Origin of the sequence: Clostridium aceticum (assembly GCF_001042715.1) — a bacterium.
Taxonomy (GTDB): Bacteria; Bacillota; Clostridia; order Peptostreptococcales; family Natronincolaceae; genus Andreesenella; species Andreesenella acetica.
Genome location: NZ_CP009687.1, coordinates 1,785,988 through 1,843,658, shown reverse-complemented (window position 1 = coordinate 1,843,658; position 57,671 = coordinate 1,785,988). Strand labels below are relative to the sequence as shown.

Here is a 57,671-nt window from a genome sequence, read left to right as displayed (position 1 = left end):
ACCCCAGGTTTCTCTAATTTTTTATGTTTTTTTGCAGATTCATATCGATGGATACTCCTCCTAAGCCTTTTTCTTTTATTTACCAGAGATATTCTATCCTGAAGCTCCTTACCTTGAGAAATTTTTTTTCTATTTATTTTAGGATAATTCTTTCTATTTTTGTTATCTACAGAAGCTTTGTCTTGATTCTTCTTTAGGAGATAGTCATCTTTGTTGATTTTTTCCATTTTTTCTGTATAAATGAATTCCCAGTTTCCTTCTTTATTTATTGGTTTAATTCCATAGAAATTACCATTTATTTTTACTTTCATACCTATGTTTTACACCTCCAAGAGAAAACACCCTTTCATTTTTTTCTCTAATGGCATTTCTCGTATCATAAATGATTTTTGTATTTTCTATTAATAATCGATAGTCTATTGTACTATGGTTTGTTATAATCACTGCACAATCGTATTGTTTTAAGTTTTCTTCGTTAAGCTCGATAGAATAAATTTTTTTATTATCTATTATGATCTCCTTCACATAGGGATCATGGTAATCGACAGTAGCTTTATTGTTTACCAGCATATTTCGTATTTTAAAGGCAGGGGATTCTCTTATATCGTCAATATCTTTTTTGTAAGCAACGCCTACTATTAAAACCTTAGAACCTTCTAAGCTTTTACTTTCTGTCTTTAATATCTCTCCAATTGTAGATACGATGTATTCTGGCATACTTTCGTTAATTTCAGTTGCTAATCTAATAAATCTACTAGAAAAATTAAATGTTTGTGCTTTCCACTCTAAATAATTTGGATCTATGGGAATACAATGTCCTCCAATTCCTGGCCCTGGATAAAAAGTCATGAAACCAAAAGGTTTTGTAGAAGCAGCTTCTAGAACTTCCCAAATATTTAACTCCATCTTTTCACACATCAAAGCCATTTCGTTGATAAAGGCTATATTAATACTCCTAAAGGTGTTTTCTAAAAGTTTCACCATCTCAGCTGTTTTTGCTGAAGAAACAAAAAAAACTTCATTAGCAACTTTTTCATAGAGTAATCCTGCCAATTCTGTGCATTGCTGGCTAATCCCTCCCACTATTTTAGGTGTGTTCTTTAAGTTAAATAATTCATTCCCTGGGTCAACCCGTTCAGGAGAAAAACATAGGTTGAAATCTTTACCTAATATCCATCCGTCTCCCTCTAACTCCTTCATAATCACTTCTTCTGTCGTGCCTGGATAACTAGTACTCTCTAAAATAATTAAACTTGGTTTTTTTGCATATTGTTTGATATTTTTTACGGTTTGATAAATATAGCTGACATCTGGAGTATTATCCTTTAGTGGTGTAGGAACACAAATAATAATCACATCTGTTTGGCTCATCTTTTTATAATCACTTGTACCCAATAAGCTTCCTTTTCTTACTTCTTTCTCTATACTTTCGTCTGAAACATCCTTTATATAGGAAACTCCCTTCAATAGTTTAGCAACTTTTTCTTCGTCAACTTCAATCCCAATAACTTTGTATCCTGATACTGCAATTGATACTGCTAAGGGTAAACCTACATAGCCTAGACCTACAATACCAACAATGGCTTCTTTATTTATAATTTTATTTTTAAGACTCATGCTTTTATCTCCTTCTACTAATATCTATAATTAAACTCTTTAGTTTTATTGTATGATAAAGCAATGTAGGTGGTTACGAAAGATAGACTAAATAACTCTTTTCGAAAAAAAACAAAGGAGATACAAATCTCCTATTCATTAGATAAATATTCTTTTAATGCCTCTTGCCAAAGTCTTAATTTGATAGATGAATTATTACTTAAGGTTGAGTTTTGAGGCCTTTTAGCTTTTCTTTGAATTTCTGTCGAGGTAGTAGGGTTAAGTTTTGCCGCAATACCCTTAATTTTGATGATCTCTTTAGCAAAATCACACCATGTACAATTACCTTCATTAATGAAATGATATATGCCATAGTCTTCAGTCACTAATAATTTTTTTAATGCTTCCGCCAAGTCTAACGCATAGGTAGGCGAACCTATTTGATCATCTACTACCTTTAAAAGTGTATTACTGGAAGTTAAACTTAATATTGTCTTAACAAAATTTTTCCCCTGATGGCCATATAACCAAGCAGTTCTTACAATAAAGTATTCTTCTAGATTTTTTTGCACTTCAATTTCACCCTCATACTTAGACATACCATATATATTTATGGGGTTCGGTAAATCTGTTTCATTATAAGGGCTCCCCTTCTTACCGTCAAAGACATAATCTGTACTTACATAAATTAACTTACTGCCTAAATTACCTGCAACAATAGAAACGTTCTTAGTTCCCTGTGTATTTACTTTAAAAGCCAACTCCGGTTTATCTTCACATTGATCTACATCTGTAAAAGCTGCTGCATGAATAACCACATCTGGTCTTATAGCTTTTAAGGTTTTATATACTTCGTCTAACTTGGTTATATCTAGGTTTTTTTTACCTAAACTAACAACCTTTTTATCCTTCATTACCTTCATTAACTCATGCCCTAGCTGACCAGTACCTCCTAATATACATATTGTCATCTTTTTCACCCCGCAATTCCTCACTTTTTAACCATCTGTTTGCTACCTTCCCTACACCTGCAAAGGTATCTTACTCTATCCTATTAAAAATATCTTAGTTTTATCACTTAATACTTTTTTCCTGTATTTAATTCATTATATGTTAGTTTTTTTTAATAGTACCTATATATTTTTTCTATAAACTTTAATACGATAAAAACTGCAATTACAGCTTATCGTGATGGAAATTTATTAAATATAAAACCTCAATACTACTAAGTGATAAACCATTGTTTAAATTAACACTAATGATCTCACATTAGAATATTGAGGTTTTTTCACTGATTCTTTCATTTTCTCGCGAATCCTATATAGATCTACATCCCTAAATTTTAGTGTCCTAAGGCTCATAGGCCTTAACCTAACACAGTTATTACCAAATTTTTCTCCAAGTGTCATCCTGAGGATAGCGAAGGATCTTGGGATAACGAAGGATGACAAATTATGGTTTCTCCATCTTCTTGTTGAGGATAAAATGCTGGAAAACCCTCTGTAGAAAATACTTCACATATATCTTTGGGTAAAAACTCTTCGCAATCCGGTGGTTCTGGGCAAAAACCAAATGCAGGTATAAAAAGCTGTACTTTTCCCACCACTTTAATGATAATAAAGACCCCTACAGCCAATCTTAGTCCCTCCTCATCAAGCGTAGGCTCTACCAGCAACTGAGAGGCTGTTTCTACCAATATCTCAAACTTAAATTCATCTCTTGTTTCTGGCATAAATAAAATAATGTCTTTAGAAATTATCGGTAACTGATGCTCAAATGTGATTACCTTGTTATTCTTTATCTTTTTAAGCTTTAAGCGAAAAGTAATCATAATATCAAATCTAACCCTAGCAAAGTTTGGTGAATCTTTTAGTGGTGTTATTATCAACGAACCATCAATAATTTTTCCTGGGTTAAACTTAATCTCTACAAACTCAAATTCCTCTTGAAATAGATTAGGAATAAACAACTTTTCAAAACAATGTCTCTGTTGACAGCTGGCATAAACTTTATCCTCAAGGATACATATAGACTCAAAATCAAAAGGAATAGGTGGAAGTACATTGATTTCTTGTGTTGAAACAATTGAAGACCTGATGATACCAAAATTCAAAGGATTTATACCCCTAGCAAAGTCTCTTGCTAAAACCCTCCTACCTTCTGCCCTAAAGGAACCAGTAACTTCTACTATTAAAACAATTGTTTCACCAGGATTTAGTTCATCAACAAACCATCGAAGAATACCATGATCCTCTACAACATTTCCTCGTGTAATTGATTGTATAGAATAATCTACAAGATTTCCTATGATAAAGGTATCTTCTAATAGTACATGGCTAATAGTACCCCTATCTCCTGTATTCGTAACTGTAATCTCCTGTACCCATGTAGCTACTTGATCTACTTGCACTTCAATGGGCCCAGAAGTAATTTGGTTTTCCACTTGGATTATCTGAGGTTGCGGTGTATCCTTCACTATTATAGGTAACACACTTATTGGCCCAGTAGTTATTCCCTCTAGTGTTTGACTATTTACTGAGTTTCCAGTGGAAGTTAATAAAAATCTGCTGCCGATAGCATCAAAGCTTCCTGCAATCTCTACAACCAGCACGTTTCTTTCTCCTGGGTTTAATGTCCCTATTTGCCAGTTCCATATATCACCTATTTTATCTACTGTACCTCTAGATAAGGATACAACAGAAATATCAGTTAATGTATCCAATAGAGCATCCGATATTATTTCTACATTTAATAAAGGGATATTTCCTGTATTTTCTACAGCAATTTCTATTTGCCAAGTGGCTACTGTATTTTTTTCCAGGGTTAATGGTCCTGAAATAATCCTATTATTGATAAAAAATTCAGCAGCCTGAGGTGCTATTACTGAAATTCCCCTGCTTCCAGCAAAGTTACTGGATAAAAGATTCCCTGTAGTCTCATCAGTACCTTGAGCATATGCACCATTTAATGAGCGTAAACCTAAAGAAGAAAACCTTCCTTCTATACGAAACTCTAAGCGAGATACTTCTTGAGGATTCAATCCCCCAATATTCCATTGCAGCTTTTGATTAGTAAGTATTGCATCGCCCTTCGATATGCTATTTATGTTGAAACTGCCTATATTGAACAACAAAATATCATCTATCACGATGACATCATTGATTGGGCTATTTCCTATATTGACAACAAGAAGTTCAACCACCCAGGTGTCTTGTTGATTTTGTACTAGTGTAAAGGGCCCACTTATGATTCTTTTGGTTGTTTGTAGAATACCCGGCAAAGGTACCTCAGTAACATGAATAAATACTCCCGCAACAGGATTTGAGCTTATCACGTCTCCCGTAACAGGATCTGTTCCAACCGCGATAACTCTATTTAATGCTCTCTCTCCTATAACTTGAAAAGTTCCCATCACTTCAAAGGTTGCCAGTGCTGTTTCCTCAGGATTTAAAGTAGATATATGCCAAGTAATAACATTTTCATCTATTGTGATACTTCCTATATCTACAGAGATACTTCTAATATTCATTATTCGACCTAATAGAATGGTATCTGTGATAATCACATCGTTTAAAGCCCCGGTGCCAGTATTTTGTGCCCGTACTGTAAATTCCCATGCAGCCTCTGTATTTATGGCAATCATTGATGGTCCTCTTGTTAAAAATTTTTCAACCGCTAAAACAGGAACTGCAGGTATCACCGCTGGTAGGACATCAATGCCTACTCCTGTGGAAGGTCCAGCAGTAATATTTCCTAGTACTGGTTCACTCCCTGTTACTATTGCTTCATCTAAGGCATTTAGCCCCGTGGTAGCAAAAGAACCGCTGACCTCTGCAACCAATATTGCATTTTCCCCGGGGGCTAAATCTCCTATATCCCAAATAATGTTATTGTTTACCTGAAGAACACTACCCTTTGACTGGGAAATGATAGACAATTGGCTTACTTGATCTAGTAACGTATTATCTATCACTTGAACATTATTAACTACGCCATTGCCTGGGTTAGAAGCATTTAATTGTATACTCCAAGTCTCTGTGGTATTGACATTTGTTAGAACAGGACCTGATAAAACTGTTTTAGCAATCAGCAAGTCCCCCAGCTGTGGACCTGCTGGATCAGAAGTAATATTGTCGCCAAAGGCTTCTGATAAACTAACAGGGCTATTTCCTACAATATCCTTATTGGCATTACGATTTGAGGTGGCAGTGTAATAAATCATTCTAAATATAGAAAACTCTGTAATATTTAAGAAACTTGAAAAAACATTCCAAGGTACTTGAAAATCTAAAAATACATCTGGATTTCCTCCAAAGTTTGACCCATCTCCTGTGGGATTCACCACCCGTACATTACTTCCTAAGACAATTGCTTCAGAATAGTTTGGTACAAAGGGTGCCCTTCGATTTAGTCCTTCTGCTGCATCAGCAAAGCTATTGATGGGGCTATTTATAAAGTTTTCCCAAATTTCTATCGTGTTTCCCTGTCCATTTACGGTGACTAACCATTCATAGGTTTGAAGGGTATTATTGGTATCAAATAATACTCCCCAGTTAAAATTTACTAAAGAACCACCTGAAATAGGGGTTGTGTTTAGTCTCATTCTAAAAAAAACAGCTGTCCCATCAAATTGAAAAAAAACTGCAGGAAAAGTAGTATTGCCTACAATATCTGTACTAGGTGGAGATTCATCTACAGGATCTCCTAAAGGTATACCATTTTTGGTATACGGCCTCCATGTGGTTGGCCATGGTTGCGGCATTTATATCACCATCCTATTTATTTATAAAAATTGCTTTAATTAAATTATATTCCTACCCTGTGATTTTTGTTACATAGTCGTAACAGCGTATAAGTTCTTTTATAACCTTTTCCCATAAGAAATTTTCTAAGATGTATTTCTTAAGATCAGCATTAAAAGACTCTTTAAATGATTTTAGTATTTTATTTTCTATATCTATCAAATCATAGGGGTCCACATAGGAAGCATAGGCTTTAAAGTATTCTTTTGTGCTACCCTCTTTTGTTGTAACTATATTGCACCCTCCTAAGGCTGCCTCTAGGCTGGTTAACCCAGGAATTTCATACCAGCTAATCAAAGCATGGACTTTAGCAGCATCGTAGATATCCTTTAAATTTGCATGGTTTGTTTTATGCAGGTATACAATATCTTTATTAGCCTGCATACATTGGTGATAGTAATTTAAGTCATTGATTGGACCCACCAATACAAGAGGAAGGCCTAACTTTTTTGTAACCCTAGCTAAGGTTAACTGATTTTTATGAGGAGAAATTCTGCCTACTGATAACACAAAATTATCTATGTGAATTTGTTTTAGAAAATTTTCTTTTTTGCCTTCAGCAAAGACTTTATCTACCCCATTAAAAACTACTTTATAGGGTGTGACTATATTAAAATCCTTCTCTATTTGCCTCATTTCAATTTCAGAACTAGGTAAAAGCAAATCCACACCCGCAAGAACTTCTTTTCGTAATGGATGATGACTTTTCCAATAACTTGTTTTTAAAGACTTCATAGAATCAATAGGAAGATATTTTGCATAATTCCAATATATGGGTGTTAGCACTATTTTCTTTTTATACTTTACTGCATTTATAAAAAATTTGTAAGTTTCCAGTATGTTTATTGTATTAAATAGATGAATTACATCATATTTTTTTAGATCCTTATTGGGATCGCTAGAAACTTCAATCTTTATCCCAGTTCCCATAAGATATTCTTTTGTTTTCAAAACTAAAATACTATCACCTGCAATGTTTTCTTGGTAGTCTTGACGAATATATATTAAAACCTTCATCTACTCACCTTCTGTAAGTTCTTTAAATAAGAAAAAATAATTTCTTCAATACTTTCTACTCTTTTTTCCCATGCATTTAACTTTGCTATTTCTTTTCTTCTAGCTAAGATTTTAGGGTCATCTTCTGCTAAAGCCTTATCGATATGATCTACAAAATCTTCATGGTTTCTAGCAACATATAGATATTTAGAAAAAGGTAAAACTTCTGGTAAAGCAGTACTTATAATGGGTTTTCCTTGAGATAAGTATTCATACATTTTTATTGGATTCGTAGCGTAGGTTATTTTATTTTTTTTGAAAGGGATCAGTGTAACATCCATCATACTTAAATAAGAAGGAATTCTAGCATAGTCTTGATGTCCCAAATATACTATGTTATTGCTTTTTGGTATCTCTACATTTCCCAAAGACGCTCCTACTAGTAGCAATGTATAGTCAGGTTTTCTTTCAGCTATTAATTCTAACAATTTATAATCAACCCATGGTGCTAAAGCCCCTATATAACCAATAACTCCCAAAGAATTCTTTGCTTGGCTATCTATAGGAAATTTCTTTGTTTCAGTAAAGTGCTGATAGTCACATCCATTTGGTACCAAATGTAAATTTCTTTTATATTTAGCTATTGCATGATATAAGGGCTTAGATGTAGCCAATACAATATCGGCAACCTTCAGCATCTTGTAGTGGGCATTTTGAAGAAAAGGAAAATCATCCACACAATCATAGACAAATAGCTTTTCTTTAAAAAGTCCCTTAAGATGTTTTTGTCTTGGATCTATCACCCAAACAATATCTGCCTCTTCCTGACTTTCTACTAATTTTTTCATATCATGGCAAATTGTAAGGTTTTCTGATAAAACTTCTAAGTACTTATCTTTTCTTTGACTTTTATTACAGTAAATCACTTTCCAACCTCTCTCACTCAACCCCTTCATCAGCTGCTGGGGTCTTTGGTACATCCACTCATAGTTTACTGATGAAATACATATTATTTTTAGCATTTCCTCACCTCTCATTGTTTTTCTCAGAAACTTCCATATATTACATATGGAAGTATTTAGGAGATACTATTGAAATTTTCACTTAACTCTTGTATTATAGTGAACAAGGTTAACATAATAATTTAAGGAGTGATTTTTGTATGAATAAGTCAAAGTTTACTAAGAAATTAGTAGTTCCTGTACTTACAACTGCCTTGTTGTTTTCAACAGCTGTTGCAGTCAATGCAAGTACCTTCAGTAATCAAAGGATTACCACCACTTATAGGGTAACAAGAAATACCAGCGTTAATAACAGATATAGATTTAATGCTGTAAGATTTGTTGCCAACAACAGAACTACTACAACACAAGGTAATACACCAGCAAACAATTCTGTAAATCAACCTCAAGAAGTACAAGCACCAGCTGCAAATCCAACAACGCCAGCTGCAAGCCCCACAACACCTCCACCAAGTACACCAGCACAGCAACCTGCACCTGCACAAAATACCACTGTGAACAACGCTACAGCTGCACAAAACACATCAAATGCTAGACATGCCTTAACAGCTGCTGAAGTTGAAATGGTTGAGTATGTAAATCAAGCTAGAAGACAAGCTGGATTACAACCATTAGCTATTGATGTAGATTTATCTTATGTAGCAAGGGTTAAATCTAAGGATATGCAGGATAATAATTATTTTTCTCATACTTCACCTACCTACGGGTCACCTTTTGATATGATGAGAAACTTTGGAATTCAGTATAGATCTGCTGCTGAGAACATTGCTATTAATTCTAGTGTAAGTGGTGCTCATAATGCTTTTATGAACTCTGAGGGGCATAGAAATAATATCCTTAATCCAAACTTTACACACATTGGAATAGGTATTCATAATAGACACTATACACAAATGTTTATTCAAAAATAATTGTGTATTATATATAGCATAAAAAACTGCCTTAGGCAGTTTTTTATGCTAGAAAAACTCTTCTGAATCCATGTCTTCAAGCTGTCTTGGGAAGAACTGAGGGAATGGTTCCATTTCAAATACTTCACATATGTCGTCTGGTGCAAACTCTTCACACTCTGGTGGTTCAGGACAGAATCCAAATTCTGGTATAAGTAGCTGTACTTTACCTACTACTTTGATTATGATAAATACACCTACTGCAAATGTCAAACATTCTTTTTCTTGCATTGGTTCTGCTAAAAGCTGTGATGCTGTTTCGATTACAATTTTGAACACAAACTCATCTCTTGCTTCTGGTAAATATAATACAATATCCTTTTGTATTGGAGGTAACACTCCAGGTATACATATCACCATACCTGTCTCAGTATTCTTTACTCTTAATGTGTAACAGATACTTACTTTAAAACGTACTCTACTAAAGTTTGGTCTGTTTTTTATTGGTGTTATCATCAGTGTTCCATCAATAATTTCTCCTGGATGAAAAAAAATGTCTACAAACTCAAAAGGTCCTCCTTCAGGTAGTCGTGCTACTATTTCCTCAAAACATTCTCTTTGCTGACAGTGTGCATAGACTTTATCTGCTATAATGCATACTGGTTGAAAGTCTGGAAAATATGGATCCTGCTGCAGATTCAATGAGTCCATTTTATACCCTCCTTACTCATGCTAATTTCCTATACAATATCATTATATGTAGTGATTAATTTTGTGTTACAGTTTAGATAAAAAGAAATTTTAAAAAAGAGAATTCTTTTTGTTTAAAGAATTCTCTCAACTTATTTTACATTTCTCTATACTCAGCTAAATGGTTAGCTAAAGATTTTTTGTAAATCATTCTCTAGGACAGTTCATCTGTAGGAATGTTTTCTAACTGTCTTGGGAAAAATTCTGGGAATGGTACTGTTTCAAATTCAATACATACCAATTCACCATTAAAGTCTTCACATTCTGGTGGTTCAGGACAGAATCCGAACTCTGGTATAAGCAGTTGCACTTTACCCACTACTTTTATTATAATAAATACCCCCACTGCAAATATTAAACATTCTTTTTCTTGTATTGGTTCTGTTAAAAGCTGTGATGCTGTCTCTATTACAATTTGGAATTCAAATTCATCTCTTGCCTCTGGCATAAATAGTACGATATCTTTTTGAATCTCTGGTAATTCTCCAGGAATATTAATAACAACTCCTGTCATTGTGTTTCTTACCTGTAGTATAAAAGTAACTCTTACTCTGAAGCGTACTCTACTGAAGTTTGGACGATTTTTTATTGGTGTTATCATGAGTGTACCGTCAATAATTTCTCCTGCATTAAAGGTAATGTTTACAAACTCAAAAGGTCCTCCTGCTGGAAGTTGTACTGCAATTTCTTCAAAGCATTCTCTTTGCTGACAGTGTGCATAAACTTTATCAGCTATAATACATACTGGCTGAAAATCTGGAAAATATGGGTCTTGTTGTAGGTTCATATCTGGGTTAATTATTTCGCTCACTTTTATTCCCCCTTATTTACTTATAGATAACTTATAAATTAATAATAAATTAACTTTTACTATCATAGTATGGAGTAAAGAAATATTTGTGATAAATTTATAATAAAAAGGATGTGAAATATATGCATCTATCTTACCGAACACAACACTTTCTTATAAAAACACAAGAAAACTATTCTTATTATTTCTACTTAACTAAAAACCAGGAAATTCGCTATCATCTTTACAATGAAGTAGGTGTTTTAGTAAAAAGCGAAAATTTAACTACTGAAATGGTTATAGACTTTTCGGCAACTATTGATGCTAAAAATCAGCTGCATTTAATTTGTATAACAAAGCAAGGTAATATGCTTTATTATATAGGTTCAGACAGCCATTGGAAGCATAAATTCATCACTAAACTGGATATAAAATCTAATATTTATAGGTATTTATTTTTACTGGTACTCAACGATTATACACATATTTTTTGTATGAAAACTAATTTGTTGAATTCAATGGTTTCTTCTATTGAACACCTGTATTGGAACGAACAAGGTATAGATAAATCAACGATCACAACTTATCTTACTGGTAAATATCCTAGCCCTTATAAAGTGGATATTGATAGTATGAACAATCTCCATATTGTGTACAAAGTTTTTTATAGAAATAACCATCAATTGTATTATAGTAAATTTAGTGCTTTTAATAAAAAGTGGAATAATGCTGAGTTAATCAGTAACCTAGAGGAAGACCATTCTCACTCTGCTATACTAATCGATAAAAAAGATAATCTCCACTTAATATGGTGTACTATTGAAAAAAATAATTTCACCCTAAAATATAAGAATAAATCAAATATTATTCATCATAAGTCTAGATGGTCCAACCCTAAAACTTTGTCTAGTAAAAACACCAATAACCTATCTCCTATACTGTTGCAAGAGGGCCACTTTTTAAAAGTTCTAAGTAAACAAGGCAATACCATTAATGAAATTATTTCAGAAGACTACGGTATTAACTGGACAGCTATCAGTAGAAATAAATCTTATAAAACTGATCATCCATCATTGATCAGATATTCTACGAATCATGAATATGAGAGGAATAATTATAAAGTTCAGTATGTTTATGGCGAGATACTTGATGATGCTATAACAATATTTGGAACAAAACTTATGCCAACAAAACCTATTAATAACATTAATATTAAAAGTCATGTATCTAGCCCAATAGCTAAAGAGGATAGTTCTCCTTCATTAGAGGAACAGGATCAAACCACCGTAACCGGTTCTTGTGATACCTCAGAAGAACTTCTAAATACTGCCGATACGGATGAAGCTAAGAATGATGCCTCCCATGAAAACCTATATGATCGTGTAATAACTAAAGGTGAGATCGTTGATTTTGAAGTGCTTTTAGATCATATCGAAGAACACATTACTAGATTGGTAGGGGAACTAGAAAAGTTAGAAGAAGTTCGAATGGTATTAGAGGAAAAAAATACCAACCCTAGTAATATGCCTTCTTTTACCAATTACTTTTCGTCTAAGGAATTGTTGCGTAATAAGTTTGAGGAAATGAATCATCATATCTCAGTATTAAATGCAGAAAAAACTGTCCTTCAAGATGAATTAAGTTATCTACAAGAAAAATTTAGTCTATTCGAAAACAAGCTTGATGAATACAAAAATGAACAAGCAACTTTGCAAGAAGAAGCAACGAAATATGTGGAGGAAAACTTTAGTTTTATAAGTCGTATTAAAAATCTTTTTAGATAGACTTTAATTTTTTTAAAACTCTAGTTTTATTGACTCTTTCAGCACTATAAATGCTTGAAACTTTCTTTTTTATTTTCTCTGCTTCTTCCATTAATTTTTTTGCATCCTCTAGGTTTAAAAACTTTATAGAATAACTGCAACCTGCCTTGATTTTACAAGGAGTAGAGATCAGCTGAAATTGATCTAGTCTTGCCTTTCTTAAATGTTGGTGCAATTGCATTGCATGGTTTCTAGAATCAAATACAGCAATATAATATTTATCTACTATACTTTTTTGTTGCATAATAACCATTCCTCCCAAGTTGATATAGATAATTTGCTTTTTACTTCTAATATATGTTCTGCTTTATAACTTGTTACCACTATAAAACACCCACGGTTAATGGAACCTTGGGTGTTTTATTATATAGATAAACAACATCAGGACTTAATTTTGATATACTAAGGGCTACATTTGCAGCCCACGGTTTTGGGGCGAAACCGTAGACCGTGTATATCAAAATTAAAGTTTGAACTTGCTTATCTATAATTAAAAGTTATTTTATACTTTATTCTTTTGATATAATATCATTATAATATTCTAAGGAGGAATTGTTTCATGAAACCATTAGCTGATAAAATTCGGCCTACTTGTCTAGAAGATCTTGTTGGTCAAGAGCACATTATTGGTGAAAAAAAACTAATGAATAGAATTATAGCCTCTAAAACCCTTCCCAATATGATCTTTTATGGTCCTTCAGGAACAGGGAAAACAACAGTAGCGAACATTTTAGCAAAAAATTCTCATAAAAAATTTTATAAACTTAATGGTACACAGGCCAATACCGATGACATAAAAAAGATTATTTCACAAATTGGTACAATAGATTCTTTAAATGGCATATTGCTTTATATTGATGAAATTCATTATCTTAATAAGCGCCAACAGCAATCTATTCTTGAATTTATTGAAAATGGTGATATTACCTTGATAGGTAGTACAACAGAAAATATTAACTTTTCCATTTTTAAGGCGATACTCAGTAGGTGCATCACTATTGAATTTAAGGAACTCACTGTTGAGCATATAATAAAAAGCTTGAAAAGAGCTATATCTATAATAAAAGAGGAAAAAGATATAGAAATAAATTATGATGCATCAGCACTGCAATATATTTCTGAAGTATCCAGTGGAGACCTACGGAGAGCACTAAATATTTTAGAACTTATCGTTAATACCTATTCATTATATGATTCACAAAAAATCTTTATTGATATAGAGAAAGCCAAAGAATGTTCCCAGAGTAAAATTATGAATTATGACAGAGATGGGGATGGTCATTATAACTTATTGAGTTATTTCCAAAAAAGCATCCGTGGCTCTGATCCTGATGCAAGTATTCATGCTCTAGCACGGTTGGTGGAAAGTGGAGATTTAACCTCCATTTGCAGAAGATTACTTGTAATTGCCTCAGAAGACATTGGTTTAGCTTATCCTCAAGCTATTGTCATTGTAAAAGCATGTGTAGACTCCGCCCTTCAGTTAGGCCTCCCAGAAGCAAGGATTCCTTTAGCACAAGCTACTGTATTGTTATCTACCCTACCTAAGTCCAACACAGCGTATAAAGCTATCAATGCTGCGTTAAACGACTTGCGAGTATTAGATGTAGGTCCAATACCTCCTTACTTATGCGATACATCTTCAAATATAGCTGTTCATAACAAAGTCAAATATCTTTATCCTCATGATTATCCTAATCATTATGTTGAGCAGCAATATCTACCTAATCCTATTAAAAATAAAACCTACTATGAGTATGGAAGGAATAAGTTTGAACAATCAATTAAAGAACATTGGGGAAAGATTAAAAACAAGAGTCCTAGATAAGATACAGTATTTAGTTAAAATAATCCCTATACAAAAAAACTGATGTCGATCGACATCAGTTTTTTTCTTTTTATTCTATTACATTAAGCTTAAACACATACATATTTAGTTCGTTTTTATTTAGTTGGTTGAATTTTTCATCAAGAGGGTATTACTGACTCCTTAACAATCATCATCAACTGTTACAAATGGTTCGTTTACTTGTGGTGGGAACAATGGAGGGAATTGATCTCCACAAATTGGTCTTACTCTTGCTTCTTGCTCACAGAAGCCTGTGCTTAATACGCATAATTGAACAGGAACTTTGATTTTCTTTTCGCATGTAATACATAGGGCTAGAATTAGGTTTACAAATACTTCTCCTGTTGCTGGGTCAAAAGTGATGTCTCTTACAATACTTTGTGTAGCCAATCTTCCTAAGAAGGAAACATTGCAGAACTCTGTAAACTGTGGTAAAAACGCAGAGTCAAATACAGAGGGCATGCATAATTCAAAGAAATTTGTCAGCGTTTGATTTACTGGTGCTCTTCCTCTTAATGTTGTTGTTTGTGGAGCACCGAAGGCATCAATGAATTCCACATCTATTTCTACTAATACTGTTCCAGTTATATGAATTTCTTGAGAACCAAAAATAGGGGTGCCTCTTCCTACTTCATCACAATCTGTTGTATCAGTGTAAATTAAAAACTGTAACAACCCAGCAGGACCTGGTACAACTACGGGTTTTCCTCTTTCATCTAAGACAAACTGTGCTCCTGATAATGTTGTTTTAGGTGTGATATTTAAGTTTTTAGGGTCATTAATATTGCAGGGGTTAAAAAACTTTCTAACACGAATATCTAGTACTCTTGTAATTCTAGTTTTTGGCCCACATTTTTTAACAGGTAAAGCTCCTATAGGTGCTCGAGATACTGGTTGGATACCTTGAAGATTAAAGGTTACAGAATCATAAACTTTATCTACAAAGATACATTCACCAACTACTTTATGAAGATCTTTTGGACCTCTGAACTCACAACCTGTATTGGCTATACAACAAGGCTCATCTATTTGCATTGCTTCTACACTAAATTGTTGATCCTTTTCCATTTACTTCAACTCCTTTTTATTATTAATTCAATGAAATACTTTTTATATTCCCTCTTACTGTAAAATATGACAATACCCGATTTATGGTGCTATTAATATGTAATTTTTATTTTATATTTGCATATATTTTAATAGAATTGATTAAGAAAAAATTTTCTTATTTGTTAGGATGTGATTAAGTGAGTCTGTTGACGGACTACGAATTTATGGTGAAAAATAGTAAAGGTGAGATCTATAATATTTATCTAAACGAAAACAAGCAGATTCAATATATTACAACGAATTCAAAGGGTCAATGGGAGAAAAAATATACTATATTTAATGAAGCAATCTATAGTTTTTCTGTAGAAATTGATGCATATGACCAAATGCACCTGGTTAGTCTTTCTATCAAGGGAATTTTACGCTATCACTCTTTTAAAAATAATCAGTGGCTTCACGAAGACTTGGTAGATTACTCAGATCATTCTTCAGAAATCTATTATCCTTCTATCAAAATCCTGCAGGATCAGGTCCATATCTTCTACTGCCTTCATCATAAAAAACACACCAATATATGTAGTTTGATACACTTTGTTAAAATTGAGGAGAGCTGGAATAGAAAAAGTTTAGTGGACATAACTTTTCATAAAATTATTAATCCTTTTCAGCTTATGGTTCACGACAAGAAAGTACATATTTTATTTGGATCCTTTGATGGTAACTATACACAAATTTATTTAACTTCCTATAATAGGTCTTTAAAACAATGGACTTACCCTATAAAAATCATTGAATCTAGTATTGATAAAGTCTATATATCTAGCATATTGGATGAGAAAAACAATGTACACATTGTATGGAGTAGTTATGATGAAAAAGGACTAACCGTTCAATATGCACAATATAGTTTTAGTAAAAAAGATATTTCCATCTTATCTTTATCGGAGAAATCCAATGCATCATTTCCTCTATTGCTTTTCTATAAAGGTATTCTCTGGTGCACTTGGACACAGATGAATAAATTATATTGTTGTTATTCCAAAGATTATGGAAAAAGCTGGTCCCTTCCTCTTTTAAAGAGGGAAAGCCAAGGCGTTGATTATAAACGCTATCGCTATCTTTCCAATGATCAGAAGGAACGCCAAAGTATATTATGTGATTTTTTATACGGTACCCTATATCCGCAGATTCAGTTCATAGGTTTTGGAGGTGAAATAACATGATGAAGTATGAAATCAGCCATAATTTTATTCCTAAGGAAAGCAAACCCACAGTTCCAGTAGATACAAAATTTCAAGAGCAAAATAAAGCTTTGCAGGATGAAAATAATAAATATCTATCTACAATTGAAGCATATGAACGAAAAATAGATGAAATGCAGGAGGAACTATTTCATAAAGAGAATGAGTTGAATGAAGCCCTAAACAAGATAACATCTTTAGAAGATAGTATTAAAAACTTTGAAGATTTAAAAAATGATCTCGATAAGGTAGACCATTTTAAAGTAGAAACCAATACATTGAGTAAGAAGATCACCACATTAAACGAAGAAAATATGGTATTAAAGGATGAACTGGCATCTTCTAAACAACATATTCAAACTTTATACCTTATGCTATTAATTTTAGCTGTATTATAAGACAATTAGATCTTAATATAACTTACCCCTCAGCCTGAGCTGAGGGGTTTTGTTTACTTCTTAGAGTAGTTTTCTGTACCAGTATATAGAATGTTCCTTGTGACACGTCATATATTCTACCAAGATATCTTTTATTTCGATAGGTATATCAATAATAATGCCTTCTCCTAAAGCCTCCATATTTATCTCCTTAATAAGAATATGATAAATTTCTCTAAGAACATCACGATCATAAAGGTCTAAAGGGTTTAAAAATATCGTATAGTAAAAATATATTTTATCTTGTATTCTTTTTCTTTCTTGTAAAATAAAAGAATTACTAGTTTGCTTAAAAGAAATTTCTTTCAATTTAATAACCTCTAGACTCTTCATCCAATAATTTTGTAAGTAAGAGATGGGAAGCACCCTATTTATAGGTAGTAAACCTTCCATTTCCTTTACGTTAAAATCTTTGGTTGTTTCCTTATACTGTAGAATAGTATCATATTCGATTTCTGGTTTTATTCCTCCATAGATCCGTTTAACATGACTAAGCTCTTTAAATCCCAGCTTTGCTAATACTTCTTCTGGAATATTGCAACAGATGGTGGAGAGGTCCATATTATAAATCTTTTCTTCTTTTATCATCCTTCCTAAGAAGTTAAAAATATTCTTAAGATTTTTATAGGTTAGATATGGCTTTTGTAAATCGAAGCAATATATAAATCCGTACTGTCCATAGGGCATAGCTTCTTCAAAAAAATCTAATCCGCTATAGCCTACAACTTCAGTGGGATTTATTAATAAGTAAAAATAGTCTTCTTTGAAGGTTTTTTGTTTTTTAAAAAAATCTATTTTTTTCTTTAAATCCTTTGGCACTTGACCCTTAAAAGCTTTTAGAGGAATACAGTTTACTTCATTTTGTGTCACTCTATTACTAGGATTGAGGCTGGTTTTTTGCACTTTATAGATCATATTTTGCAAATCTCCAATGACCACTTTTTTAATATGTTGTACTTGATTTTTACTATGCTCCCCCTCATATAATAAAAAAATAATATATTCTTCCAAAGTTAGCTCTTTATTTTTACATTGTTCTTCTAATCTTTGGTACAATTCCTGAGGTAATTCTATTTCTATCTTTCTATCCATTACCTCCCCTCCTTTTTATTAACATATTTCCTCATAGTTTTGTTTAGTACAACAAAAAAAGATTGTAACCAATGTACAATCTTTTTTTATTGTATTTATATTTATTTAACAATCATTAGCGTTGTCTTAAACCATAATTTGTCATCCTTCGTTATCCCAAGATCCTTCGCTACCCTCAGGATGACATTTGGAGAGAATTTTGGTAATAACTGTATTAGGTTAACGCTTATGATTTAACAACATTTTTATATACATATTCGCTGGTCATTAAGGCAAGCATTGCTCCGTAACTTACATGAAACCGCATTTCATCTCCTATTCTAAAGAGGTTTTGCGTATCAGTAATATCCACAATAAGATGATCACTACTACTACCTATGATTTTTATAAAAGGATCTATGGGATAAATATTATGGGTAGCTAAATCCTGTTTCCCTATGGCCAGAATCCCCCTTTTTCTTATACCTTGGTCTACAAAAACAGGTACATTTCCAAAGGCATCTCTCCCAATTTTGCCAATAGGCATAGAAGGTTTTTCTTTTATTTCTATAATCTCAGCTACTAGTGTAAATACATCTTGATGTAACCCCTGAATGTTTTCACCATAGGCACTTTCTGTTCCTAATAAAATTGCCTCCCCTAAACGCAGTTGATTAATTCCCTCCACCAGACCTTTCTTCTCCAACAAATAAAAACTACTGGAGTTGCCGCCACTAATCATCTCTAACTTAGTATCTAAGGCTTCTTCAATGTGTCTTCCTAGGTCTACTAATCGGGTTAGGTTTTTCTCCTCTGGAATTACGCCTCCAAAACAGGTTAAATTTGTTCCTATTCCCACTACTTTGATATTGGTCATTTCCTTCAACAAATCACAAACAGTGTCGATTTCTTCTTTATGAAAGATTCCTTCTCTCAAATCCCCTAAATCTAGCATGAGTACAATTTTATGAAGCTTATGGGCTTTTTTAGCGTACTGGTTGAGGGTCTTGATTGTCTCTATCTCGGAATTTAGACTAATATCTGCATGTTTTACTACTGCCTCCGCCTGACTAATCATGGGCAGCCTTAACAATATTTTTTCTATAGGGAAGTCTTTAAGTTTTATTAGATTTTCTAGTCTGGAATCCCCAAAATACTTTACACCGCCTTCGAAAATTGCCTGGGCTATTTGGGGAATAGCACAAAATCCTTTAGTAACTGCGACAACATGAATATCCTGCTTCCTACATTGTTCCACGATTGTAGCAGTATTATATTTTAGTTTATTGTAATCAATCTCTATTCTTGGATTCATTTTATTACCCTCTTTAGTTTATTAGATACTTTATTCACTTGGTTAAATCTCTCACTAAGATACCTAATCTGCACAACGCAAACTTTGCTTCATCAAATTAAGCGCTGCCTCTGGATATGGCTTTGACAACACCCCTAAAGACGCCATAATGTAATGGTGATCAATGAGTATCTTCGCTTCTTCTGTTGGCAATAACATATTTTGATTCCTTTTCTTCAGCAGGCCTCTCAAAATATTTATTTTATTGGGCAGTCTTGTTAAAGCTCCCCCAGTACCTATGATATATTTTACATTGGAAAGGTCTTTTCCTTCTGCAACTGTTGTTTTTCCTGCTGTGCCATATAAATACCTTAATTTACCTACATGTCGTTCTAAAGCTGTCACTACCGCCTCTTGCGTCAATCTTTCAACAAATTTTATTTCTTCTGGTGTTTTAGGGATAGGTGGATATGCTGCAATTATTTTTTGTATATTTATATCTAATTCTTCTTGAAGTTTTTCTCTACCAATGCGATCTACTAAGTTTAACATGTTTACATATACCCCTAAGTCTCCTTCAACAGTTCTTTTTGCTAAGGGTTCTGGGCTCATTAAAATACGGTTGATTTCTTCACTGCCTTCTGTAACAGAATGAAGGTCTGTTGTAGCTCCCCCTACATCAAAAGTAATTAAATCACCCAGTGATTCTTTTAGCAATTTTGATGCCTCCATTACAGCTCCTGGAGTAGGAACAATAGGTCCCTTTACCATTTCCTTGATTCTCTTCATTCCTGGTGCATGTATAATATGTTCTTCGAAGGCATCTTGAATCACCTTTCTTGTAGGCTCTATATTGAGTTGATCTATTTTAGGATACACGTTTTCTACGATATATAGTTTGTTTCCGACTTCTTTAAATATTTCTCTCATTTCTTCTTGATTTTCTACATTCCCAGCATAAATAACAGGAATCTTTAAATCTAGTTCTGCTATTTTTTCAGCATTATAAATAGCTGTGTCCCTTTCACCATAATCTACACCGCCCGCCAATAAAATAATGTTAGGAGCAATATCTATTATTTTTTTAAGATCCGTTCTTTTAAGTTTGCCTGCTGTTACTTGATGAATAATAGCACCTGCTCCTAAAGCCGCTTCCTTCGCTGCACGAACCGTCATGTCATACACCAAACCATGCACCGTCATCTTCAGCCCTCCAGCTGCACTACTGGTGGCAAGCATTTCATCATATTCAATTTTATCAAGATTTAGACTTTTTTTCAAATCTTCTATGGCCCCCTGTAGGCCTATATTTACATCCCCTTCCAAGACAGTTGTTGGAAATTGTCCCTGTCCAATAAATTTTGGACAGGGAGTATGAATGTCTTGAAAAGCATTTACAACGGTGGTGGTACTACCAATTTCGGCTACAAGAACATTAACCTTCATTTTGCATTTCCCTTCTTCTTTTCACTAGGAAGGTAGCCACATGCACACCCTTTGTTCCTCTGGTAAAACCAGCATCTACTCCTTGTCTTACCGCCAATTCAGGTGTCACCTGAGTCCCCCCGCAAAGAATCATTATATTGTCACGTATTCCTTTTTCTATACAAAGTTCGTGGATCTTCTTCATGCTTTTATAGTGAATATCATCATGACTAATGATGGTAGAGGCTAATATGGCGTCAGCATTTAACTCTATGGCGGCATCTACCAACTTTTCTATCCCTACAGAAGTACCTAAATAATGACATTCAATACCATACTTTTCAATGCCGCCATGCTTAATATCTATAATTTCTCTCAGGCCTACAGAGTGTTCATCTTCTCCCACTGTACCAGCAACGATTTTCATAGGCTGATCTTTAATTTTTTCTCTTATTTCATCCTCTGACATGATGGTAGGTTCTGGTGGAATTACCAATTCCTCCACATCGATAGTAAAACCTACTCTTCCCTTGAGTTCTATCCTTGTACCTTCAGAAGGATGCATTTCCTCCTTATGAATTACCTCTACATCTTCTAAACCCATTTTTTTTGCTATCTCAATAGCGGCAAACTGAGCAACTCGTTTTGGCAACGGCAGAAAAAGATTTAACATGACATAGCCATCCCCCATCCATTCTACCTCTGGCTTAATACTTGTGCTTTCTCGTAATTCTTTAGTTTCTTCTAATCGCACATTGACATTATCTGTTTCATCCAGCTCATCTATAAAGATAATTTTCTCGGATTTTTCAAAGGTACATCCATCAATAAGCCTTGATGCTACTTCTACTGCTGAAGGATCATACTGTGCTACATTATTATAACCGAAATGAGCAGTTACTGGAGCTAAATAATCCTCCTCCCTTTCATAGACTGTCCCTACACCTATACCTGAATCTATCTTTCTAGTAATACCATCCCCATTTCTCTCGGGATAATAGCCGGAATCTACAAAAAAACCTGCTTCAACGGCATCAAAGTATCCCCCTGTTTCTAATACCTCCTCCATAAACAATACTGCTCTTTCCTTCAATTCTCTGGCCTGATCCCTTAACATACCCGTATCCTTTAGTTGGATCATCTCCATGAGTCCATCCATACCTACCAAAGCCTGTTTTGCAGTATCGCAAGCCTCTATGTTATAAATATGCCACGGCACATTTCTTCCTTCATCTGGTGTAATAGTAGACTGAATATCTGCCCTCGTTAATCTAGAAATTAATAAATTCAGCACATGGGTTACAGTGGCTTCTCTAGTGGAGGATTCCATATATTTCGTATTCATCTGTGCCCTCATTTTATATTCTTTAAATAATTCCCTTAATGCCACAGCATAGGGTAAATCTAAGGTCATACAAGGTGCTGGTGGTGCTGTAGGAGGCACGGTGGACAAGCATATATTTTCCTTCTTCATTCCCACTTTTACAGAATACATAGAGTTTATCGCATGCTGTACCATTAACTCTGGCATTACCTTCCAGGCTTCCCTAGCAGTAGCATTAGCATTATGGGCTCCATCGATTTGTGCGATATCTGCCCAAATCATAGACTGTTTTGCTTCAGCAGCATCCACAAAGGAACGAATCATATTAATATTTCTATATAAAATATTGTACTGGGGATCTTGATGGGCACCATTTACTCCTTCTTCTGCAAACATCACTGCGATTTCTGGCCCGGCAACACCACTAATATAAGAATGATAATTGATGGGTCTGCCCACCTCTTCTTCAATAAAATCTAAAGCTTTTCTTTGTGCTCTTACTTGCTTTCTAGTTATGGGGATACCACCGATGCCTTGAGGGGTTCCTTCTATTAAACCGTCAAAGTGGCTTTGACCGGCTGTACGAATCACCATGATGTGATCTGCTCCGTGCCATGCCGCCATCCTCATACGACGAATATCATCTTCAAATCTTCCAGAAGCAATTTCTGTTGTTATTACTGAATCTGGCTGGGGATCAATATCACCAAAATACTTTGCTGAGGGTAGTGGTGTACTTTGCTCTAGGGGTATAGAAGCATCTTTATAAACAAAGGGTCCCATTTGTAAGTTTTCTTCTTTTTTTCTCCATACCCACCCTCTACGCTTTGGTGTGTATTTATCTAAATCCTTTAATATAGCTTTAACATCTAATTTTTCATTTGGTTTTAGATTCATTTCTTTGCACCCCCTTTAAACATAACCACAACTTCATCCCATAGTTTTCCCTCCACCAATTGGAGACCAGCTTCTCTTATATCTAAACCTTTTTCTTTTGCTAATCTATATACTACATGCCCAGCACCTTTTCCCATCAGTCCACGATCTATCACAGCTTCTACGATAGCTTTTGCCTCTATACTGGAAAAGCCCATACGCAACAAAACAGACCTTTCTATAGAAGGGGTAGTATGTTTTCTTGCTAAATCTATCATTGGATCTACAATCTTCTCTGCTAATTCCCAAAATTTTTTTTCTAATGCCTCATCACTTAAATCCTTTAAGTGTTGCCTTCTTTGTTGAAAATCATCTGACCTTTTCACCCTTTTACACCTCCTATTTCATTAAGTACATCTTTAACAAAGCCTATATCTGCCTTACAATCTACTGCTAAAAAATCTATATCTTCCTCTGTCAATTCAGTTGCTTTGATGTTTTCTATACAGTTTTTAATATAAGAAGCTCTAAGTTTTTTCATATCCATATCCCTTGCCTTCATGAGGGATGGATGAGAAGGTAAAACAATATTTTTTCCTTGTACTTCTTCTTCAGGGTTTCCGAAGAAAATCTCTATGCCATTTTCTCTAGCAAAGGTTAGTTGTGGCTGAATATGTTTTCCAGCACCTGTATATTCAGTTTCCTGTACAACAATGATTTCATCTTTTTTCATTTCTTGCGCTAAAACAAAGGCTGCTGCCAAAGAGGTGTTTCCTGCTGGTCCCCTTTCTATCCCTTCTAGCTGTGCCAATGCCTCTGTCATGTAAAAAACTTCTCCTTGATTCACAAGAACATATCGGTCCATATATCTTAGGGGTCTTGCTGCAGATCTTGGTACATCAGAACGGTCTGGCCATGTAGCAAAAGGAACACCAAAGCCTGTATGTCCTGTAGTAAAAGATTTTTTATTGAAGTGTATGTCACTTGCCATATGTAGCCCCTTTAAATTTACACTGGCCCCTACAATTTTTACTTGGTCTGCCCCTGCTTTTTTTAATCCCCGTGCAGTTCCAGTTAAGTTTCCACCGCCAGCGTTTGTACATACTACTATATCTGGGTCCTTGCCTTCTTTTTCTCTAAACTGCATAGACAACTCGTAGCCTAAAGTTTCTACACCAGCAATACCGAAGGGAGTATAAAGAGATGCATTAAAATACCCTGTCTCCTCCAACAATTTTAAAAAGGTATAAAACAACTCAGGGCCTACCGTCAGTTGTATTACCTCTGCTCCAAAGGCTTCACATTTCCTAGCCTTTTCAATGATCTCTGGCTGTCCTTTTCCTTTGCTATCGTAACATTCTTGAATAATAATACATTTTAATCCCCGCATAGCCGCCTGACTAGCTACTGCTGCTCCATAATTACCACTGGTGGCAGCAATTACGCCTTTATAGCCTAACCTTTTTGCATGATAAACTGCATTGGCAGCTCTTCTGGCTTTAAAGCTTCCTGAAGGATTGGCAGCTTCATCTTTAATAAAAATTCTTGCCCCGTTGCCTTCTGGTGCCAGCTTTCTCGTTAAAGCTGTAATATTTTTAAGTTCTAAAAGGGGCGTATTTCCTACGCCAGTTTCTCCTTGTATTTGCTGCATTTCTTGAAGGGTATATCCAGTTTCTCTCATCATTCTTTCATAGTCAAAAGCAATGCTGCCGGATTCAAAAACAGAATAATCGATTCCTACAGCTTTTTTCATAATTTCACTGCGTCTTGCCATGACAGCTTCATAGCTATAGTCTTTACTCATCCCCTTCACCTCCCCACAATATTTCTCTTAGTTGTATTCCTATTGGAAGGATTTCAGGAACAAATTTACCAAAGTCGTGTTCATAGTAAGGATTCTCTTCTACTAAAGTTCCTTCAGTTCTTCTACCGGTTATCGTACGAATTTCTACTTTATCTCCAATCATAGCATCCTGTAATAGAAAACCCTTGGTCCACATTTCTAAAGGTACTTTTTTTGTATCCTCTGGCAGTTGTCCTGATCTGTCACTGGGTTCTAAGACAATATCATATATTCTCACCCATGAGCCTTTTGTTATTTTCATACTATCCCCTACCTTTGTATAAGATCTCTCATATCTCCCATGATAGCCCTTGGAACGGGTAAATCCAACATGGTTTTCAAACCAGGCAGTGCATTAATTACATGGGGAATCATATTGACACACATTGCTATCGTTCCAATTCCTCCTGGAATTTCTGGTTTGATTTGAAGACTGATATCAGGTGTTCCTTTAATCCATATATAGTCTCCAGTATCTACTCCTTCTTTTTCAGGAAGGATCTGCTGAGGATGTTCCATTTCAATTTTAAGTTCTCCATCTACATAGCCGTAGCCACATTGACGACAACCGGCAACATTACCTGCCTCAACCTTGGTATATTGTGTTTCTCGATATACATTGGTTACAATTGGCTCTCGGGTTTGATCTATCTTTCCTACCTTCCATCCAATTCCATCCGCTACCATATGAATAGATTCCGGAAAACCTACATGACCAGCAACCTTCCCACTTTTTACACCTTCTTCAAAGGCATTTACCGTCAAACCAACACCTTGTTCCTCCATGACCGCTCTTCCAAAAGGAGATAAGTCATTAATTCTTGCTGCTTTAATATACTCCACATTTTCGCAGGTCCCCGTAAGGGCTAAAATTAATAAGTCAAGGACAAAACCAGGATTAATTCCCGTGCCTAAAATACTTACCCCATTTTCCTTTGCAAGACGATCCATTTCTTTAGCTAATTCTGGTTCTTGTGCTTGTGGATAGGCCATTTCTTCAGCCGTTGAGATAACATTTATTTTATTCTCTACCATCAGCTTGATTTTCTCAAAGGTTCCTCTTGTAAAGGAATCCGTTGCTATTAGTGCCACATCTGCGGCTCCTTCTTTAACAACTTCTTCTATTACATCTGTAACCACCACAGGTAGATGATCTCCCCTATCTATTTTTAATAGCTCAAAAATATCCTTACCTTTTCTATCAGGATTTCTATCGCATACCCCTACGATTTCAACCCCCTTTTTCTTCAACAACATTTGTGCCATACCACTTCCCATGGCACCAAATCCCCATAAAATTACTTTTATATTTTTCATTAGAATCCCTCCGTCTAGTAAATATTCCTTCTCCTTTTTATACTATTGCAAATAGTTTGCCAAAGTTCTTGCTTAATCCATAACTTTTTACTTTTATATTCATGCAAACCCTTACTTTTTATACCTTGAATACTTTGCTATAATTAGAGATTTTATGACTCCTTTTAGCTGAAAGTTTTCTTAAGTTTTCATATATATGCATTTTTGTTATATGAAGTTTTCCACATAAACAGCAAATAGGATAAAACGCAAAAATATTTGCATGCAACTGCAAATATTTTTGCGTTTTATCCTATTTGTTAAAGAAATCTAATTCTCCGTATAAGAGATATTTAGCTTTTTTAATTTATGCTGTAACGTTTGTCTTTTAATTCCCAGTTTATCTGCTGTTCTTGTAATATTTCCATCGCAACTGGCTATTGTTTTACGAATATATTGTTCTTCAATAAAGTTTATTCTTTGCGGCAATGGTATATCCTCTTGTAGTGAAGAAAATAGTTCCTCAGGATAAATATAATCCCTCTTTTTTGAAGAAAGAGTATACTCTGAAAAAAACTCTTTTTTAAGTATATCCTCATCTTGTATAAGATTCATTGCTCCCTCTATAAGATTCTGTAGCTCTCTAATGTTTCCCGGCCACTTATAATGTAAAAAATCCCTCTCTACCTCCTCCGAAAGACCCCTTACTTGTTTTTGAAACCGATGATTATACTTATCAATAAAATAGTTGGCTAAAAGAAGGATGTCCTCTCTTCGCTCTCGAAGACTAGGAATATTGATGCTCATCACCTTTAGCCTATAATATAAGTCTTTGCGTAGGATCCCTTCCTCCATTAGCACAAGGGGGAGTTCGTTTGTAGTAGCGATAATTCTAACATCTATAGGTATGTCTTTTAACCCCCCTATTCTTCTTATATATCCCTCCTGTAAAACCCTTAATAGCTTCGCTTGCAGTTGTAACCCCATGGAATTAATTTCATCCAATAAAATCGTCCCTCCTGAGGCTTGCTCAAAAATTCCTGGTCGGTCGATGGCACCGGTGAAGGCCCCCTTCATTGTTCCAAATAAGATACCCTCTAATAAGTTCTCTGGTAAGGCAGCACAGTTTTGTGCAATAAAGGGCTTTTTAGATCTATAGCTGAAATAATGAATACTTTGAGCAAATAACTCTTTACCTGTACCGGTTTCTCCATAGATCAAAACACTGGAGTTAGAAGAGGATGCCCGTCTTGCTAAATGTATTGCCCTCTTGAAGCTTGCATTTTGACCTACTAAATCATCAAAGGTATATTTTTTTATTTTGCCCTCACTTATAGAAGGTTTTATTAGTTTTGCTTGTAACCTCATGATTTCATCAGATAACCCTTTAATTTTTGTAATATTTTTAGCAATTTCTAATGTACCTATCTTCTGATTTTCATAATATAAAGGTATAGTGGTGTTAATGGTGCTAATTTGCTTTTTTTGATTATTTAAATAGGTTTGTCCTTGATTATAAATAGGTTCTTCTGTTTTTAACACCTGCAATAGGGTGCTGGTTTCATGATTTAGGCTTGGAAATACATCCAACAGACTTTTTCCCATAACCTCCTCCATCCTCATACCCTCTAGCTCCGCCATCGCCTCATTGTACAAAATGGTAATGCCTTCATTATTAATGACATGTATACCTTCATCAATAGAGTGCAAAATTTTTTGCAGCACTACCATCAACGTCCGCTTTGTTATCATTTTTTCTTCTCCCTCTTTTGCGGATATTTTATTTGAATCTATCTATAGCATAACAAAAACCTATAAAAACACAAGGCGTTTTTACAGGTTTTTGAATTTTTGTCTTATTTGTATAGAGAAAACTGGCTGCAAAGTTGGTCAACCATTTGAAAAGCTTCTTTTTCTTTCTCAGGATTGCTTAAGATTATATCCATAACTTCAGCAATTTTTTCCATATCATTTTCCTTCATACCCCTTGTAGTTACAGCCGGAGTACCTATTCTTATTCCGCTGGTTACAAAAGGACTTTCAGGATCAAAGGGAATTGTATTTTTGTTCACTGTTATCCCAATTTTTCCCAACAACTTTTCTGCATCCTTGCCAGATATATTTTTATTTCTAAGGTCAATAAGAAGCAAATGATTGTCTGTACCTCCAGAAACTAAATCAAAACCCTTCTTTTCCAGTGCTTCACCTAGTTTTTTTGCATTTCGTAACACTTGTTCTTGGTATATTTTGAATTCGGGGCTTAAGGCTTCCTTAAAGGCAACTGCTTTTGCTGCGATAACATGCATTAAAGGACCTCCCTGTATTCCAGGAAATATAGCTTTGTCTATCAGCTTTGCATATTTTTCTTTACAAAGAATAGCTCCCCCTCTAGGTCCTCTAAGGGTCTTGTGGGTGGTGGTGGTCACAAAATCTGCATATTGGCAAGGATTTTCATGCAGTCCAGCAGCAATTAAGCCAGCTATATGTGCCATATCCACCATAAAATAAGCTCCTACTTCATCAGCAATTTCTTTAAACTTTTTAAAATCAATTTTTCTCGGATAAGCACTGGCCCCCGCAATAATTAACTTTGGTTTTTCCTCATGGGCAACCCTTCTAACCTCATCATAGTCGATCCTTTGTGTCTGTTGATCTACACCGTAATCGATAAAGTTGTAATATACTCCAGAAATATTTACTGGACTACCATGGGTTAAATGTCCTCCATGAGATAAGTTCATACCTAGAACCTTATCTCCCGGCTGCAGGATGGCGAAATAAACACCTAAATTGGCGTTGGAACCTGAGTGGGGCTGTACATTAGCATGTTCTGCTTGAAACAATTCCTTTAGACGCTCCCTTGCTAAGTCTTCAGCTATATCTACCACTTCACATCCCCCGTAATATCTTCTACCTGGATAACCTTCTGCATATTTGTTGGTTAGATAACTCCCCATTGTCTCCATAACAGCCATGGAAGTAAAGTTTTCAGAAGCTATTAATTCAATATTTTTGCTTTGCCTAGCCTTTTCCTTCTGAATAATTTTATAAATATCAGGATCTTGCCCTTGCAAGTGATGAAAATCCATCTACTCTTCTCCTCTCAGCATAAATTTTCCATTTTTATATTATAGATTTAATTGTGAAATCATTAGCGTTAACTTAATCCATAATGTATTACATCCGCTATCTTACACTAAGTTGTAAAAGTTTTATTCCAACTTATATTTAATATCTTTTAGAATAAAATAAGATGATTAACATTATCATATCCTAATAAAGAGATTTTTAACATATTTTTATCAAAAACTTCGTTACTTACTACCACATATTTGATATAATAGTCTTATTTTGGAGGTGATATGATGTCACAAATTAATAGAAAAAAAGTTTTGATTCTGGCCCTTTATGCAGGAGAAATTATGTTAATGAACGGAGCAGAAACTTATCGGGTGGAAGATACAATAATAAGATTATGTAAATCAAGGGGCTTCTCTTATGTGGAAGCTTATGTTACTCCTACAGGGTTTTTCGTTTCTGTAGATACTAAAGGAGAAGAGCAAAACGAAATTTTGTCTTATACGAAAAGGATTAAATCTAGAGGTATTAATTTAAATAAAGTTGCTCAAGTAAATGATTTCTCTAGAAAGTTTGTTGAAAGTAATATGTCGGTAGAGGAAGGAATGAAGACTTTAAAAGAAATTCACGATTTACTTCCTTATCCCAACTATATTCACGCATTATTTGGAGGTTTAGCAAGTGCCTTTTTTGGTCTTTTGTTTGGAGCAAACCTACTAGAGTTTTTTAGTGCTTTTTTTACAAGTATTTTGGTAACCTATACTCTAAAAACTTTGACTAGTATTGAATTTTCCCCCTTTCTTACCCACATTTCGGGGGGAGTAGTGGCAGCTGTCATGGCTATTTTACTTTCATCTCTACACCCATTGATTTCCACTGACAAGGTGATCATTGGTGCTATAATGGTAATGGTTCCCGGCGTTGCTATAACAAATGCTGTTAGGGATTCTATTGCTGGAGATCTGGTATCAGGATTGGCAAGAGCTACTGAAGCCTTAATCATCGCTACCTCTATAGCCTTCGGTATCGGATTTATATTAAAACTTTGGACTTTTATCACAGGGGGTACTTTACTATGACCTATATAACGAATTTTCTATTTGCTTATATTTGTACCATAGGCTTTGCAATTCTTTTTAATGTGCCAAAATCTTCTTTGGTCAAGTCAGGCTTTGCTGGTGCCTTTGGCTGGACAATATTTCTTCTTATTAATAATAAGTTTGAATCTGTAGTCGTTTCTACTTTTATCGCTTCTTTCGTTATTGCTTTAATTGGAGAATTTTTTGCTATCGTAGGAAAGCAGCCTATTACCGTATATATTATTCCTGGCATTGTTCCTTTGGTTCCAGGCTTTGGATTATATTATACAATGCTTTCTATTTTGGAGGAAGATTACGAGCTCGCCATAAGCCACGGAAGTGAATCTTTACTAATTGCCATGGCAATTGCTGGTTCACTTACCATTGTACTATCATTAAATTCTTTTAGAAAAAGAAAGAAGATCTAGCTTTAGATCTTCTTTTCTTCATCAGTAACAATTTCTGTGATGATGGGTGCATATTTTCGTTTTGATTTTATTACTTTTTCTTTTCTTCTGATTCCTATAAAAGTAGCTGCCATAAATAAAAATCCAATAACAGCAGCAAATATTTCATTGTAGTCATTAACACCCAAAAGCTTTAGCAGACTGTCACCTACTACAATACCTGTTAACAAGGCAAATAAAGGGATAATATATACAATAAATGCAGCAGCCAATACATTTTGTCCTTCCATATCTACCTCTACCCGCTGACCTACCTGCGCCTTTACTTGGTTAATAGCTTCTATTTCCATTTTCATGTCTTCCTGACCCATTTTACATGCATTACAACTACCACAACTGGAATGTCTCTGCATTAATACTTTGGCGGTTGTATCAAACACTTCGGTAACTACACCACATTGCTTCATTTCATAACCCCCTTTTAAATGTTACCTCCTTAATATTGCCTCTTACTGATTATATTCCCAATTTATTAGATCTCTAACAACTACAGATGCAATAATTAAACCTACAGCTGAAGGTACAAAGGCTATACTTCCTGGAATTTGATGTCTAACAGTACAGGTTCTATCTTTGTTTGGACATATACAATCAGTTTTGCAATCACTATTAATTTTTTGAGGCTCCATAGGTGTTTCTTGGGAATATACCACCTTTAAACTATCTACCCCTCTTTTTCTCAGCTCTTTACGAATTACCTTTGCTAAGGGACATATAGAGGTATTATATATATCATCTACTACAAATTTTGTTGGATCAAGTTTATTACCAGCTCCCATACTGCTAATAATAGGTATATTTTTTTCTTTACACCGCACAATTAAATCTAGTTTTGCTGTAACCATATCAATTGCATCAATGGCATAATCATATTGTTGAGATAACAGTCTTTCTGCACTCTCACTATTATAGAGTTCTTTAAAGGTAGTTACTTCTGCTTTAGGGTTAATATCAAGAATTCTTTCCTTCATAACCTCTACTTTAGGTTTACCAACGGTTGAACGTGTTGCGTGGATCTGTCTATTGATATTTGTCAAGCATATATCATCATCGTCTACTAGTGTAAACTTTTCAACACCAGTTCGAGCCAATGCTTCTACTGCAAAAGTTCCTACACCCCCAATACCAAAAACCGCAATATTACTCTGTCTTAGTTTATTTAATCCCTCTGTACCAATTAAAAGTTCCGATCTTGAAAAAGGATGTAAAGCCATTCTAATTTTTCCTCCTAGTCCTTACTTAGAAATAGTTTATCTATATTTTATATTGTGAACTAATGTCTATAATATATAAATAATTTTTTCCTGTCAACCTTTCTTCAGGTTACAAAAAAAATTCCTATGAATAGGAATTTTTCATTGGTTTATATTTATTTTACCCACCATGCCGTGATCCGAGTGTTTTGAAACCTGCGCTAGCAGGTGGGTCTTCTGTTACTTACTTCTTAAGTCCTCGTGAAAAGGCATTTATTCCATAAATAAACTCGAAATCCCAATGTAAATATGTTGGCTCAAAACATAGTCGAATTCACGCACACAGCAGGTGTATACTCATATCATAACATATTTTAAAAAACATTTCAATGAATCATTCTTTATAAGACTTTCTCTAGGCTTAGCTGAAACAAACTTATTGGTTTATTTTTATTATGTTCTTTGCTAATTTAAAATATAACTGGGATATTTTAGTCTTTCAAGAAGATTTTCATCTTGCTTTTATTAAAACATTGTCTCCATCATTGATAAAGCCTCTTGAAAATCAAAATCCTCTGGAGAAATTCCATTTAAAATCTCTTCATAATCTTCACCAAGAATTTCACTTAAGATTTCATCAAACTCACCACTTAAAAATCTGGCAAAGATTTCTTCAAAATCCCCATTCAAAATTGCATTTAAAATTTCTTCATAATCACTGCCAAAGATCTCATTTAAAAGGTCTTCATAATCACCGTCAAAAATTCCCTCAAATAGGTCCTCAAATTCCCCATCAAAAATCCCCTCAAATAGATCTTCGAAAATCTTGGTAAAAACGTTATCTAATGTAACTACAGCTTCTGCTCTAGTAATATTGCTATTACCTTTAAAGGTTCTAGTGGTTCCTTCAGTATATCCTGTCATAAAACGAACTTCTACAATAGCTCCTACATGTCCTTTAGCCCAATCAGAGATAGTATCGGTATCTGCAAAAACTTCAACAGCTTCAGGAGACTGATCTAGTTCAAAGATTTTGCTAAGGATAGTTGCCACTTCTTCACGGGTAATAAAGTTTTCTGGCTTCATAATTCCTTCGCCATATCCAGAAATATATCCTGCTGCCACTGCTTTCTCTACAATAGGTGCATACCACTTATCAGCATCTACATCGGCTAAATACACTTCTGCCTGTGCTATTTCTTCCTCCGTCATGTCCTCATAGAAGGTTTTATTCATTAGAGACATAAACTCTGCTCTAGTGATATTGTTATCAGGTTTAAATGTATCACCATAGCCTCTAACAACCTCCATTTCAGCCCATTCTATAATTCTCTCTTCTGCCCAATGGCCTTGAATATCATTGAAGCTTACAGGATCATTAGCAAATGTCATTCCTACTGATGTAAGGATCACCACTGTCATTACTAAGAAACTGATGATTTTCCTTGCTGTCTTACTTTTTTTCATCACAATCCCTCCATTAAATGAGTGCTTTATTTTTCTGTCTGTTGGTTTCTACCCTCTGATATTCGCTATAAATTATGTAACACTATAGTTTGTATCGACGGTACCCAATAAAAACATTTTACAGAAGTTTCGTTGAAATTGCAACGTTTATGGGGAATTTTTACCAATGAAAATAGTGGGATGCTATACTTTAAAATACATAAAAGGAAAGGTCTGTGACCTTTCCTTTTATGTATTATTTTGTTTCAACTTCTATACTCAACTCTTTGAGTTGTTTTTCATCAGCATAAGATGGTGCATTTGTAAGGGTACAAGTAGCATTTTGGGTCTTTGGAAAAGCAATCACTTGACGAATATTTTCTTCCTGTGCTAAAATCATCACCAATCGATCTAGGCCATAAGCAATACCCCCATGAGGTGGTGTACCATACTTGAAAGCTTCTAGCAGGAATCCAAACTTCTCCCAAGCTTCTTCCTGACTAAAACCTAAAACCTCAAACATCTTTTGTTGTACCTCAGTAGAGTAAATCCTAATGCTGCCTCCGCCAATTTCGTGACCATTTAGTACAATATCATAGGCCTTCGCTCTTACTTTTTCTGGTGCTGTATCTAATAGTTCAAGATCCTCTTCCATTGGGGATGTAAAAGGATGATGTTTTGCTACATAGCGGTTTTCCTCTTCATCATGCTCTAGTAATGGAAACTCTGTTACCCATACTAACTTATATTCATCAGGGTTCAATAAATTTAATCGTTTTGCAGCCTCAAGTCTTAAGTGACCTAGTGCATCATAAACCACTTCAAATTTATCTGCTACAAATAGTAACAAGTCCCCAACTTTCCCATTGGTTTTTTGTAAAATTTCCTTCATCTCTTCTTCTGTAAAAAACTTTGCGATAGGAGATGTAATACCTTCCTCTGTCACCTTTATCCAAGCAAGCCCTTTTGCACCATAGGTTTTGGCTATATCTTCAAGAGCAGTAATATCTTTTCTGCTGAATTTATCACCATGACCTGCAATATTAATAGCTTTTACTGCACCTTTATTTTCTATTGCAGCAGAAAATACTTTAAACCCGCAATTTTTTACAATTTCAGAAACATCTACTAGTTCAAAACCAAATCGTATATCTGGTTTATCTGATCCATATCTTTCCATAGCCTCTTTATAGCTAATTCTTTGAATCGGTAGCTCTATTGTAATATCTAGGGTCTCTTGAAAAACCTTCTTTAGTAATCTTTCGTTTACTTCTATAATATCTTCTATATCAACAAAGGACATTTCACAGTCAATTTGTGTAAACTCTGGTTGTCGATCTGCCCTTAAGTCTTCATCTCTAAAACATTTTACAATCTGAAAATATCTCTCCATACCAGAAACCATCAATAATTGTTTAAACAGTTGTGGAGACTGTGGTAAAGCAAAGAACTTTCCAGGATTTACCCTGCTAGGTACTAAGTAATCCCTAGCACCTTCTGGCGTAGGCTTTGTCAGCATAGGGGTTTCTATTTCTATAAAACCCTCCTCAGCTAAAAAATTTCTAACAACATTAGCCACTTTTGATCTAAAAATCAAGTTCTTTTGCATGGAAGGTTTTCTTAAATCCAAGTATCTATATTTCAATCTTAGACTTTCTGAAACATCATCGTCATCTTTAATATAAATAGGTGGTGTTTCAGCAGTGCTTAGTATTTGTAACTCTTCTGCAAATATTTCAATTTCTCCAGTAGGCAGATTAGGGTTAATCGATTGTCTCTTATAAACCTTGCCTTGTATATTTATCACATACTCAGATCCTAATGTTTCTGCTTTAGCAAAGGCTTCCTGTGAGATATCTTTATCAAAAACAATTTGTATTAATCCGGATCGATCTCTTAAATCAACAAAAATAAGTCCTCCTAAATCTCTTCTTTTTTGGACCCATCCACTTAAAATTACATTTTCTCCTATATTTTCACCCTTCAAGGTACCACACATATGGGTTCTCTTTAGCATCTTTGAAATCATTTTCCCATCTCCTCTAAATCAACTGTTTTTTCTTTCTTGTTATCATCTCGTCTACACGTTCTATATACTGTTCTAGGTTCTTAATATTAGGCACTCTTTCTAAACGATTTTCCTTAGGAAATACAACCTTTGATACAGCCCCCGCTCCTACAGCTATAATGGTTTGTTTTTCCTCCATAATTTGAATATTGTAGATACATTCAAACCCTGCTTTAGCGTAACCTATGTTTTCTAAGTTTCCTACCATATGTTTTTGTCTATACATATAATAAGGACGCAATCCCATCTGTCTTGCGTATCCTTCTGTCATCCCTAGCATTTTTATTATTTCAGGATTTTCTTGACTTTGCTGTCTCTGCTGTTCCTTTAGCTTAGAAGCATTTTTGATGGCTAAAGTATGTACTGTTAAATTACTAGGAGCAAGTTTCATAATTTCCTCCATAGTATTTCGAAGCATTTGAAGGTTTTCTCCTGGCAAACCAATGATGATATCCATATTTATATTGTCAAAACCTACTTCTCTTGCTAATTGGTATGCTTCTACGGTTTGGGATACAGAATGACTTCTTCCTATTTCCTTTAAGGTACAATCATTCATTGTTTGAGGATTTATACTAATTCGTGTTACACCATTTCTTTTTAAGAAGGATAATTTTTCCCTATCAATTGTATCTGGTCGTCCTGCCTCTACAGTAAATTCCTTTAGGTTTGATAGATCAAAAGACAAAGTAATTTCATCAAACAACTTAGAAAATTGTTCTATATTTAATGTTGTAGGCGTACCTCCGCCAATATAAATCGTCTCAATATATTTTTTTTGTTTATTTAGCAGTTCAGCTGTACCTCTGATTTCTTTACATAAAGCCTCTATATAATCATCAACATATTTGTTAAATTGATCTAATGGATTAGAGGGAAAAGAGCAGTATATACATCTTGTAGGACAAAAAGGAATACTAATATAAATACTTACTTTATTTTGGTTTATAGGGTAAATATATGCATGTTCTATTTTTGCAACCTCTAATAGCAATAATGCTTTTTCTTTAACAATAAAGTAATCTTCTGTAAGTTTTCTAATAATTTCTTGATCTTGCTTACCTTTTTCCATCAACTCATGCACAATTTTCGTGGGACGTATTCCTGTTAAAAAGCCCCATAGGAGTTTTTTTTTCTTTTCTTTTTGCAAAAGCTCAAAAATAGAAGCTTTAATAAGATACTTTGCGACTTTTTTTATCTCCTCTGGACTTCCCTCTACTAGAGAAGATTTTTCAAGAGAAGTAATGTTATTATTTATTCTCACCTCAGTATTTACTGCAATTAGGGACTCTTGTGTCACTATTTTGCTTATAATATGATCTTCTTCTATGTCAAAATCAAGAGAATTTTCACTATGTAAGATAACAATATCTTCTGCCTCATAAAACAATTTTAATAGTTCTTTTACTTCATAATCATAGTTATGACCAATCAACATGACTTTAATCATTTAAATGAACTCCTGCTAAAAATTTCTTTTTTAAAGCTAGTATCACCTTTACTTTTTAGGAATATACTTTATTCCTTATCTGATATACGGATTTGTAGTTTTCTCTACCCCAATCTTTGTAGCGGGTCCATGTCCTGGAAAAACTGTTGTATTTTCATCTAAAGTCATTAGTTTTTCCTTGATAGACTGAATAATTTGTTGATGATTTCCGCCTTCTAAGTCTGTTCTGCCTATAGAGTTTGCGAACAATGTATCTCCTGTAAGAACTACATTTCCTATATGTATACAGACGCACCCTTGGGTATGTCCTGGGGTATGGATGATTTCTAATGTTAATTCTCCTAGACTTAACGAGTGTCCTTCTTCCAAAAATTGATCTGCTGCCATTTCTACCACTGGTCCTCCCATTCTAGAGGAAAAGTTTTTATTGCTATCCTGCAACATAGCATGATCTTTTTCATGTATATAAACAGGTGCATTTGTTTTTTCCTTGAGTTCTTTTAATCCTCCAATATGATCTCCATGCCCGTGGGTCAATAGAATGTATTTTAAATGCAATTCCTTCTCCTTTAGTACCTTCAGAATTTCATCAGCATCTCCACCTGGGTCAACAACTGCTGCCTCATTGTTTTTTTCATCTCCTATAATATAACAGTTTGCTCCATAAACACCAACGGATAGTCTTTCTAAAATCATCGTTAATCTCCTTTCCCTTAAAAAGTTTTCTTACTGTCTAGCAACATCGTAACAGGACCATCATTCACAGAGTGTACCATCATATGGGTTTGAAATACACCTGTAGCTACTTCAACTCCCTGCTGTCTACAATAGTTCACAAAATCTTCATATAGCTTCTCCGCATCTTCTGGTTTTCCTGCTTCGATAAAACTAGGTCTTCTACCCTTTCTACAATCTCCCATAAGGGTGAATTGAGAAACCACTAGTAACTGTCCTGCAACATCTAGTAAGGATAAATTCATTTTTTCATTTTCATCTTCAAAGATTCTTAGGTTAATGATCTTTTCTACCATATATTTTATATCTTCCATGGTATCTCCATGTGCTACACCTAAGTATACCAGCAAGCCTTTTTCGATTTCTCCTGTTATCTTCTCTTCCACTGTCACTTTACCGTCACGGATCCTCTGTATAACTGCTCTCATAATGTCCTCCTTTATTAGGTAATTACTCTAAATACATCTAAAACCCCTTTAACTCGCTTTAATTTTTCCATCAGCTTACTTAGGTCCTCAATGCTAGTCACTTCTAATATCAAATTAAGAACGGCTATTTTTTCTTTATTTGTTCTGGCATTTAAAGCATTTACAGTTACTTTTCCCTCCGATAAAACATGTGTTAATTCTGAAAGCAATCCTTTTCGGTCCGCTGCTTTGATTTGAATTTCTACTTGGAAGGAAATAGGTTTACCTACATCCCATTCTACACCTATAAAGCGCTCTGTTATTTCATCATTTCCTAATAAATTAGGACAGTCTTTTCTATGGATAGAAACCCCACGTCCTCTAGTAATATATCCTACGATTTCATCACCAGGAACAGGATTACAGCAGCGGGAAAAACGTACCATGATGTTGTCGATGCCCTTCACCTTTACCCCTTGACTTCGCTTAGACTTGTTTCTATTTTCCACATTTCTAGGTATTTCTTTATCTTGCACCTCTTGAGGAACAGGATTTTCTTTTTTTATGATATCTTTTATTTTAGGTACCACTTGTGTAAGGGTAATTCCCCCGTATCCAATAGCGGCATATAAATCCTCTTCGTTACTTAGGCTTAGTTTTTTAGCAACGTTATTCAGTAGTTTTATCTGCAAAGCTTCCGCAACATTTAATCCTTGACGTTTTACTTCCTTCTCTAGAACTTCTTTTCCTCTACTTACGTTTTCTTCCCTACGCTCTTTTTTAAACCATTGTTTAATTTTTGTCTTGGCCTGGGAACTCTTTACTATCTTTAACCAATCTCTACTGGGACCATTACTATGTCCTGATGTTAAGACTTCTACAATATTTCCGTTTTTCAATTTATAATCAATGGGTACCATTCTTCCGTCTACTTTAGCACCAACACATTTGTTACCTATGTCTGAGTGAATTTTGTAGGCAAAATCAATAGGTGTAGATCCTGTTGGCAGATTAATTACTTTACCCTTTGGAGTAAAAACAAAAACCTCATTGGTGAAAAGGTCGATTTTTAAAGACTCCATAAATTCTCTAGGGTCTTTTGTCTCCTTCTCCCATTCCAACATTTGTCTTAGCCAAACCAGCTTATCATCAATATTTGCTTGTTTATCAGTAATCTTGTTTTCTTTATATTTCCAATGGGCAGCAATACCATATTCAGCAATTTGGTGCATCTCCCATGTTCTAATTTGTATTTCAAAAGGCTCTCCCTTAGGACCTATCACTGTAGTATGTAAGGACTGGTACATATTAGGTTTTGGCATTGCTATATAATCCTTGAACCTGCCAGGTATAGGCTTCCACATAGTATGTACAACACCTAAAACCCCATAACAGTCTTTTAAATTATCTACCAAAATCCTTACTGCTAAAAAGTCAAAGATCTCATCAAAAGATTTGCCCTGATAGGTCATTTTTCGATAAATACTATAGAAGTGCTTTGGTCTACCAGAAATTTCGTTTTCAATATCAAATTCTCTTAATTTGCCTTTTAGCTCTTTTATTACATGGTTAATAAAGTCTTCTCTATCTTTTCTTTTTTTGGCTACTTTTTCAACCAAGTCATAATAGCCTTCTGGGTCAATATATCTTAAACATAGATCCTCTAACTCCCATTTTATCCTTGAGATCCCTAACCGATGTGCAATAGGAGCAAAGATTTCTAAAGTTTCAAGGGCTTTTTCCTTTTTCTTTTCATCTGTCTGATATTTTAGCGTCCTCATGTTATGCAGTCTATCTGCTAGTTTAATAAGGATCACTCTGATATCCTTTGCCATTGCTATAAACATTTTTCTTAAGTTTTCTGCTTGCCTTTCCTCTTTTGATTCAAAGGAAAGTCGGGTTAACTTAGTAACGCCATCTACTAATTCAGCTATTTCTTCACCGAATTCTGCTCTTATTTTTTCGTAGCCATAACTCGTGTCTTCAATAACATCGTGAAGTAATCCAGCAACAATAGTTGTACTATCCATCTGCAATTCAACTAATATCTTAGCTACTTCAACAGGATGAATGAAGTATCTTTCCCCTGATCTTCTAAATTGCCCTGCATGTGCACTTTCTGCAAAGTTGTATGCCTTTATAATAAGCTCTACATCACACTGAGGGTTATATTCTTCGATCATTGCTATTAAATTTTCTAACATCACTTATATCACCCTCTTCAGCAGCATTATTGAATAGTCTTATGAATACTTCTCCCTATGCATCATAGCTTACTAATGCTTTAATGTTATACGGTTTCAATACGCTTCTTCCATTTAAAAAGACTAGTTCTATCAAAAAATTGATAGATACCACTTCTCCTCCTAAAGCCTCCACTAATTTTGCAGTAGCTAATACAGTTCCTCCTGTTGCTAATAGATCATCTAAAATCGCTACTTTTTGTCCCGGCTGAATAGCATCCTTGTGTATCTCTAAAGCATCTGAACCATATTCTAGCTGATACTCATGACGCATCGTTTCGTAGGGCAATTTTCCAGGCTTTCTCACTGGAACAAATCCTGCTCCTATTTTATAGGCAACGGGAGCACCTACTAAAAATCCTCTAGATTCCGGTCCTATAACAATATCTATATCTAAATCCTTCAATTGATCACATAGTTCATTCACCATATATTGAAAGGCATCTTTATCTTGAAGCAAAGTGGTAATATCTTTAAAATTAATGCCCTCTTTGGGAAAGTCTTGTACTTCTCTTATTTTTTTAGATAAATCCATTTTTCCTACCTCCTTGAATATCAACCGCTAATAGTATGTAAATAATTCTTTTTCCAAAAATAGATTTTATGCAATAATACTATTATATATTTTATATCGAATTTTATCAATATTTGTATTGATAACTATAGGTACTTAATACCATAATTTTCATCTTTTTTAATATTTAGTTCTATCAAAGATAGAAACCAAGATCCTTCAGTTCCTTCAGGATGACAAATCCTTCATCGGCTGTTACTATAATTATCTAACTAAAAATCAACAATAGTATTTAACAGAGCCTCAGGTTTAAGGATCATCATCGGTTTCTATCGATAGTTTTGAATTTGTATCTGTAGAGATCTATTCCCCATATATTCGTTTATTGCAGGAGTAAAGATGATGTCCAGCTTTACGTTATTAGATACCCCTTGAAGTATTTTTTCTAGTTCCTCAGCTCCAAATTTGTTGATCATATCTATCTTAAACCCTTCAATATCACCAAAGTATATCCCCTCTATTGGTTTACCTCGCTGATCCATCAAAATAAGCTTTAGTACATGATTTTTGGCTCCTAAAACCATAGCCTTTTTTACACTTACATTTTTTACAGCAAATAAAGGTTTACTATTCCCTTTGCCAAAGGGTTCTAATCGCTGAAGATCTTCTACTAAGTCAAAGGAAACATATTCTAAGGGTAAGGGTATATCAATATAGATCTTTTGAATCAAGTCATCTTCTGTCAAAAGAGTTTGCTTATTTAATTTCTCTCTTAAAGCCTCGATGTTAGCGGCTTCTAAAGACAAACCTGCCGCCATTGGATGCCCACCAAACTTAGTAAGCAGATCTTTACATTGTAACAATTCTTCAAACATATTATACTTGTCAATAGACCTTCCAGAACCTTTTACACCCTCTTCAGCATTTGTTAAAAGTATCGTTGGAACATTGTACTTATCTTTTATTCTCCCTGCTATAATTCCAGCAATACTTTCGTGAATTTCTGGCTGATAAATCACAAAAACTTTATCCTTCTTGTAATTCATGTTTTCTACTGTCTCTATCGCACTTTCTACACCATTTAAGGTCATATGCTTTCTTTCTTCATTGAGTTTATATAGTTCTTTTGCAAGTAGTTGTGCTTTTTCTTCACTATCAGCAAGCAGTAATTCTAGACCTTTTTTAGCAGTATCCAATCTACCAGATGCATTTAGGCATGGACCAATTACAAAGCCCAGTGCATAAACCGTAAGCTTTTTCTTCCCTAAAGCAGTTTCATTGATTAAAGCCCTTAAACCAATGTTTTGTGATTTTTGTAAAATTTCAAGGCCACTTTTTACAAACACCCTATTTTCATCAACTAAGTCCACTACATCACAAACAGTAGCAATAGCTACAAATTCCATTAGTTTATGAACTTGTTGTTTGGCCATCCCCATCACATCAAATAAAGCCTCAATAAATTTAAAAGCAACCCCTGCTCCACATAAACTTTTAAAAGGATAGCTACATTCTATCTGCTTAGGGTTTATAATCGCATCCGCCTGCGAAGCTAAGAAGGTTCTATTACCTTCATCGTCACATTCAAAGGGAATATCATGATGATCCGTCACAATTACTGTTAAGCCTAATTCCTTGGCATACGCTATCTGTGCTAAAGCTGAGATACCATTATCACAGGTGATAATGGTATCTACACCCATATTTTTAGCATTTTCAATAATTTTTTTATTTATGCCATAACCATCGTTAACTCTATCAGGTATTTCATAACTAACATCTGCTCCACATTCTAATAAGGATATGTATAGGATGTAGGTGCTTATAATCCCATCTACGTCATAATCCCCTATAATCTGAATTTTCTTATTATGTAATATTTTATTTGTTACGATTTGTACAGCCTTTTCTATATCCTTCATATCCTTGGGATCATATAATGTTTCTAGATTTGGATAGAGAAATCGCTGAATATCTTCATAGTTTTTTACACCTCTATTCACCAATATCCTACATAAAACTTGACTTATTCCCAAATCTTTAGATATCTTTTTAAAGTCTACTTTTGTACTTCTCACCATCCACTTTTCCAAGAATCCCCCTACCTTTCCTTACCATGTTTCTATAAAGGAAACCTCCTTTATTTTTTTCCAAAGCTGCCGAATAAAATAGAAAGAATAATACCTATCCCTAAAACACTTGCTAATACATAACCTATAATTCCCAGTAATGAAACACCCCAAATCATGGGTCCACTGGCACTTTGAATAATCAAAGATGATCCTACAATCAAAGCAGAACTAATCAGGCTTAAAGATAATTTATTGGTCATTCGTGTTAATTCTTCTTGTAATTTTTCAAAGCCTACTTGTTCCAATTGAAACTTTATTTCATTATTTTCTATTTTCTTCATTAAACTTCTTATTTGTTTAGGCAAATACTTAATACCATACAGTATTTCTTCTGAATAATCCTTCATTTCCCCCGCTAAATTTTTAGGGTGAAATCTATCTAAATAAATTTCTTTTACAACATTTTTTGACACTTGAGATAAGCTAAACTCAGGGTTTAAGAATTTCACACTGCCTTCTAGGGTAATAATTGCCTTTAGCAACACTGTAAACTGTGAAGGAAGTTTGATTTTATTGGTATAGGCTATCTCCATGATCTTTCTTAAAGCCTCTCCGATATTCAACTTATTTAGTGGCATGTTGTAATATAAATTTATTAAAAAAGAGATATCCTCCTTTAATCTTCTGATATTTGTGTCAGAAGCTATGGCATCAATTTCCATTAAAACATTTACTATTTTCTCCACATCTCTTCTTGTGGCTGCTGTAAACAGATTAGAAATAAAACTCATTGTTCCTTTGTCTAAATAACCTACTACCCCAAAGTCTATAAAAGAAATCTTAGAAGGTCCTAGAATAAAAATGTTTCCTGGATGAGGATCACCGTGAAAAAAACCATGAATAAATACTTGTTTCATAAAGCAATTGGCAGTGGTAATGGCTAGATCATTCAAATCCCACTGTTTTGCTTTTATAGCCTCGTAGTCCATAATTTTTGTGCCATAAACCCTCTGTAATGTTAGTACTTTTTTTGAAGTAAAATCCCAATGAACCTTAGGAATATGAACTTTAACATCGTTTTTAAATTGAGAGTGGAATTTTTCAGCATTTCTGCCTTCTAGAGAGTAATCTAATTCCTTTGTGATAACATGGCTAAATTCTTCTACAACTTCAAGAAGGTTATAGGGTTTTTCTTTATCCATATGTTCATCTAATAACCGTGCTAAATTAAATAGTATATCTAAATCTGTTTCAATCACTTGTTGAATAGAAGGCCTTTGAATTTTAACAACTACCTGTTCTCCTGTTTTTAATGTTGCCTTGTAAACCTGCCCTATAGATGCAGATGCCATAGGAGTTGAATCGAAGTCTTTAAAAGAGTCCTCAATAGCACACTTCATCTCTTTCTCAAAAACTTCTTTAGCCATTTCTAAAGGAAAGGGTTTAACATTATCTTGTAATTTTGTTAGTTCACTTACTACATCTTCAGGAAAGATATCCCGCCTAGTACTCATGATCTGTCCTAGCTTGATAAATGTAGGCCCTAGTTCCTCACAGGCCAGCCTTAATTTTTCACCATCGGTTAGTTGCTTTTCGTATTGCTTTATATTTAATATAAACTTCGGTATATAGCCTTTTTCATTTAGTTTCTCCGCCGCAAAGGTAAAGCCGTACTTTACCAGCACTTCTCCAATTTTTTTATAACGTCTTAAGTTTTTATACGTCGTTCCAATACCCACACATCATCAACTCCAAGGATTTCCGTAGTCTTTCACTTACCTATTATCTTTTGGTAAAAAAAGGGTAATAATACTTATCTTCTGTATTATTACCACATTTTAAAAATCTATCTGTCCTTACAGTCTAAAGGAATGTCTTTTTTACTCATGATTTGGTCTATAAGACAAATTTTTGTTTTTGCTCTCCTTAAGCATAACCCAAACTGGAGATGCTATAAAAATAGAAGAATAGGTACCACTCAATACACCGGCAATTAATGGTAGTGCAAATACTCTGATTTGGTCTACCCCTAATATATATAAACAAACAATGGTAATCAATGTTGTTACAGAAGTATTGATAGAACGAGTAATTGTTTGAGCAATACTATTATTTGCTACCTCTGCAAAGTTGGATTTCTTAACAAATCTTAAGTTTTCTCTAATTCTATCAAATACTACAATGGTATCATTGATGGAGTATCCCAGTATTGTAAGCATAGCTGCTACAAAGGGGCTGTTTAGAGGTAATCTAAAGATTGAATATACCGCCAATACGATTAAAATATCATGAACTAGAGCTACAATAGCGGCTAACCCAAACTTAAGCTCAAATCTAAAGGTGATATAGATTAACATACCAATAGCCGAAATAATCATAGAAAGAACAGCTCTGTTTTGAATTTCCCTTCCAATAGCTGGTCCAAATTGCTCCGCTCTTAGTGGCTCATTTTCTTCTAAGTCATACTTTTCTTTAAAGGCATTAAAAATTTCTGATCTTGTATGGCTATCAAAATCCTCTGTAGTTCTAAGCTGAATAATTGTTCTGTCTGGTCCTAGAAGATTGATGCTGGCGTTACCATCGTACTCGTTGGTAATCTCTCTTATTTCTGATACTTCTACCTGTTGATGCAATTCAATTTCCATCAAAGTTCCGCCGGTAAAATCAATCCCGTAGTTCATTCCTCTTACAAGACCCATCAAAAGCCCTATAACAATAATTATAGCTGATATAGAAAACCAAATCTTTCTATTTTCAATAATTTTCATTTTCTCTTCCCCCTTACGCACCAAACAACTTGCTGTTTTTAGTTAAGTCCATTCCTACGATTAGTTTTAGCAAGAATTTTGTAATAATAATCGCTGTAAACATACTCACGACAATTCCTATAATTAGAGTTAATGCAAAACCTCTAATAGGTCCTGTACCAAATTGATATAATACAATTCCTGCAATAAGGGTAGTAATGTTAGAGTCTAAGATGGCTCTTGTAGCTCTTTTAAAGCCAGCATCTATAGCTGAACGAATTGTTTTACCGGCTCTTAGCTCTTCTTTAATTCTTTCAAAGATAATAACATTGGCATCTACCGCCATACCTACTGATAAGATTAGGGCTGCAATACCTGGTAACGTTAATGTCGCGTTTAAAGCCACTAAAATTCCTAATACTAAAAGAATATAAATAGCTAATGCCACATTTGCTACAAAACCAGGAAGTCTATAGAAGAGCAGCATAAATAATAATACCAGCATAAACCCGATGGTAGCTGCAGTGATACTTCTTTCAAGAGCATTTACTCCTAGTGTTGCTGTAATTGTTGAGGTTTGTACCTCTCTAAGGTTAACAGGAAGTGCACCCCCACGAATTAGAGCGGCTAACTGTGATGCTGACTCTACTGTGAAGTTCCCACTTATAATAGCCCTACCATTTGGAATAGGATTCTCTACTGTTGGAGCTGATATGATTTCTTCATCTAAAATAATAAAAATTGGTTCACCTATATGAGCTGCTGTAGCATCTGCAAAGTTTCTAGTACCTTCGCTATCAAATTCTAAGCTAACAACTGGACTGCCTTGTCCTTCAACAAAAGTTGCTTCTGCTTTTCTTACATTAGTTCCTGTTACAACGACTTCCCCTTCTTGGGTAATAAATTGCAACTGTGCAGTTCTACCAATCATATCTAATGCTTCTTGAGCATTTTCTACTCCCGGTAACTCAACACGAATTCTATGATCTCCCTCTCTTACAATAGAAGGCTCTGTAAGACCCATAGCATCTACTCTACGTCGAAACACTTCAATAGTTTGGTTAATAGTTTGATCTAACTCTCTTCCAGTTTCATCTGTTTCTGCTTCATAAACTACATAAACTCCACCCTTTAAATCTAGTCCTTGATTGATGGCTTCCTGCATCGGTCTTATGGTGATTTCACCTATTTGCAGACCATTAAACGCAGTAAATCCAGCCATACCAACAACTGCAATAATTAAAATAAATACTATTGCATTCTTTAACTTCACTGACTATTCCTCCTAACATGAACTTAATCTTAATGAGAACATTATTATACAATAACTATAATTATATATGGTTGAGACTTGTCCGTCAACAAACGAATCTTTAATTATACTTTCTCATCTTTATTTCATGATCATTATTATTTTATAAACAAAAGCTCCTCCTTAAAGTGATAGCACAGTTGGGAGCTCTTTGAGCTAATGAAAGAAATTAACTACTCCTTATGTTCTCTTCCATGTTTTACATAACTTTCAGCTGAAACCCTCAAACTCTTTTTTTCTTCCTCAGTTAGTTCCCTCACTACCTTTGCCGGGGAACCTACTGCCAATACTCCTGATGGAATTTTTTTACCTGGAGCTACTAAGCTGCCTGCTCCAATAATTGTCTCGCTTCCTACTTCCGCTCCATCCAATACAATAGCTCCCATACCGATCAATGTATAGTTTCCTATTGTGCAGGCATGGATGATAGCACTATGTCCTATCGTTACATAGTCTCCTATAATAGTAGGATAAAGGTGACTTATATGCACTACCGAGTTGTCCTGAATATTAGTATCCTTCCCAACTTTTATATAATTCTCATCTCCTCTAAGCACAGTTTTGTACCAAATACTGGAGTTCTCGCCAATGGTTACATCTCCTATAAGGTCCGCTGTTTCTGCAATAAAACAACTTTCATGAATTTTTACTTTTTTCTCTTTTAAGTCTTTAATCATCGTTATATCTCCTCCATTAACTTTGCTTGAATTGTCAATGCACATTCAATACGTTTCTTCTCCATTTCGCATCCAACTTTATAAGGATGATAAATACTTTTATTAAAGTTGTAGGCATTGGCATGACACCCTCCACTACAATAAAACTTTGCCCAGCAATTTTCACAGGCCTCTTTATTATAAACATGAGCGTTTGAAAATTCTTTATACATGGATTTATCTAAACAGTTATCATTTACATCTCCTAGTTTAAAGTTTTCGTCTCCAACAAATTGATGACAAGGATATAACTCTCCTTCAGGGGTAACGGCTAAATATTCTGCTCCAGCACCACAACCCAATAACCTTTTTATAACACAGGGACCTTGGTTTAAATCAATCATAAAGTGAAAGAAATTAAAGTTTTTTCCTGCCTTATGCCTCTTTATACATTCATCTGCTAAGTATTCATACTCTTTAAGAACCTGTGGCAAATCTTCTTCTTTTATAGCATAATCATTGTCCTCTGTTGCTACTACCGGCTCCACAGAAATATGTTTAAAACCCAAATCTGCTAAATGCAGTACATCTGCTGCAAAGTCTAAATTATGACTAGTAAAAGTTCCTCTAACATAATAGTTTTCATGATTGCGTAGTGCTGCCATTTCTAATAACTTAGGGATGATTATGTCATAGGTTCCTCCCCCATTGACAGTATATCTCATATAGTCATTTATTTTTTTTCTACCATCTATGCTTAGCACAACATTGTGCATGTTTTCATTGATATAATCCATAGTGTCCTTATCTAGCAAAACCCCATTGGTGGTTATTGTAAACCTTATATTTTTTCCATACTTCTTTTCTTCTTGTCTTCCGTAGTCGACAATTTCTTTAACGACGCCAAAATTCATTAAAGGCTCTCCGCCAAAAAAGTCCACCTCTAAATTTCTTCGGTTTCCAGAGTTCTTTAATAAAAAGTCAAGAGCCTTCTTCCCAACTTCTGGGGTCATTAAGCTCCTTTCTCCTTTAAAATCTCCTTGTGATGCAAAACAGTACTTGCAACGAATATTACAGTCATGGGCTATATGGAGACACAAAGCCTTCACTACAGTGTCTTTGTTTTGAAAGGCTTCATGCTGCAGATAATTTTCTTTAGAAAATAACAAGCCATTACTAACTAAACTATCTATTTCCTCAATAGCTTCTGAAATTTTCCCATCATTATGCTTGTCCTTTAATAAGTCAATCGTTGTTTCCTTTGTATTTTTAGGGTAGTAGTCCAATACATCATAAACAAGCTGATCTACTACATGAACAGCACCACTATTTACATCTACTACAATATTTGTATTTCCTTGAGAAAATTTATGAATCATTACGATAAAGTGCCCCTTTCCTAGTTCAAGCTATCCACATCTATTTTATAGAATTGTTTCATCCTATTCAAGAAAAAACAGCAGTGAATATATAGTATATACTGCTGCTTTTTTTATGTATTTTATTATGCTTTTATTGATTCTCACATTGTTGATTCGCAACTGTACATGAAGTTTTGCAAGCTGATTGGCAAGATGTTTGACATTCACCACAACCGCCCTTTACAGCACTTTTAGGTAAATTTGCACCAGTTAATGTTTTAATATGCTTCATCATTAAGACCCCTTTCCAATATAATGTCCCATAAAATTATATCATAATGTATAGAGAAAAAAAAGAAAATTATTTCATATTAATACCAATCATTCCACCAATCATCCCAGTAATCATACTAATGATGATCCTATAATAAACAACACGATCCAACATATAACCTGTAACAAAGGCCTTACTTAATAGGATCAATATAAAAATATATAAAATACCCACTAACCCGCCATGCAGCCAGCCTTTTTTCTTAGTGTGTACTACCACATAAATAGCAGCATAGGCTATGCTTACAATCATAATAATAGAGGTCAATATAGGAATAACATTTTCACCAAGTCCAGTATATGTAATCAGTATAGCACCTATTAAAAACAATGCTAGTGATACAATATATCCTCGCATTAATCCTTTTCCGTAAATCCATATATTAAAGCCTCCCATAATCCCGCTTCTCATTCTAACACCTCCATAGTAGTTTTTATAAATAAATATGCATCTATGGAGTAAATATTCCCCTATAATAGTAAATCCACAAAAAATACATAAAGTAGTGGATTTATTCCACTACTTTAATTGAAAAGCAACAAATTATTTTGTTTTAATTTCATTGGTAACATTACCAACAGCCCATTTTGCAACAATAAGCTTTGTTTTATCAGCGCCTACTTCAATAGTAAGGGTATCATCTTTGATTTTTAAAATAGTACCATATACTCCACCAATCGTTACAATTTCATCCCCTGTTTTTAGATTATTTCGCATTTCCCTCGTTTTCTTCTCTCTTTTTTGTTGAGGTTTAATAACCAAAAAGTAAAAAATAGCCAAAAACCCTAAGGGTATGATTAAACCGCCTAATTGAAAATTTTCCATATGCTTCCCCCTCTCTTTGTACTAAGATAAATTATTCCACATCTACAGCTAATTTCCTTTTTTTTTATTAAATTTATTAAATTTATTTAATTTATGAGATTCGTTATTTATCAAATTCATCAAATTTAATTTTTCCTTTATTCCTATAATTATACATCATAACCGTATTTTTCAAAAAAACTTTTTCGATAATCTAATAGTCGATCTTCTTTAATTGCTTCTCGTATTTCTTCCATTAGTTTAAGTAAAAAATATAAGTTGTGATAGCTTAGCAGTCGAAGTCCTAGCACCTCATTGGCTTTAAACAAATGTCTTAAGTATGCTTTTGAATAGTTTCTACAGGTATAACAACCACATTCAGGGTCTAATCCTTGGAAATCCTCAGTATACTTAGCATTTTTTATAACCACCTTACCTTGGCTGGTCATAGCAGTACCATTTCTAGCAATCCTAGTAGGTAATACGCAGTCAAACATATCGATACCTCGAATTGCTCCTTCGATTAAACAGTCAGGGCTTCCCACGCCCATGAGGTATCTTGGCTTATTCTTGGGCATAAGCGGTGTGGTATGTTCCAGTACTTCATACATCAGTGGTTTAGGTTCTCCAACACTTAAACCCCCTACTGCATAGCCAGGAAAGTCTAGTTCTAATAATTCCTCAGCGCTCTGTTTTCTTAAGTCAGCATACATCCCGCCTTGAATGATGCCAAAAAGATTTTGATCTTCAATGTTTTTATGAGCTTCTTTACATCTCTTAGCCCATCTTGTTGTACGCTCTAATGAATTTTTAACATAATCTCTATCAGCAGGATAAGGAGCACATTCATCAAAAACCATCATAATATCCGAACCTAAAGCATTTTGAATCTCTACCGCTTTTTCTGGGCTAATAAAATGTTTAGACCCGTCTAGATGAGATCGAAATTCCACTCCCTCTTCAGATATTTTTCTCAGATCTCCTAGGCTAAAAACTTGAAATCCACCACTATCTGTCAAGATAGGTTTATCCCAATTCATGAACTTATGCAGCCCACCTGCTTTTTTGATTAATTCATGTCCTGGTCTCAAGTATAAGTGATAGGTATTACTTAAAATAATTTGAGACTTTATTTCCTTTAACTCTTCGGGCGTCATGGTTTTTACAGTGGCCTGAGTGCCTACTGGCATAAAAATAGGTGTTTCAATGATCCCTCTTTTCGTATGTATTTTTCCTAATCTAGCACCACTTTGTTTACATTCTTTAATAAGTTCATATCTTAGAGCCATTCCCCTACCTACCTTTCTACTTGATAAACATTGCATCTCCAAAACTAAAAAAGCGATATCTCTCTTTTACCGCTGTTTCATAAGCCTTCATAATCATATCCTTTTCTGACAGAGCACTAACCAACATAATTAACGTTGATTCAGGCAAATGAAAGTTTGTAATTAAACTATCTACAATTTTAAATTGATATCCTGGATAAATAAAGATATCTGTCCATCCGCTGCCTTCTTTTATTTTTGATGTTTCAATCGCTGCGGACTCTAACGTTCTACAGCTGGTGGTTCCTACTGCTATTACTTTTCCACCTTGAGCCTTTGTTGCGTTAATAGTATCTGCCGCCTCTTTGCCGATAATATAATATTCTGCATGCATCTTATGACTTTCTATGTCTTCTACCTTTACAGGCCTAAAAGTACCTAACCCTACATGCAGCGTAATGTATACTATTTTTACACCTTTTTGTTTAATCTTTTCCAATAATTCTTCTGTAAAATGCAAGCCAGCAGTTGGTGCTGCTGCTGAGCCTTGGTTTTTAGAATATACCGTCTGATAACGTTCATTATCTTCCAGTGTCTCGGTTATATAAGGAGGTAAGGGCATCTTGCCTAACTGATCTAAAAGTTCCTCAAAAACCCCATCATAATGAAATTTTATAATTCGATTGCCTTCTTCAGCAATGTCTATCACCTCTGCCTGAAGTAGACCGTCACCAAAAACAAACCGACTGCCGACTTTAGCTTTCTTTCCAGGCTTGACTAATGTCTCCCATGTATCTAATTCTTTTCTTTTTAACAACAGAAATTCTATTTTCCCGCCGGTACCTTCCTTCTCACCAATTAACCTTGCCGGAAGAACTCTTGTATCATTTACTACAATACAATCTCCTTCCTTTAAAAAATCTAGGATATTATAAAAATAAGTATGATCCATTTCTCCTGTTTTTTTATCTAACACTAATAATCGAGATTGGTCCCTCTTTTCTAGTGGTTTTTGTGCAATAAGTTCCTCAGGTAAATCAAAATAAAAGTCTTTTGTTTTCATTCTTGTTTATTCCACCTTTGTGCCTGTATAATAATGGGCTAGTATTTGTATATAGTTATGTCCTTCTTCCGCCATTTTTTTTGCTCCATATTGACTCATTCCTAAACCATGTCCATATCCTCTACCAACAAACTCAAAAGACTCTGCAATAGAGGATTTTACAATAGAAGGTTCTGAAACTGAAGAAGATTTTATCCCTCTATAGTTTTTACCATCAAAGATTTTTATATTAGCAGGATCTGTAATTTTTGTTATGCCGTTTGCCGAAAGAATAGACTGATTCTGCAGCTGCATCGAGTCTATGATCCTAGCCTCTCCTCGTACTGCAACACTATCATTAACTGCAACATTATCTGGAGTATTATCTATAGTATTATCTATAGTATTACCTATAGTATTCACTGTAAACCAAGTACTTTTTAGTCCAAATAAAGTTCTACTTCTTTCTTTTGCTAATACTTCGTTTCTACTGGTACCATAAATTGTTAATTCCAAAATTCTACCATTTTCAGAAACAGAGGTAGCCTTAATATCTATGATATCTCCTACAAAAATATTGTTTTTTTCCAACAGGCTCCTTACTTGACTTCTAGTAAATACTTCTTTCCAAGTGGAGTTAGGAGCATCTAAGGAAAAATCATCCTTTACGCCTCTTATATAAGGCAGGGGGTTAGACCAAACATTTTCACTGTTTTCTGTATGTCCACCACTATTGGAGTGATAAAAGGCACTGATGATACTTCCATTATAGGTAACCACTCTAGAGGCTGTTTCATTGACAGCACGATTGCTATTAGCATGTTCAACGTCATAACCACCATACACTTGAGACCTTGTTGTATTACACAAGTCAAAACCCGAACTTGTAAGTCTACCTACATTTGCTACAGCATATCCTCTGGCAACCACCGCTTGTGCTTTTAGTGCTTCTACTGCCCACGACGCTGGCATTTCCCTTGGCACTACCCCATATAAGTATTCTTCTAAAAGCAGTTTGTTGACAATAGACATATCACTAGCACTTAATCTTTTTGCACCAATTGCACCTCGATAATTTCTTCCCTCCACATTTACTAAAGACGTACTTCCTTTGTCTTCAAAGCCTCGAAAGTAAATATTTTCCCCACTATCAAACATAAATAATGGTGTTCCTGTCAAGTCTAAGACCTGTACCCTTCTAGCTGATGGAGAAATTACCCTTGCATGTTGACCGCTTATACTACTTATCTCTTCTGCCTTCAACTGGGCTTCCTCTTGATGTAGGTACAATCCTATAAACACCTTCCAACCATTTTCATATACCAAATAAGGTTGTTGGCCTCCTGCATTTAAAGATTGTATAAAGCTTAAAGCTTCAATGCTACTACTAAAATTATCAGCAACTTGTACATGATAAGGTCCTTGAAGGTTAGAAGTGTTGGTTATAGAATCAATACTTCCAGTATATTCCACATAATTTCTCCCAGATCCCATATAGTAGGTATCTTTTCTTAAAATTATTTCTTGTTTATCCAACATATCAAATAGTCTTACAAAATTATTGTGTTGAAATACGCCTACTTCAAATCCATTAACTGCCTTCAAATGAAGAGTCGATTTAGCGGAGTTTTCGAAAAAAAGTCCAATTTCTATATGTGTAGGGATTTGTGCCTTATTAAAGGCAAAAACTGTTTGCACATTACTTATTATCATCAATAGGATTAAAAATACGATTGCTTTGAATCTAGTTTTTTTCATGATAGAATTGGTCCCCCTTTGGCTTATACATTATTGCTACAATTATATCTTTTTCGACAAGTTCTTAAGATATTCCTTCAAGAAGTTTATCTGGAAAATAAAACTTATTAGAAAATCAATAATCTACTAAAAATCTGTCTCATGTATAGGGTCTTTCTTTACAAGACATTATCTTCTAAAAAAGAAGTTAAGAATAAGTGTTAAGAAAATACTTAAAAGAATGCTTGTTACTAGGGGAAAATAGAAAGTAAAGTTTCCTTTTTGAAAGAAAATATCTCCCGGCAATCTACCTAAACCAAATTTTCCTCCAATCATCAACACTATCCCTAATATAAAAGTCCCTATTCCTAAAAGAATCAAGATTCTACCAAAGTTCTCCATTCTATGTTACTCCTTTTTATATGGAATATTAAAGTGTTTATATGCCTTCTCTGATACCATACGACCTCTGGGGGTTCTATTGATAAATCCAATTTGCAATAGATAAGGTTCATAAACATCTTCAATGGTATTTTTTTCTTCTGCTGTGGAGGCAGCCAATGTATCTATGCCTACCGGCCCTCCACCAAAGTTGTCGATCATAGTCTCTATTATTTTTTTATCCACTGCATCTAAGCCAAGTTCGTCAATTTCCAGTAGTGTCAGTGCTTCTTTTGCTACTGTTTTAGTTATTTTCCCTTCAGCCCGTACTTGTGCATAATCTCTTACTCTTTTTAGTAGTCGATTTGCGATACGAGGGGTCCCTCTAGATCGTGAGGCTATCTCTACAGCAGCTTCTTCTACAATCTCTACTCCTAGGATATTTCCCGAACGCTTGACGATATCTGTCAACTGATGGGTGTTATATAAATCTAACTTGCAGATTACTCCAAATCGATCCCTTAATGGCGAGGTAAGTAATCCTGCTCTTGTGGTGGCACCTATCAAAGTAAATTTACATAAATCCAGTCGAATTGATCTAGCACTTGGCCCTTTTCCTATAATGATATCTAAGGCAAAATCCTCCATTGCTGGATATAGTATTTCTTCAACGCTTCTGTTTAATCTATGTATTTCATCTATAAACAACACATCGTTTTCTGAAAGATTTGTTAAAATAGCTGCTAAGTCTCCTGGACGCTCAATGGCAGGTCCCGAGGTTATTCGGATATTGACATTCATTTCATTTGCAATAATATTTGAAAGGGTTGTTTTTCCTAACCCAGGGGGGCCATATAAAAGCACGTGGTCCAGTGCTTCTTTTCTAGCAGTTGCTGCTTCAATGAAAATTTTCAGTTTTTCCTTGACTTTGTCTTGTCCTATATAACTTTCCAGGTACTTAGGCCGCAAACCATTTTCCACCTGTTTATCTTCATCCCTTATATGACTGGTTACAATTCTTTCATCATTTTCCATAAACATTTTTTTCACCCCTACTTATCTTACTAACAGTTTTAATGCCTTTTTAATCATCTCTTCTACAGGTAGTTTCTCCTTTTTAACAACATCAAAAGCTTTTTCAGCTTCCTGTCTGTTATAACCTAAAGCCATCAGTGCCTCTATAACTTCATAGCTAGATGGTATATCTATAACCATATCCTCTTCTGTTTCTAAGTTCCATTGCTTTACTTTATCTCTTAGTTCTAAAATAATTCTTTCAGCAGTCTTTTTTCCTATTCCCGGCACCTTTGAAATACTCTGTATATCGTTGTTTATGATATAGTTTGCTAACTTTGCAGGGGTATAGGTGGATAATACAGCAGTTCCTACCTTAGGACCTATTTTTGAAACGGAAATTAGTTTTTCAAACATGTTTAATTCTTCCTTTGTAGTAAAACCATATAAACTTATTTCATCCTCGCGTACAACAAAGTGAGTAAAAATAGTAATGGTTTCTCCTGGCTTTGTAGCAGCAGCACTGTGGATACTACTGTGTATACGATATCCTATGCCCCCTACTTCAACAATAATTTTATCTAAAATTACATCACTTACTACTCCTTTTATATACTCAAACAAGTTCATCCCCTCCAGACAATCTTCATCATTTTAGTTTAAATAAATCTTTGAAATTTCCCGAATGAGCATGACAAACAGCAACTGCTAAGGCATCAGCAACGTCATCTGGTTTTGGAATCTTTTCAAGATTTAATATTGTTTTTATCATTTGTTGAACCTGGTGTTTCTCTGCTCTTCCGTATCCTACTACGCCTTGCTTTACTTGTAGAGGTGTATATTCATAAATTGGTTTGTTGCTATTGGCAGCAGCCAATACTGCTACACCTCTAGCTTGTCCTACTAATAATACTGTTTTAGCATTGGTATTAAAAAAAAGTTCTTCTATCACTACAGCTTCTGGATGATATTTTATTATGATGCTATTCAGTTCTTCATATATTTTTTTTAAACGTTCTGCAGTAGAAATCTTGCTTGAAGTAGTTATAGCTCCATAATCTATTACCTCAAATCTATTCCCTGTATAATTAATAATACCATATCCCATAATAGCGATACCTGGGTCAATACCTAGTATGATCATTTTAATTCCTCCATTATATTGAATACATCCATGCTATTTCATAGTGTAACATATTCTACCATAAAAAGCGATATTACACTAAGCTTAGTTCCCTATATAGGCTTCAGTTCCTCAGCAACAAAAGACGATATGACTTTGGTTATAGATCATATCGTCTCGCTGTTGTAATCCTTTGGCATCTTCTTATTTTGGTGAAGCAAGGGCTTCCTAGGTATTGTAGGGGGTTTTTTAACTACTGTAGTCTTCTAAAAGCTGGTAAGCCTCTTCTCTTGTTCTTCTAAATATACCAGTTTTTAATTTTTCCTGATCTACATGGGGTAATACAGCTATGGAAATTGATGTTTTTTCCACTAGTATTTTTTCTCCACCTTCATTAATATGATAAATTGCTATATACCCTTCACTATCTGTAATGAGGTATTGGTTATAGTGATTTGGACATATAGCCTCCTTTCTTTGATATAGAATTACTTCTTCTGTTGAAAATTTTTGAATTTCAAAGGAAGGATCGCTACTTACTATATACTCTTGAAACCCAGCTTCATTTAATCCCACCATAATATTCACTGGTGCTAATACTTCCTCTATAGTATTTTCACACACTGTATAAAGAGTTCTATATACTATTCTAGTTTCCAGTTCAATACGGTCCTCATATTGGGTTACTGCTGCCTCATTGTTTTCTCTTACTTCGTAAATATCATCAATATCTTCCTTCAACTCTACATTGTTCTTTTCTGCAAA

Annotated in this window: 53 protein-coding genes and 1 other RNA gene (2 of these 54 only partly in view); 7 read left to right on the top strand and 47 right to left on the bottom strand. The window is 34.5% G+C overall.

The features are described from left to right. From CACET_RS08640 to CACET_RS08615, 6 genes are all read right to left on the bottom strand, one after another. On the bottom strand, positions 1 to 311 hold the 5' portion of the coding sequence (locus CACET_RS08640; protein ID WP_052661271.1) for a glycosyltransferase family 2 protein. Its footprint begins 682 nt before the window's first position; only the first 311 of its 993 coding nucleotides appear in the window; it begins with the start codon at positions 309 to 311; its stop codon lies beyond the left edge, outside the window. After that, positions 289 to 1,617 (bottom strand): nucleotide sugar dehydrogenase, encoded by a 1,329-nt coding sequence (locus CACET_RS08635; protein ID WP_044823935.1) that lies wholly within the window; start codon positions 1,615 to 1,617, stop codon positions 289 to 291. Before CACET_RS08635 ends, CACET_RS08640 begins: the two co-directional genes overlap by 23 nt. A gap of 131 nt (positions 1,618 to 1,748) precedes the next feature. Further along, complete coding sequence (rfbD, locus tag CACET_RS08630) at positions 1,749 to 2,567, bottom strand: dTDP-4-dehydrorhamnose reductase (protein ID WP_044823934.1); 819 nt, start codon at positions 2,565 to 2,567, stop codon at positions 1,749 to 1,751. Between the two features lie 434 nt (positions 2,568 to 3,001). Next, entirely contained in the window at positions 3,002 to 6,358 is a 3,357-nt protein-coding gene (locus CACET_RS20800) for a hypothetical protein (protein ID WP_201774912.1), read from the bottom strand. A 52-nt stretch (positions 6,359 to 6,410) separates the two neighbouring features. Beyond that, positions 6,411 to 7,415, bottom strand: coding sequence for a glycosyltransferase (locus CACET_RS08620; RefSeq protein WP_044823933.1), 1,005 nt, complete (start codon positions 7,413 to 7,415; stop codon positions 6,411 to 6,413). Further along, positions 7,412 to 8,416, bottom strand: a complete 1,005-nt coding sequence (locus CACET_RS08615; RefSeq protein ID WP_044823932.1) for a glycosyltransferase — start codon at positions 8,414 to 8,416, stop codon at positions 7,412 to 7,414. The genes CACET_RS08620 and CACET_RS08615 overlap by 4 nt, the downstream gene beginning before the upstream one ends. A gap of 140 nt (positions 8,417 to 8,556) precedes the next feature. Between CACET_RS08615 and CACET_RS08610 the strand changes: the two genes are divergently transcribed. After that, positions 8,557 to 9,327 (top strand): CAP domain-containing protein, encoded by a 771-nt coding sequence (locus CACET_RS08610; protein WP_044823931.1) that lies wholly within the window; start codon positions 8,557 to 8,559, stop codon positions 9,325 to 9,327. Between the two features lie 48 nt (positions 9,328 to 9,375). Here the strand turns inward: CACET_RS08610 and CACET_RS08605 are convergent, their stop codons facing one another. Next, on the bottom strand, positions 9,376 to 10,017 hold the full coding sequence (locus tag CACET_RS08605) for a hypothetical protein (RefSeq protein WP_044823930.1): 642 nt from the start codon (positions 10,015 to 10,017) through the stop codon (positions 9,376 to 9,378). Between the two features lie 193 nt (positions 10,018 to 10,210). Further along, positions 10,211 to 10,867: a hypothetical protein gene (locus tag CACET_RS08600; RefSeq protein WP_242846890.1), complete on the bottom strand. Its 657-nt coding sequence runs from the start codon at positions 10,865 to 10,867 to the stop codon at positions 10,211 to 10,213. A 122-nt stretch (positions 10,868 to 10,989) separates the two neighbouring features. On the opposite strand from CACET_RS08600, the gene CACET_RS08595 reads away from it, so the two are divergent. Continuing rightward, positions 10,990 to 12,630: a hypothetical protein gene (locus CACET_RS08595; RefSeq protein ID WP_044823929.1), complete on the top strand. Its 1,641-nt coding sequence runs from the start codon at positions 10,990 to 10,992 to the stop codon at positions 12,628 to 12,630. Here the strand turns inward: CACET_RS08595 and CACET_RS08590 are convergent. Then, entirely contained in the window at positions 12,623 to 12,913 is a 291-nt protein-coding gene (locus CACET_RS08590) for a putative Se/S carrier protein (protein ID WP_044823928.1), read from the bottom strand. The genes CACET_RS08595 and CACET_RS08590 overlap by 8 nt on opposite strands. Positions 12,914 to 13,228: 315 nt before the next feature. Between CACET_RS08590 and CACET_RS08585 the strand changes: the two genes are divergently transcribed. Next, entirely contained in the window at positions 13,229 to 14,497 is a 1,269-nt protein-coding gene (locus CACET_RS08585; RefSeq protein WP_044823927.1) for a replication-associated recombination protein A, read from the top strand. Positions 14,498 to 14,659: 162 nt separating this feature from the next. Here the strand turns inward: CACET_RS08585 and CACET_RS08580 are convergent, their stop codons facing one another. Then, positions 14,660 to 15,586: a hypothetical protein gene (locus tag CACET_RS08580; RefSeq protein ID WP_044823926.1), complete on the bottom strand. Its 927-nt coding sequence runs from the start codon at positions 15,584 to 15,586 to the stop codon at positions 14,660 to 14,662. Positions 15,587 to 15,765: 179 nt separating this feature from the next. Between CACET_RS08580 and CACET_RS08575 the strand changes: the two genes are divergently transcribed. Together CACET_RS08575 and CACET_RS08570 are read left to right on the top strand one after the other, a co-directional pair. Continuing rightward, on the top strand, positions 15,766 to 16,791 hold the full coding sequence (locus tag CACET_RS08575) for a hypothetical protein (protein ID WP_044823925.1): 1,026 nt from the start codon (positions 15,766 to 15,768) through the stop codon (positions 16,789 to 16,791). Next, the gene (locus CACET_RS08570) at positions 16,788 to 17,207 is read left to right on the top strand and encodes a coiled-coil domain-containing protein (RefSeq protein WP_044823924.1); all 420 of its coding nucleotides are present in this window, start codon (positions 16,788 to 16,790) and stop codon (positions 17,205 to 17,207) included. The genes CACET_RS08575 and CACET_RS08570 overlap by 4 nt, the downstream gene beginning before the upstream one ends. 60 nt (positions 17,208 to 17,267) lie before the next feature. Here CACET_RS08570 and CACET_RS08565 read toward each other — a convergent pair whose 3' ends face one another. The 10 genes from CACET_RS08565 to CACET_RS08520 all read right to left on the bottom strand — a co-directional run bounded on the left by CACET_RS08565 (position 17,268) and on the right by CACET_RS08520 (position 29,464). Further along, entirely contained in the window at positions 17,268 to 18,338 is a 1,071-nt protein-coding gene (locus tag CACET_RS08565; RefSeq protein WP_044823923.1) for a hypothetical protein, read from the bottom strand. A gap of 226 nt (positions 18,339 to 18,564) precedes the next feature. Continuing rightward, positions 18,565 to 19,632: an ornithine racemase Orr gene (gene orr / locus CACET_RS08560; protein WP_044823922.1), complete on the bottom strand. Its 1,068-nt coding sequence runs from the start codon at positions 19,630 to 19,632 to the stop codon at positions 18,565 to 18,567. Between the two features lie 63 nt (positions 19,633 to 19,695). Next, the gene (locus CACET_RS08555) at positions 19,696 to 21,057 is read right to left on the bottom strand and encodes a GlmL-related ornithine degradation protein (RefSeq protein ID WP_044823921.1); all 1,362 of its coding nucleotides are present in this window, start codon (positions 21,055 to 21,057) and stop codon (positions 19,696 to 19,698) included. After that, positions 21,047 to 23,257, bottom strand: a complete 2,211-nt coding sequence (gene oraE / locus CACET_RS08550) for a D-ornithine 4,5-aminomutase subunit OraE (protein ID WP_044823920.1) — start codon at positions 23,255 to 23,257, stop codon at positions 21,047 to 21,049. The genes CACET_RS08555 and oraE overlap by 11 nt, the downstream gene beginning before the upstream one ends. Further along, positions 23,254 to 23,622: an ornithine aminomutase subunit alpha gene (locus CACET_RS08545; protein WP_044823919.1), complete on the bottom strand. Its 369-nt coding sequence runs from the start codon at positions 23,620 to 23,622 to the stop codon at positions 23,254 to 23,256. Before CACET_RS08545 ends, oraE begins: the two co-directional genes overlap by 4 nt. Beyond that, entirely contained in the window at positions 23,619 to 25,040 is a 1,422-nt protein-coding gene (ortB, locus tag CACET_RS08540; RefSeq protein ID WP_044823918.1) for a 2-amino-4-oxopentanoate thiolase subunit OrtB, read from the bottom strand. The genes CACET_RS08545 and ortB overlap by 4 nt, the downstream gene beginning before the upstream one ends. After that, positions 25,033 to 25,341 carry a 2-amino-4-oxopentanoate thiolase subunit OrtA gene (ortA, locus tag CACET_RS08535; RefSeq protein WP_044823917.1) on the bottom strand — a complete coding sequence of 103 codons (309 nt, stop codon included), beginning with the start codon at positions 25,339 to 25,341 and terminating at the stop codon, positions 25,033 to 25,035. Before ortA ends, ortB begins: the two co-directional genes overlap by 8 nt. Before the next feature lie 8 nt (positions 25,342 to 25,349). Then, complete coding sequence (gene ord, locus CACET_RS08530; protein ID WP_044823916.1) at positions 25,350 to 26,396, bottom strand: 2,4-diaminopentanoate dehydrogenase; 1,047 nt, start codon at positions 26,394 to 26,396, stop codon at positions 25,350 to 25,352. A 309-nt stretch (positions 26,397 to 26,705) separates the two neighbouring features. Then, the gene (locus CACET_RS08525) at positions 26,706 to 28,127 is read right to left on the bottom strand and encodes a sigma-54 interaction domain-containing protein (protein WP_044823915.1); all 1,422 of its coding nucleotides are present in this window, start codon (positions 28,125 to 28,127) and stop codon (positions 26,706 to 26,708) included. Between the two features lie 104 nt (positions 28,128 to 28,231). Beyond that, a complete protein-coding gene (locus tag CACET_RS08520; RefSeq protein WP_044823914.1) occupies positions 28,232 to 29,464 on the bottom strand; it encodes a serine hydroxymethyltransferase in 1,233 nt (410 codons plus the stop codon). A gap of 276 nt (positions 29,465 to 29,740) precedes the next feature. Between CACET_RS08520 and CACET_RS08515 the strand changes: the two genes are divergently transcribed. Further along, complete coding sequence (locus CACET_RS08515) at positions 29,741 to 30,532, top strand: threonine/serine exporter family protein (protein ID WP_052661270.1); 792 nt, start codon at positions 29,741 to 29,743, stop codon at positions 30,530 to 30,532. After that, positions 30,529 to 30,960, top strand: coding sequence for a threonine/serine exporter family protein (locus CACET_RS08510; RefSeq protein ID WP_044823913.1), 432 nt, complete (start codon positions 30,529 to 30,531; stop codon positions 30,958 to 30,960). Before CACET_RS08515 ends, CACET_RS08510 begins: the two co-directional genes overlap by 4 nt. 2 nt (positions 30,961 to 30,962) lie before the next feature. Here CACET_RS08510 and CACET_RS08505 read toward each other — a convergent pair whose 3' ends face one another. The 27 genes from CACET_RS08505 to CACET_RS08385 form a co-directional block, all read right to left on the bottom strand. Continuing rightward, on the bottom strand, positions 30,963 to 31,406 hold the full coding sequence (locus CACET_RS08505; protein WP_044823912.1) for a SoxR reducing system RseC family protein: 444 nt from the start codon (positions 31,404 to 31,406) through the stop codon (positions 30,963 to 30,965). Positions 31,407 to 31,448: 42 nt separating this feature from the next. Then, the gene (locus tag CACET_RS08500) at positions 31,449 to 32,213 is read right to left on the bottom strand and encodes a tRNA threonylcarbamoyladenosine dehydratase (protein WP_044823911.1); all 765 of its coding nucleotides are present in this window, start codon (positions 32,211 to 32,213) and stop codon (positions 31,449 to 31,451) included. Between the two features lie 157 nt (positions 32,214 to 32,370). Next, positions 32,371 to 32,547, bottom strand: a non-coding RNA gene (ssrS, locus tag CACET_RS19850) — 6S RNA. A gap of 170 nt (positions 32,548 to 32,717) precedes the next feature. Next, the gene (locus tag CACET_RS08495; RefSeq protein ID WP_044823910.1) at positions 32,718 to 33,659 is read right to left on the bottom strand and encodes an S-layer homology domain-containing protein; all 942 of its coding nucleotides are present in this window, start codon (positions 33,657 to 33,659) and stop codon (positions 32,718 to 32,720) included. 235 nt (positions 33,660 to 33,894) lie between these two features. Further along, entirely contained in the window at positions 33,895 to 35,667 is a 1,773-nt protein-coding gene (aspS, locus tag CACET_RS08490) for an aspartate--tRNA ligase (protein WP_144414748.1), read from the bottom strand. A gap of 13 nt (positions 35,668 to 35,680) precedes the next feature. Next, entirely contained in the window at positions 35,681 to 37,156 is a 1,476-nt protein-coding gene (hemZ, locus tag CACET_RS08485) for a coproporphyrinogen dehydrogenase HemZ (RefSeq protein ID WP_044823909.1), read from the bottom strand. 75 nt (positions 37,157 to 37,231) lie between these two features. Beyond that, complete coding sequence (locus tag CACET_RS08480) at positions 37,232 to 37,852, bottom strand: MBL fold metallo-hydrolase (protein ID WP_044823908.1); 621 nt, start codon at positions 37,850 to 37,852, stop codon at positions 37,232 to 37,234. Between the two features lie 17 nt (positions 37,853 to 37,869). Further along, positions 37,870 to 38,319: a D-aminoacyl-tRNA deacylase gene (gene dtd, locus CACET_RS08475; RefSeq protein ID WP_044823907.1), complete on the bottom strand. Its 450-nt coding sequence runs from the start codon at positions 38,317 to 38,319 to the stop codon at positions 37,870 to 37,872. Between the two features lie 14 nt (positions 38,320 to 38,333). Beyond that, positions 38,334 to 40,502, bottom strand: a complete 2,169-nt coding sequence (locus tag CACET_RS08470; protein WP_044823906.1) for a RelA/SpoT family protein — start codon at positions 40,500 to 40,502, stop codon at positions 38,334 to 38,336. A 55-nt stretch (positions 40,503 to 40,557) separates the two neighbouring features. Continuing rightward, positions 40,558 to 41,076 (bottom strand): adenine phosphoribosyltransferase, encoded by a 519-nt coding sequence (locus CACET_RS08465; RefSeq protein ID WP_044823905.1) that lies wholly within the window; start codon positions 41,074 to 41,076, stop codon positions 40,558 to 40,560. A 308-nt stretch (positions 41,077 to 41,384) separates the two neighbouring features. Continuing rightward, complete coding sequence (gene recJ, locus CACET_RS08460) at positions 41,385 to 43,148, bottom strand: single-stranded-DNA-specific exonuclease RecJ (RefSeq protein WP_479722663.1); 1,764 nt, start codon at positions 43,146 to 43,148, stop codon at positions 41,385 to 41,387. Positions 43,149 to 43,195: 47 nt separating this feature from the next. Continuing rightward, on the bottom strand, positions 43,196 to 44,866 hold the full coding sequence (locus CACET_RS08455; protein WP_044823904.1) for an ABC1 kinase family protein: 1,671 nt from the start codon (positions 44,864 to 44,866) through the stop codon (positions 43,196 to 43,198). 141 nt (positions 44,867 to 45,007) lie between these two features. Further along, positions 45,008 to 45,895: a protein translocase subunit SecF gene (secF, locus tag CACET_RS20715; RefSeq protein WP_044823903.1), complete on the bottom strand. Its 888-nt coding sequence runs from the start codon at positions 45,893 to 45,895 to the stop codon at positions 45,008 to 45,010. 13 nt (positions 45,896 to 45,908) lie between these two features. After that, the gene (gene secD / locus CACET_RS20710) at positions 45,909 to 47,147 is read right to left on the bottom strand and encodes a protein translocase subunit SecD (protein ID WP_044823902.1); all 1,239 of its coding nucleotides are present in this window, start codon (positions 47,145 to 47,147) and stop codon (positions 45,909 to 45,911) included. 212 nt (positions 47,148 to 47,359) lie between these two features. Then, complete coding sequence (locus CACET_RS08440) at positions 47,360 to 47,863, bottom strand: gamma carbonic anhydrase family protein (protein WP_044823901.1); 504 nt, start codon at positions 47,861 to 47,863, stop codon at positions 47,360 to 47,362. A 2-nt stretch (positions 47,864 to 47,865) separates the two neighbouring features. Beyond that, a complete protein-coding gene (gene scfB, locus CACET_RS08435; RefSeq protein WP_144414747.1) occupies positions 47,866 to 49,221 on the bottom strand; it encodes a thioether cross-link-forming SCIFF peptide maturase in 1,356 nt (451 codons plus the stop codon). A gap of 133 nt (positions 49,222 to 49,354) precedes the next feature. Next, positions 49,355 to 49,498 carry a six-cysteine ranthipeptide SCIFF gene (gene scfA, locus CACET_RS19840; RefSeq protein WP_479722662.1) on the bottom strand — a complete coding sequence of 48 codons (144 nt, stop codon included), beginning with the start codon at positions 49,496 to 49,498 and terminating at the stop codon, positions 49,355 to 49,357. A gap of 66 nt (positions 49,499 to 49,564) precedes the next feature. Next, complete coding sequence (locus CACET_RS08430; protein WP_044823899.1) at positions 49,565 to 49,948, bottom strand: TIGR04086 family membrane protein; 384 nt, start codon at positions 49,946 to 49,948, stop codon at positions 49,565 to 49,567. 132 nt (positions 49,949 to 50,080) lie between these two features. Next, a complete protein-coding gene (gene yajC, locus CACET_RS08425; RefSeq protein WP_044823898.1) occupies positions 50,081 to 50,362 on the bottom strand; it encodes a preprotein translocase subunit YajC in 282 nt (93 codons plus the stop codon). A 149-nt stretch (positions 50,363 to 50,511) separates the two neighbouring features. After that, a complete protein-coding gene (gene tgt / locus CACET_RS08420; RefSeq protein WP_044823897.1) occupies positions 50,512 to 51,630 on the bottom strand; it encodes a tRNA guanosine(34) transglycosylase Tgt in 1,119 nt (372 codons plus the stop codon). A gap of 16 nt (positions 51,631 to 51,646) precedes the next feature. Continuing rightward, the gene (gene queA, locus CACET_RS08415) at positions 51,647 to 52,672 is read right to left on the bottom strand and encodes a tRNA preQ1(34) S-adenosylmethionine ribosyltransferase-isomerase QueA (RefSeq protein ID WP_044823896.1); all 1,026 of its coding nucleotides are present in this window, start codon (positions 52,670 to 52,672) and stop codon (positions 51,647 to 51,649) included. A 6-nt stretch (positions 52,673 to 52,678) separates the two neighbouring features. After that, positions 52,679 to 54,409 (bottom strand): SpoIID/LytB domain-containing protein, encoded by a 1,731-nt coding sequence (locus CACET_RS08410; RefSeq protein ID WP_044823895.1) that lies wholly within the window; start codon positions 54,407 to 54,409, stop codon positions 52,679 to 52,681. A 168-nt stretch (positions 54,410 to 54,577) separates the two neighbouring features. Then, a complete protein-coding gene (locus CACET_RS08405) occupies positions 54,578 to 54,790 on the bottom strand; it encodes a DUF2905 domain-containing protein (RefSeq protein ID WP_044823894.1) in 213 nt (70 codons plus the stop codon). 6 nt (positions 54,791 to 54,796) lie between these two features. Then, entirely contained in the window at positions 54,797 to 55,810 is a 1,014-nt protein-coding gene (gene ruvB / locus CACET_RS08400; RefSeq protein ID WP_201774911.1) for a Holliday junction branch migration DNA helicase RuvB, read from the bottom strand. Positions 55,811 to 55,825: 15 nt separating this feature from the next. After that, positions 55,826 to 56,413, bottom strand: coding sequence for a Holliday junction branch migration protein RuvA (ruvA, locus tag CACET_RS08395; protein ID WP_242846889.1), 588 nt, complete (start codon positions 56,411 to 56,413; stop codon positions 55,826 to 55,828). 19 nt (positions 56,414 to 56,432) lie between these two features. After that, entirely contained in the window at positions 56,433 to 56,927 is a 495-nt protein-coding gene (ruvC, locus tag CACET_RS08390) for a crossover junction endodeoxyribonuclease RuvC (RefSeq protein ID WP_044823892.1), read from the bottom strand. Between the two features lie 228 nt (positions 56,928 to 57,155). Then, positions 57,156 to 57,671 carry the 3' portion of a BofC C-terminal domain-containing protein gene (locus tag CACET_RS08385; RefSeq protein ID WP_044823891.1) on the bottom strand. The gene runs 126 nt beyond the window's last position, so 516 of the gene's 642 nt are visible here — the last part of the coding sequence; the start codon falls outside the window, past its right edge — the gene reads right to left on this strand; the stop codon is at positions 57,156 to 57,158.

Coding starts and splice junctions, on each gene's coding strand:
- CACET_RS08635 (WP_044823935.1), bottom strand. CDS start 1,617: ATGAGTCTTAAAAATAAAATTATAAATAAAGAAGCCATTGTTGGTATT.
- rfbD (WP_044823934.1), bottom strand. CDS start 2,567: ATGACAATATGTATATTAGGAGGTACTGGTCAGCTAGGGCATGAGTTA.
- CACET_RS20800 (WP_201774912.1), bottom strand. CDS start 6,358: ATGCCGCAACCATGGCCAACCACATGGAGGCCGTATACCAAAAATGGT.
- CACET_RS08620 (WP_044823933.1), bottom strand. CDS start 7,415: ATGAAGGTTTTAATATATATTCGTCAAGACTACCAAGAAAACATTGCA.
- CACET_RS08615 (WP_044823932.1), bottom strand. CDS start 8,416: ATGCTAAAAATAATATGTATTTCATCAGTAAACTATGAGTGGATGTAC.
- CACET_RS08610 (WP_044823931.1), top strand. CDS start 8,557: ATGAATAAGTCAAAGTTTACTAAGAAATTAGTAGTTCCTGTACTTACA.
- CACET_RS08605 (WP_044823930.1), bottom strand. CDS start 10,017: ATGGACTCATTGAATCTGCAGCAGGATCCATATTTTCCAGACTTTCAA.
- CACET_RS08595 (WP_044823929.1), top strand. CDS start 10,990: ATGCATCTATCTTACCGAACACAACACTTTCTTATAAAAACACAAGAA.
- CACET_RS08590 (WP_044823928.1), bottom strand. CDS start 12,913: ATGCAACAAAAAAGTATAGTAGATAAATATTATATTGCTGTATTTGAT.
- CACET_RS08585 (WP_044823927.1), top strand. CDS start 13,229: ATGAAACCATTAGCTGATAAAATTCGGCCTACTTGTCTAGAAGATCTT.
- CACET_RS08580 (WP_044823926.1), bottom strand. CDS start 15,586: ATGGAAAAGGATCAACAATTTAGTGTAGAAGCAATGCAAATAGATGAG.
- CACET_RS08570 (WP_044823924.1), top strand. CDS start 16,788: ATGATGAAGTATGAAATCAGCCATAATTTTATTCCTAAGGAAAGCAAA.
- CACET_RS08565 (WP_044823923.1), bottom strand. CDS start 18,338: ATGGATAGAAAGATAGAAATAGAATTACCTCAGGAATTGTACCAAAGA.
- orr (WP_044823922.1), bottom strand. CDS start 19,632: ATGAATCCAAGAATAGAGATTGATTACAATAAACTAAAATATAATACT.
- CACET_RS08555 (WP_044823921.1), bottom strand. CDS start 21,057: ATGAAGGTTAATGTTCTTGTAGCCGAAATTGGTAGTACCACCACCGTT.
- oraE (WP_044823920.1), bottom strand. CDS start 23,257: ATGAATCTAAAACCAAATGAAAAATTAGATGTTAAAGCTATATTAAAG.
- ortB (WP_044823918.1), bottom strand. CDS start 25,040: ATGAGTAAAGACTATAGCTATGAAGCTGTCATGGCAAGACGCAGTGAA.
- ortA (WP_044823917.1), bottom strand. CDS start 25,341: ATGAAAATAACAAAAGGCTCATGGGTGAGAATATATGATATTGTCTTA.
- ord (WP_044823916.1), bottom strand. CDS start 26,396: ATGAAAAATATAAAAGTAATTTTATGGGGATTTGGTGCCATGGGAAGT.
- CACET_RS08525 (WP_044823915.1), bottom strand. CDS start 28,127: ATGATAACAAAGCGGACGTTGATGGTAGTGCTGCAAAAAATTTTGCAC.
- CACET_RS08520 (WP_044823914.1), bottom strand. CDS start 29,464: ATGGATTTTCATCACTTGCAAGGGCAAGATCCTGATATTTATAAAATT.
- CACET_RS08515 (WP_052661270.1), top strand. CDS start 29,741: ATGTCACAAATTAATAGAAAAAAAGTTTTGATTCTGGCCCTTTATGCA.
- CACET_RS08510 (WP_044823913.1), top strand. CDS start 30,529: ATGACCTATATAACGAATTTTCTATTTGCTTATATTTGTACCATAGGC.
- CACET_RS08505 (WP_044823912.1), bottom strand. CDS start 31,406: ATGAAGCAATGTGGTGTAGTTACCGAAGTGTTTGATACAACCGCCAAA.
- CACET_RS08500 (WP_044823911.1), bottom strand. CDS start 32,213: ATGGCTTTACATCCTTTTTCAAGATCGGAACTTTTAATTGGTACAGAG.
- CACET_RS08495 (WP_044823910.1), bottom strand. CDS start 33,659: ATGAAAAAAAGTAAGACAGCAAGGAAAATCATCAGTTTCTTAGTAATG.
- aspS (WP_144414748.1), bottom strand. CDS start 35,667: ATGATTTCAAAGATGCTAAAGAGAACCCATATGTGTGGTACCTTGAAG.
- hemZ (WP_044823909.1), bottom strand. CDS start 37,156: ATGATTAAAGTCATGTTGATTGGTCATAACTATGATTATGAAGTAAAA.
- CACET_RS08480 (WP_044823908.1), bottom strand. CDS start 37,852: ATGATTTTAGAAAGACTATCCGTTGGTGTTTATGGAGCAAACTGTTAT.
- dtd (WP_044823907.1), bottom strand. CDS start 38,319: ATGAGAGCAGTTATACAGAGGATCCGTGACGGTAAAGTGACAGTGGAA.
- CACET_RS08470 (WP_044823906.1), bottom strand. CDS start 40,502: ATGTTAGAAAATTTAATAGCAATGATCGAAGAATATAACCCTCAGTGT.
- CACET_RS08465 (WP_044823905.1), bottom strand. CDS start 41,076: ATGGATTTATCTAAAAAAATAAGAGAAGTACAAGACTTTCCCAAAGAG.
- secF (WP_044823903.1), bottom strand. CDS start 45,895: ATGAAAATTATTGAAAATAGAAAGATTTGGTTTTCTATATCAGCTATA.
- CACET_RS08440 (WP_044823901.1), bottom strand. CDS start 47,863: ATGATTAAAGACTTAAAAGAGAAAAAAGTAAAAATTCATGAAAGTTGT.
- scfB (WP_144414747.1), bottom strand. CDS start 49,221: ATGATTCATAAATTTTCTCAAGGAAATACAAATATTGTAGTAGATGTA.
- scfA (WP_479722662.1), bottom strand. CDS start 49,498: ATGATGAAGCATATTAAAACATTAACTGGTGCAAATTTACCTAAAAGT.
- CACET_RS08430 (WP_044823899.1), bottom strand. CDS start 49,948: ATGAGAAGCGGGATTATGGGAGGCTTTAATATATGGATTTACGGAAAA.
- yajC (WP_044823898.1), bottom strand. CDS start 50,362: ATGGAAAATTTTCAATTAGGCGGTTTAATCATACCCTTAGGGTTTTTG.
- tgt (WP_044823897.1), bottom strand. CDS start 51,630: ATGGCTCTAAGATATGAACTTATTAAAGAATGTAAACAAAGTGGTGCT.
- queA (WP_044823896.1), bottom strand. CDS start 52,672: ATGAAAACAAAAGACTTTTATTTTGATTTACCTGAGGAACTTATTGCA.
- CACET_RS08410 (WP_044823895.1), bottom strand. CDS start 54,409: ATGAAAAAAACTAGATTCAAAGCAATCGTATTTTTAATCCTATTGATG.
- CACET_RS08405 (WP_044823894.1), bottom strand. CDS start 54,790: ATGGAGAACTTTGGTAGAATCTTGATTCTTTTAGGAATAGGGACTTTT.
- ruvB (WP_201774911.1), bottom strand. CDS start 55,810: ATGTTTATGGAAAATGATGAAAGAATTGTAACCAGTCATATAAGGGAT.
- ruvA (WP_242846889.1), bottom strand. CDS start 56,413: ATGAACTTGTTTGAGTATATAAAAGGAGTAGTAAGTGATGTAATTTTA.
- ruvC (WP_044823892.1), bottom strand. CDS start 56,927: ATGATCATACTAGGTATTGACCCAGGTATCGCTATTATGGGATATGGT.